This is a genomic window from Kribbella sp. NPDC050124 (genome assembly GCF_044460355.1).
Lineage (GTDB): Bacteria > Actinomycetota > Actinomycetes > Propionibacteriales > Kribbellaceae > Kribbella.
This window is the reverse complement of sequence record NZ_JBITJU010000025.1, coordinates 1-57,457: the sequence shown is the minus strand read 5'-3', so window position 1 is coordinate 57,457 and position 57,457 is coordinate 1. Positions and strand designations below refer to the sequence as shown.

Genomic DNA, 57,457 nt, shown 5'->3' with positions numbered 1-57,457 from the left:
GTCGGCTGGATCGCCGGCTGGACGATGGTGATCGCCCAGATCATCACGCTGGCCGCGGCCGCGATCGCCCTGCAGGTCGTGCTGCCCGCGGTCTGGTCCGGCTTCCAGCTGATCGGCACCGACTCCACTCTCGCGTCGCGTGATGGCGCCGCGAATGCCGTCGTACTCGGCTGCCTGCTACTCGCGGCGACGACCGTGCTCAACGCCACAAGCGTGCGGATCACCGCGATCGTCAACTCGGCCGGCGTGACCTGTGAGCTCGTGGGTGTCGTGTTGATTGTCGTGTTGTTGACAATGCAGGCCGAGCGCGGTCCGTCCGTCGTACTGCACACCACGAACCTCGACAGCAGCACCGGGTACGTCGTACCGCTGCTGATCTCGGCGTTGATGGCGGCCTATGTGCTGGTCGGGTTCGACAGTGCGGGCGAGTTGTCGGAGGAGACGCACAAGCCGCGGGCGACCACGCCGCGGACGATCCTCCGCGCGGTCGTCGCGTCCGGGATCGGCGGCGCGTTCCTGATCGTCGCCGCGTTGATGGCGGCACCGTCGCTGACCGACGGCGACCTCGCCACCCAAGGGCTTCCGTACGTGCTGACCAGCCGGCTCGGCACGACTCCGGGGAAGCTGCTGTTGCTCGACGTCGCGGTCGCGGTGTGCGTGTGCACGCTGGCGATCCAGACCGCGGCCGCCCGGATGATCTTCTCGATGGCGCGCGACAACGTGTTGCCCGCGTCGGGGCTGTTGCGTCAGGTGTCTCGTCGTACCGGCACGCCCGTCGCCGCGACGATCGTGCCCGGAGTGCTCGCCGCCGTGTGCCTGCTGGTGAACGTGGGCAACGCCGGTCTGTTCCTCGGCCTCGCGAGCGTGTGCATCATGCTCCTGTACGTCGCCTACCTCATGGTCACCGCACCTTTGCTGGTACGGCGCTTGACCGGCAACGGGCTCGCGTCCGGGGTCGACGAGAACGGGAAACCGCTGTTCTCACTCGGTCGATTCGGTCTGATTGTCAACATCATCGCGGTCACCTACGGGCTCGCGATGGCGATCAACCTCGGCTGGCCACGCGCCGAGGTCTACGACCCGGCAGGCGAAGGCTGGTACCTGCACTACCTCCCCCTGATCGTCCTGGCCATCGTCGCCATTGGCGGCCTGATCGCCTACCGCGTCCAGCGCACCGCCTACCACGCCTCCATCGGCGTGCTCGCCCCAACCACCCCGGCCCTCACCGAACCAGAAGGAGCCGGCGCATGAACCGCGAGATTCCCGGTGGGGCCGTGTGGTCGGTTCCGGTTCGGGCCGGGCGGAGCCTGACGCTTACTGCGCTTGCTGACGGGGCCAATGCGTCTGTGCTTGTTGTTGGTGCGGATCGGCTTGATCGGTTGAACATTCCGGACACGTTGAAGGCGCAGATGTCTGCGCGGATCCGGCCGGGCATGGTGTTGATGTCCGACCGCGGGCTCGCGCTCGCGACAGTGCTCGATTCCAGCCTGGACTGGCACGACTGCCTGACCGGCCTCCTCCCCGACCGGCTGCTGTTGATCGAACTCGCCAAACACGGCCTCGGCCAGGCCGACCTGCACGCCTGCATCAACTTCTTCTCCAAGGTCGCCATCGCCGACGACCCCCGCGCCTCGCTGGCCGTCGTCCCCGACCACGCACGAGCCGGCGACACCGTAGTCCTCCGAGCCGATCAGGACCTCCTCGTCTTCATCTCCACCGCACCGCACCCGTTGTCCGACGGCCCGTCGGGCGCGATCGCCGTACAGCTCGGCACAGCAGACCCAACGGACCCGCCGCTGCGCGAGGAAGCGGTGCGCGCGCTCGAGCTGACCCGGGAGTTGATCGCATGACCGTGCTCGACACGACCACCGGTCTCGACACGGTCGTCCAACCGGGCGACGGCGCGCTCGTCACCGTCCCGGCCGGCGGCCGGTTGCGGATTGTCGACCTGCACGGCAACCAGGCCGTCGACACCTTGTTCTACGACGCGTACGACATCGACAACCGCTACTCGGCCTTCGACACGATCCGAGAACAGCGTGCGGTCTACCTGACCACCGGATCGCGCCTGTTGTCGACCAGACTCGACGAGCTCGCGGTCATCAGCGGCGACACCTGCGGCCGGCACGACACGGTCGGCGGCGCCTGCTCGCAGGAAAGCAACGTCATCCGGTACGGCGAACACACGCGGCACCAGCACGCCTGCCGCCAGACCTTCCTGTACTACGGCGCGAAGGCCGGCATCGGACAGCGCCAACTCACGCACAACGTCAACTTCTTCATGAACGTGCCGGTGACCTCAGCCGGCGACCTGAAGTTCGACGACGGCCTGTCCGCGCCGGGCCGGTACGTCGAGATCACAGCGAGCCGCGACATCCTGGTGCTGATCAGCAATTGTCCGCAGGTCAACAATCCCTGCAACGGCTGGAATCCGACGCCGGTACAGCTGCTGGGTTGGTGGTGACGTTGGCGATCATCACGATCACCAGCCCAGGAATCCAGACGACTGTGCAGGACCGAGCCGGACGGCCCGGCCTGTGGGATGTCGGCGTACCGCCTTCAGGCGCAGCCGACGAGCTCAGCTTCGCGCTGATCAACGCCGCCGTCGGCAACCCCGACAACGCAGCCGGTCTGGAATGCGTCCTGGCCGGCCCGGTGCTCACCTGCGATGAGGACCGTCTGGTCTGCGTCGGCGGGGCTGTCAACAATGCGACAATCGACGGGCTCCGGGTCCGGCCTGGCATGGTCGTCCGGCTTCCCGCCGGCGCCGTGCTGGACGTCGGCCCACTCGACGGGCCGGGTACGCGCGGCTACCTCGCGATCGAAGGCGGCCTGGACGTTCCGCGGGTCCTGGGCAGCCGGTCCACCTTCGTGCTCGGCGGTTTCGGTGGCCACGACGGCCGGCCGCTCGCGGCTGGCGACCAGCTTCAGCTCGGTCGGCGCGAGAACCTCCTCAGCCCGATCTCCGTCGAGCTGCCGAGCATCTCGGACAGTTGGGAGCTGCGGGTGATTCCGGGTCCGCACGGTGCTCCGGACCACCTCACAGATGAAGGCGTCGAGGCGTTCTTCGGGACCGATTGGATTGTCGACCATCGCTCGGACCGCACTGGGGTCAGGCTCGTCGGGCCGGTTCCGCAGTGGGCCCGGACCGACGGCGGCGAGGCCGGTCTGCATCCGTCCAACGTGCACGACTCCGCGTACCCGGTCGGCGGCATCATGCTGTCCGGCGACACCCCGGTCATCGTCGGCAAGGACGGGCCTTCGCTTGGCGGCTTCGTCGTACCGGCTGTGGTGATCGAGGCCGATCGCTGGATGCTTGGTCAGCTGCGCGCCGGTGACGCCGTCCAGTTGGTGCCCGTGTCGTTCGATGCCGCGGCCGAGGCGATCGCCGTACGACGTGCTTGGTTGGCAGATCTCCGTCAGACACCTGCCCCGGCGGTGGCTCCGGTCAGCGGGGCTGCTCGGCCGGAGGTGCTGCATCGGTCGGACGGCGTACCGCCGTACACCATCAGGTGTGCGGGCGAACGGCATCTGCTGGTCGAGGCCGGGCCGGCTGAGCTCGACCTCACCGTGCGGGTGTGGATTCACCTGCTCGCACAGGCGTTGCGGGACGATCGGCCGGCCGGCGTCGCCGAGATCGTCGAGGGCGTGCGGTCGCTGCTCGTCGCCGTGGACTCGGACCGGCTCGGCCTGGTCGAACTGGCGGAGCGGCTCGCCTTCCTGGCAGCCGGGCTGGCGGATCCGGAGACGGTGGTGCTGCCGGCGCGCGAGGTGATCCTGCCGATCGCGTTCGACCATCCGGAGGCGCACGAGGCGATGCGGCGGTACGCGACGTCTGTGCGGCCGGACGCGCCCTGGTGCCCGGACAACGTGGAGTTCATCCGGCGGGTCAACGATCTGACCGCACGTGACGAGGTCTTCGAGATCGTCCAGGCCGCGACGTACCTGGTGGTCGGGCTGGGCGACGTCTACCTCGGCGCGCCGGTCGCCGTACCGATCGATCCGCGGCACCGGCTGGTGACGACGAAGTACAACCCGGCCCGGACCTGGACGCCGCAGAACGCGGTCGGGATCGGCGGGATCTACCTGTGCGTGTATGGGATGGAAGGGCCGGGTGGGTACCAGTTGGTCGGCCGCACCGTCCCGGTGTGGCGGCTGTCGCCCGCCGACGAGCAGCCCTGGTTGCTGCGGCAGTTCGACTTGATCAGATTCACTCCGGTGACTGCGGAACAGCTCGCTCACGAGCGGGCCGAGATCGCGGCCGGGCGGGCCGACCTGCGGGTCAGCCCGTCGACGTTCTCGATTGCCGACGTACGCCGGATCGAGCAGGAGGCACCTGTGGACATCGCGACAGTGCGGGCCCGACGGCGGGCCGCGTTCGAGGCCGAGCGGGCGAGGTGGGGTGCGTGAGTGTCTGGATCACCCGGGTCGACCCGGTCGCGCCGGCGGCGGGACCGCTGCACGGCCTGACGTTTGCGCTGAAGGACAACATCGACCTCGCCGGGGTGCCGACCACTGCCGGCGATCCGCGGAACGATCAGCCGGCCGAACGGAACGCGTTCGTGGTCGACCGGTTGGTCGCGGCGGGCGCCGTACCGCTGGGGAAGACGAACCTGGATCAGTACGCGACCGGGCTGGTCGGCACGCGATCGCCGTACGGCGCCTGTCACTCGGTGTTTTCCGACAAGCACGTGTCAGGCGGCTCGAGCTCGGGCAGTGCGGTCGCGGTGGCGTCGGGGCAGGTGGATTTCGCGCTCGGCACCGACACGGCTGGCAGCGGGCGGGTGCCGGCCGCCTTCAATCGGATTGTCGGCATTAAACCGTCACGCGGTCTCGTTTCGGCGCGCGGCGTCGTACCTGCCTGCCGTTCGCTGGACTGCGTGACGGTGATGGCTCGCTCGGTCGCGACTGCACGCCGGGCGTTCGACGTGATGGTTGCCTTCGATCCGGACGACGCCTGGTCGCGGCGGGCCTCCTCGCTACCACGTGAACGCCCTGGGGCGCGGTCGGCCGGTGTCTCCTCTGGACGGACACCGGGGCGCGCGGTGATCGGCGTGCCGGATCTGGATCTGGATCTCGATCCGCTGCACGAGGAGGCCTGGCAGGAGGCGCTCGCTCAGGTCGATCGGCTCGGCGAGGTGGTGAAGGTGGACGTGCGGCCGCTGCTCGAGGCGGCGGAGCTGCTGTATTCCGGTCCGTGGCTGGCCGAGCGGTGGCTCGCCTTCGGGGACAAGCTGGACGACGTTCCGGCGGTGGACCCGACTGTGCGGTCGATTGTCAACAATGGGGCAATGTTGACGGCGGCGGACGCCTTTGCGGGGTTCGACCGGCTCGCGACGCTCGCGCGGGCGAGCGAGCAGCTGTGGACGGAACTCGACGCGCTGCTGTTGCCGGTGACCTACGGACATCCGACCCTGGCCGAGGTGGCCGCGGATCCGATCGGCGTGAACAGCCGGCTCGGGCGCTTCACCAACATGGTCAACCTGCTCGACTTGTGCGCGGTCGCTTTCCCGGGTCCGGACCGGGCCGACGGGCTGCCGTTCGGCATTCAGTTGCTCGCGCCGGCGGGTCACGATCGAGTGCTGATCGATCTCGCCGCTGTGTGGTGTGGTGAGGACACCGCGCCGCTCGAGTCCCCCGGCGACGAGGTTCTGCTGGCGGTCGCCGGTGCGCATCTGTCCGGCCAGCCTTTGAACGCGGAGCTGGTACGACGTGGTGCCCGGCTGATCGGTGACGCGCGGACTGCTTCGTCGTACCGGATGTATCTGGTCGACGGGCCGCGGCCGGGCCTGACGCCTGGTCGCGGGACCGGTCCGGGGATCGAGGTGGAGGTGTGGAGCGTGCCGGCGGCGGAGCTCGGCGGGTTCGCGCAGACAATCGCGCCCCCGCTGGCGATCGGGCCGCTGGAACTCTCGGACGGGCGGCAGATCCTCGGCTTCGTGTGTACGGCGGACGGCGCGGACCCGGCGCGGGACATCACGGCCTTCGGCGGCTGGCGTGCGTACTTGGCTTCGGGGCCCGCCTAAGCTTGTTCCTCATGACGCCCGCCGAACAGAGTGTGCTCGACCGGATCGACGAAGAGCTGCTGGTGCGGGTCACCTGTCAGTTGCTGCAGGCAACCGGACAGAACCCGCCCGGCGAGGAGGCCGCCACCGTCGCGGTCCTGGCGGCGGCGGGACGTGAGCTCGGGCTCGACGTGGTCACCACGACCGTCGAGCCCGGGCGGGACAACGTCAGCATCACGCTTGCCGGGGGCAACGGTCCGGGGCTGCTGATCCTCGGGCACACCGACGTCGTACCGGTGGGCGACGGCTGGACGGTCGACCCGTACGGCGCTGTCGTGAAGGACGGCCGCGTCTACGGGCGTGGCGCGTCGGACATGAAGGGCGGTCTCGCGGCCGCGCTGGTCGCTCAGGCCGCCCTTCGCGGCGTCGGGCTGAGCGGCCCGGTCGAGCTCGCTGCCGTGGTCGACGAGGAGGAGACGGGGAAGGGGATCCGGTCGTACGTGGCCGGCGGGCCGCGCGCGTTCGCCGGCTGCATCACCGCTGAGCCGACGGACCTGCAGACGATCATCGCGGCGCGGGGCGACTCGTACCTTCGGGTCGCGATCCACGGCCGGGCCTGTCACGCGGGCAATCCGGACGACGGCGCGAACGCGATCTACGGTGCCGCCGCGGTGGTGGCCGAGATCGAGCGGCTGCACGCCGAGCTTGCTGCCGACCCGCATCCGCTGCTCGGCCCGGCGACGTGGAGCGTCGGCCAGATCAACGGCGGCACGGGTGGCTCGATCGTGCCCGCCGAGTGCGTGATCGTGGCGGATCGCCGGCTGCTGCCCGGTGAGTCGCCGGCTGCGGTGCTCGACGATCTGCGAGCCCGAGTGGCGGCGTTGCGGCTCGAGGATCGCGGGTTGTCGGTCGACCTCGAGATGCCGATGGAGATGCCCGCCTTCGAGACGCCGGCTGACGCGGACCTCGTGCGGGTGGTCGAGGCAGCGCGGGTCGACGCCGGCGGTCCCGACCTCCCGCTCGCCGGGTGGACCGCAGCCTGCGACGGCGGGTACGTCGCCCGAGACCTCGCCGTACCAGTCGTCGTCCTCGGCCCCGGATCAGTCACCACCCAGGCCCACCGCGCCAACGAGTCCGTCCCCGTCGCCGACCTAATCACCGCCGCCCGCACCTACACCCTCACCGCCCTCCGCCTACTCAGCTAACCACCGACCAACCTCGCCCCGACCTGCCGCCGCCACCCGCCCGCCGCAGCCACGACCGCCCCCGCTCGACGCCCCGCCCACACCTACCCCCTCACCGCCCTCCGCCTGCTCAGCTGCCCCCGATCGACATCGGCCCGACGTGCCCGCGGTGCCGCCCAAGCACAGGCACTGCCGCCCCGCTCGACTCCCGCCCCGTGACTCCCGCCGCTCGACTCCCGCCCGTGACTCCCGGCGCCACCGCCACCGCCCCCGTCATCGCCCCGTGACTCCCGCACCACCACCGCCCCGCCACCGCCCCGCCACCGCCCCGCCACCGGAGGGGATGTCCCTTTGTGTTGTGGATCTCCCTCGCGGGATTGCGGCCTTGACGGGGTTGGCGTGGCGCTAGGGCTTAGCGGCCGGGGAAGAAGTCGGCGCCCTGGACGTACTCCATGCGGCGGGTGAAATCGGGGTCGGCGAGGCGGTCCAGCATCTCCTGTTCGGTGAGTTCCTCGATGCGGGTCTGGATCCAGTAGAGGTTGCCGTACGGATCCCGCACCCGGCCCACCTTGTCGCCGAAGAACAGGTGCGTCACCTCGGTCACCGACGTACCGCCCGCCGCGACCGCCTGCGCGTGCACCGCCTCTGCGTCGTCGACGTACAGCCGCAGGAAAGCCGGCGTCGCCGGCCATTCCGGCCTGGCGTCGAACATCATCACGATCGCGTTCCCGATCCGCATCTCCGCGTGCCCGATCCGCCCGTCCGGACCCACCACCCGATCGATCTCCTCGGCCCCGAACGCCCGCGTCAGCCAATCCATCAACCCGTCCGTGTCCGGCCCGATGATCCACGGCGTCACGGTCGTATACCCCTCGGGAATCGCCATCCCACTCTCCTCCACTCGCCTGCAGTCGCTCTCCAGCACACCTTCACCCGGTCCCGGGACACCTGCGTTCGCTCCCGAGACCCCTTCACTCGGGTCCCGGACACCCTTCACCCGCTCCCGGGACACCGTCCCTCGGCCCCGAACGCCCCTCACTCCCTCACCGGAACGCCTTCGCCCGGGTCCCGGACACCCTCCGCTCGCTCCCGGGACACCTTCAGTCGGTTCCGGGAGGCCCTTCACTCGCTACCAGAGCACCTTCGCTGGGTCCCGGACACTCATAACGCTAGGCCGGGAACCGGACAGCTTTTGACCGCTACCTGCACGCTTCGCGATGGATCTCCTGCGTGATCGCGTGGGGGTAAGATTGTCGACAATCTACCTATTTCGGTGCGGTGAGCCAGTTCGGTGCGGTGCGAGACAGGAGGTCGGATGGTCACGGTAGGGCTGCTCTATCCCGGTCACAGCGCGGAGGACGACTACCCGGCGCTCGAGGCGCGACTGGACGGTTCGATCAAACTGCCGGTCGTGATCACGTCGGTCGGCGAGGACGCGCACCGGGTGGACGCACTCCTCGACCTGGGCCGCGCCGAGCGACTCACCGAAGGCGCCTCCGAACTCGCGGCCGCCAAGCCGGACGCGGTGATGTGGGCCTGCACGTCCGGCAGTTTCGTCTTCGGTCCCGAGGGCGCCCGCAACCAGGCATCCGGTGTCGCTCAGGCGCTTGGCGTGCCGGCGTCGTCGACCTCGCTAGCGTTCGTCGATGCTTGCCGCGCTCTCGGCGTACGGCGGGTTGCCGTGGCAGCGTCGTACCCGGAAGACGTCGCGACGCACTTCGTCCGGTTCCTGACCGCCGGCGGGGTCGAGGTGGTCGCGATGGGCAGCCACGGGATCATCACCGCGGCCGAGGTCGGCACGCTCGATCCGCAGCGGGTGGTCGCGATGGTGAAGGCCGCGGACCACCCGGACGCCGAGGCGATCCTGGTCCCCGACACCGCGATGCACACGCTGCAGATCGTCGACGACCTCGAGGCCGCGGTCGGAAAGCCGGTACTCACGGCCAACCAGGTGACGGTGTGGAAAGGCCTGGAGTTGACCGGCCCGGTACCGTCACTGCCAGGCTTGGGCCGATTGTTTTCAGCGAGGGGGACATACGCGTGACCAGTTTCATCGAGCCGTTGGCGCAGGAGTCGACGCCGAGCATCATCGCCGACAAGCTGCGCCAGGCCATCAGCCACGGCGAGCTCAAGCCCGGCGCGCAACTCGGCGAGGCCGACCTGGCCCGCAAGCTCGGCGTCAGCCGCGGTCCGCTCCGCGAAGGCATGCAGCGGCTCACCCAGGAGGGGCTGCTGGTCTCGATCCGCAACCGCGGGTTGTTCGTCATCGACATGACGCCGGACGACGTCCGGGACATGTACCTGGCGCGCGAGGCGATCGAACGCGCCGCCGCGCGCCGGATCGCCGACGGCGACCACGAGGCAGCCGGCAAGGAACTGCTCGCCATCGTCGAGCAGATGGCCGCCGCCGAGGGCGATCCCGCCGCAGTCAGCGAGCTCGACATCGCCTTCCACGAACGCCTCGTCCAACTCGCCGGCAGCCCGCGCCTGTCCCGCATGCACGCGACCTCGATCACCGAGACCCGCATGTGCATCCACGCCCTCGCCGAGACCTACACCCTCTCCGAAGCCCGCATCGGCGAACACAAAGCCCTCGCCGAAGCCATCGCAGCCGGCGACTACCTCCTAGCCGACGACCTCCTCATGGCCCATATGGACGACGCCATAACCCGCCTGACCAACCGCTGACCCACCCCCACACCCTCGTACGGCGCCAACTCCTTCCGCCGCCGTACCCACGCGGGGATGCGCCGCGGCATCCCGCCGCACCCCGGCGACCCGCCGTACCCCCGTGCAGAAGCAGCACGCACCGAGACACGCTGCAGGAAGCCGGGCGGCCGCCGTCTCCGGCGCGCCGCGCAGGGGGCTCGTGCTCGCGTACGGCGGGAGCCCGCTGTGCGCGGCGGTGTCCATTGACAGGGCAGGGGGCTGGGTTAGGCTTGGATTGTCGACAATCTTACGGTTGACAATCGTGTGTTTGACCGGACGTGTGAAGGGATCCGCCGTGGCCGAGCTGTCGCAGGTCTTGAAACAGGCAACCGGAGTGATCGCCGCCCGCGGCGAGGGTGTGTTGCTGTTCGACGAGGACGATCGGCGGTATCTCGACTTCACGGCGGGCATCGGGGTGACGTCGACCGGGCACTGCCATCCACGCGTCGTCGCGGCCGCGCAGGAGCAGGTCGGCAAGATCATCCACGCGCAGTACACGACCGTCATGCACCGCCCGCTGCTCACCCTGGTCGAGCGGCTCGGCGAGGTCCTCCCCCGCCACCTCGACCGGATGTTCTTCGCGAACTCCGGCAGCGAGGCGGTCGAGGCGGCGCTGCGACTCAGCCGGCAGGCGACCGGCCGTCCGAACGTGATCGTCTTCCACGGTGGATTCCACGGCCGGACGGTCGCTGCGGCGTCGATGACCACATCCGGGACGAAGTTCCGATCCGGGTTCAGTCCGCTGATGGCCGGCGTACATGTGTCGCCGTTCCCGGATCCCGGACACTTCGGCTGGCCGGTTGAGCAGGCGACGGACTTCGCGCTCAGCCAGTTGGACTATGTGCTGCAGACGTTGAGTACGCCGGCGGACACCGCCGCGTTTTTCGTCGAGCCGGTGCTGGGCGAAGGCGGGTACGTGCCGGCGAACGAGCGGTTCTTCGCCCGGCTGCGGGAACGCGCCGACCAGCACGGGATCCTGCTCGTCGTGGACGAGGTGCAGACGGGATTCGGCCGGACCGGGAAGTTCTGGGGTGGCGACCACTTCGGCTCGCACCCGGACGTCCTGATCACGGCGAAGGGACTCGCGTCCGGCTTCCCGCTGTCGGGGATCGCGGCGTCGTCCGCGCTGATGGAGAAGGCGTGGCCGGGTTCGCAGGGTGGGACGTACGGCGCCAACGCGGTCGCGTGCGCGGCGGCAATCGCGACGCTGGACGTGATTCGGGACGAGGGACTGGTGCAGAACGCGGCCGAGCGGGGTGCGCAGCTCAAGCAGGCGCTGCAGTTGGTCGCGGACAAGCATGAGCGGATCACGGACGTGCGCGGGCTCGGGCTGATGATCGGCAACGAGTTCCGCGACGCCGACGGCAAACCCGACCCCGTCACGGCGGCCGCCGTACAGCAGGAGGCAGCAAGGAGGGGTCTCCTGCTGTTGACCTGCGGCGCCTGGGGCCAGGTCGTCCGCTTCATCCCCGCCCTCGTCGTCAACCCCGCCGAAATCGACGAAGCCGCCACCATCTGGTCCGACGCGGTCACCGCAGTCACCTCCTGACCCACCCCGCCGCCCGGGCAACCCCACCTGCCCGGGCGGCACCCCCCGTCCTCGCACCCCCGTCCGCGCACCCCCGCCCGGGCAACCCCACCTGCCCGGGCGGCACCCCGTCCGCGCACGGACGATCCGCGCCTCGCCTCGCCCACCCGGAATTCCGGTGCATGAGCTGTGGGGTTGCGAGGATGCGCGGGTGAGTGAGCGCACGGTTTTGCATTCTGGGGCGGTTTTGGATGTGCGTTCCGGGGAGGTGGGCGCGGCCGATGTTCTGATCGTTGACGGTCGGATTGTTGACATTGGCGGCGGGTTGGATGGGGATGTGGGGGTCGATTGCTCGGGTGGGGTGTTGGTGCCGGGGCTGATCGACTGTCATACGCATGTCTGTCTGGCGCAGACGATGCGGGATCCGTTGGGGGTGCCTCGGTCGGCTCGGGCGTTGTCCGCCGTACCGGTGTTGCGGACGCTCCTCGGCCTCGGCATCACCACGGTGCGCGATGCGTGGGGCGCGGATGCCGGCGTGCGGCTGGCCGTCGAGCAGGGGTGGATCGACGGGCCGGAGGTGCTGGTCAGTCTGCGGCAGGTGTGTACGACGGGTGGCCTCGGGGACCACTGGTCGACGCGGGTGGGGCCGGTCGACTTCTTCGGGGATCCGGCGATGCCGGACCCGGTGTTCGACGGGGCCGACGGTGCGCGGGCCGTCGTACGGCGGATGGTGCGGGCCGGCGCGGATTGGATCAAGGTGACCGCGACGGGGTCGATGGCGTTGGGCACTGGTGTGCACGACGTACAGCTGACGCCCGAAGAGATGAGTGCGCTGGTCGACGAGGCTCGGCGGCACGGGGATCGGCGGGTCATGGTGCACGCCCACGGGGCCCGTGCGGCTGAGCTTGCGACGCGCGCCGGGGCAGCGAGTATCGAGCACGGGACATATCTGGACGAGACCGCGGTCGATGCGATGGCCGCGGCCAGGACCTGGTACGTGCCGACGCTCTCGGTGACGCAGTCGGATCCGGATCAGGCGCCGGAAGGTGCTGCGGAGGCTCATCGGACATCGGTCCGGTTGGCGCTTCAGGCCGGTGTGCCGATCGCGATGGGGACCGACAACCCGGTGCGGCCGCACACCGAGGCCTTGTGGGAGCTCAGGCACCTGGCGGACGCTGGGCTCGGGGACGCCGGAGCGTTGCGAGCGGCAACAATCGATGCGGCTCGGTTGCTGGGACTCGCGGACGATCGTGGGGAGATCAGTCCGGGTAAGCGCGCGGACTTGGTGCTGCTCGATGGGACCGACCTCGACTGCGGCTCGCTCGAGAAGCGGATCCGGAAGGTCTTCCGCAACGGGCTCGCGGTCGGCTGACGGGTTCAGAGCCACGGCTTGGGGCGCACGCAATCGGCTCGCCGGACATCTGGCGAGCCGATTGCGCGGGTGATCAGGCCTTGGCGGGCTCCAGGGCTACTGGCGGGAGCGCCTCGGAGGTGCCGGGGATGGCGGTGCCGTTGAGGGGGCAGCGGGTGGTCTCCGGGACCTTGAGAAGGGCGATGGCGCCGACCACGCAGGCGGCCATCATGTAATACGCCGGCATCAGCGCGTTGCCCGTTTGCGCGGTGAGCCAGTCGTTCGCGGCGGGCGCCGTACCGCCGAAGAGCGAGGTCGACACGTTGTAGGCAATCGCGAAACCGGCGTACCGGACGTGGGTCGGGAACATCGCCGGGAACGTCGCCGAGATGGTCGCCAACTGCGGGACGTAGAGCAGACCGAGTACGGCGAACCCGATGATCGCGCCGGCCAGGTTCGTGCCCATCAGCAGGAACATCGGCGCCCCGAAGACGAACAGCCCGGCCAGCGAGAACCACCACAGCGGCTTGCGGCCGACCCGATCCGAGGTCCGGCCCGCGAACGGCAGGAACAGCATCATTGTCAACATTCCGATGATCGGCACGATGAGTGACTCGTCCGAACTGAGGCCGATCTCGCTTTCCAGGTACGTCGGCATGTACGTCAGCAGCGTGTAGTTGACGACGTTGAGCGCGATCACCAGACCGCCGAGTTGCAGGATCGGCCGCCAGTAGCCGGCCAGCAGATCCTTGAACTGCGTGGTCGTCTCCTCTTCCTTCTGCCCCTTCGCCTCCAGTTCGCGGAACACGGGAGTGTCCTCGAGCCGCGACCGCAGGTACACGCCGACCAGGCCGAGCGGCGCGGCGACCAGGAACGGCAGGCGCCAGCCCCACGAGTGCATCGCGTCGTCGCCGAGGATCAGGGAGAAGCCGAGCATCAGCAGCGCACCGAGCGAGAAGCCGGACAGGGTGCCGAACTCGAGGAAGCTGCCCAGGAAGCCGCGGCGGCGGCTCGGCGCGTACTCCGCCATGAACGTCGCGGCACCGCCGTACTCGCCACCGGTCGAGAAGCCCTGGATCATCCGGAGCAGCACCAGCAGGATCGGTGCCCACAGCCCGATCGAGTCGTACGTCGGAACCAGTCCGACACAGGGTCGCGCCGGACATCAACAGGATCGTGATCGCCAGCACGTGCTTGCGCCCGAGCCGGTCGCCGAGCGGGCCCCAGATCAGGCCGCCTAGCGGGCGAACGAGGAACGAGACCGCGAACGTCATCAGTGCGAGCAGGGTCGCGCTCTCGGTGTCACCCGGGAAGATCGCCGCCGAGATGTAGGTCACGCCGTACGCGTAGATGCCGTAGTCGAACCATTCGGTCGCGTTGCCGATGGCCGAGGCGGCGATTGCCTTCTTCAGTACTCCTGGGGGTGGTTCGGTCTCGACCGACGGCTTGCTGTTGACCGGCGGCTGACTCGCGGCGTCCACGGGATTCTCCTGTCCGTCGTGCGGCCTCACCCGGGTGCCCACCCCGCGCCGTCAGCACACCCGCCTACGCGCTCGGCGAACGTGCCTGCTCCCGCGGCACACCCAGACGACCAGGTTCGTAGTTTTGTTGACAATCCGAAGATTTACCATGTGAACTCGTGAACGGCAAGCACTCATCCCACCCACCCCGTCACACCCGGCAACCACCCACCCTCCAAGCCGGGTCGCCCCAGGCACCGAGCGCGCTGCACGCGACCGCGCAGGAGGCGGGAGCCGGCGCGGTGGGGAGCTGCTGCGGCGTGGCGCCGGCGCAGTGGGAGCCGGTGCAGCGGAAGCCGGTGCAGCGGGCAGCCGGTGCGGCACGGAGTCGACCGACCCGGCGCGGCGCGGAGCCGGTGCGATGGGGAGCGGGCACGGCGGGGGCTGGTGCCGTGGGGGCTGGTGCCGTGGGGAGCTGGTGTGGTGCAGGTGGGTGGGTGATGTTTAGGTGGGGGTGGCTAGGGAGGCTAGGCCGGCTACTAGGACGGTTAGGCCGAACTCGAAGCGTTCGTCGCCGGTGGAGCCGGCGGTCATGGCGCCGGCAAGGGCGATGGTGAGGGGGTAGCGGTCGGGTGGGAGGGACTCGAAGTACGTGCGGAGGCCGGTGACGAATCCTTCGATGTCTTCCTTGGTCCAGGCCCAGGCGCCCTGCACCGTCTCCTCGAAGGCGATCGCGGTGACGTACAGCGGGAGCAGGTCGACGGCCCACGCGGCGGCCTGGTCGGGGACGTTGCCGGCCTTGAGGATGCCGAGGATTCGCTCGGTGCTGAGCAGCGCCTGCTCCCCCAGCGGCACCTGACCGATCGCGGCCCGCGCAACACCGGGATTCGCCCGCAGTACACGCAGTACCTCGCGCATCGCGTCTTTCAGCTGCTCCTGCCAGCGCTCAGGATCCGGGTCTTCCGGGAGCTTCATGTCCCGTGCCGCGCGATCGACCAGGAGCTGGTCGAGCTCCTTCTTGTTCGCGACGTGCGCGTACAGCGACGCCGGCCCGGTGCCGAGCGCCTGGGCGACCTTGCGCATCGAGACCGCGTCGTACCCCTGCTCGACCATCAGCCGCATGGCCGCGTCGACGATCCGGTCCCGGGTGAGCGGCTCCTTGGGTGAGCGCGCGGGCTTCGCGGGACTGATCGGCTGCCACGGCGACTGAGTCATGCGACCACTGTAGCGAACACCGTACTTGACAGGAACACTGTTCGTGCGTAGAACAGTGTTCGTCAACGAACACCGTTCGAAACATCAGGAGCCACCGATGAGCACCTCAACCACAACCTCACCTCCAGCCCGCGATGCCGGTACGTCGGAATCGGGTCGGTCCCCTGCGACGCCGTACCGATGGCGGTGGGTGGTGTTGGCCACCGTGCTGGTAGCCGAGATCATGGATCTTGTCGACGCGACGATTGTCAACATTGCGGCGCCGTCGATCCGGGCCGAGTTGGGTGGGTCGGAGTCGGCCATGCAGTGGATGCTCGCCGGGTACACGCTGGCGTTCGCGATCGGGCTGATCAGCTTCGGCCGGCTCGGGGATCTGGTCGGGCGGCGGCGGTTGTTCGTGATCGGCGCGGTCGGGTTCACCGTGGCGTCCGCGGTCTGCGGGTTCGCCACCTCGCCGGAGCTGCTGATCGGCAGCCGGGTCGCACAAGGTCTGCTCGGCGCGGTCATGATCCCGCAGGGATTCGCGATCCTGAAGGCGGTCTTCCCGCCGGAGGAGATCGGTAAGGCGTTCGCGATGTTCGGTCCGGTGATGGGGCTGTCCGCGGTCGCCGGGCCGATCATCGCCGGTGTCCTGATCGACGCGAACTGGTTCGACGCCGGCTGGCGGACGATCTTCTTCATCAACGTCCCGATCGGCATCCTCGCCCTGGTCGGCGCGCTCCGCTTCATGCCCGAGGTGAAGACCCCAGGCGCGTCTCGCCTCGACGCGCCCGGTGTGATCTTGGTGAGCCTGGCGTCCGGGCTGCTGATCTACCCGCTCGTCCAGGGCCGTGAGCTCGGCTGGCCATTGTGGACAATCCTGATGTTGACCGCGTCGGTACCGGTGTTCGCGCTGTTCGGCTGGCGGGAGCGCCGATCGGGGAACCCGGTCATCGACCCGTCACTGTTCCGCAGCCGTGGGTACGTCGCCGGCCTCGGCGTGATCACCACGTTCTTCCTGGCGATGTCCGGGTTCATGCTGGTGTTCAACCTGTTCACCCAGCTCGGGCTGCACTACAGCCCGTTGAAGGCGGGCCTCGCGATGGTGCCGTTCTCGCTCGGGATCGCGATCGGCGCGCCGGTGTCCGGCGGGCTGCTCGCGCCGAAGCTCGGCCGCGGGGCGCTGCAGCTCGGCATCGTGGTGATGACGCTCGCGATGGGCGGTGTCTGGTTCACACTGCACACGTACGGCGAGGCGACGACGATCTGGAACCTGGTCCCGGCGACTCTCGCCACCGGGATCGGGGCGGGCCTGGTGTTCGCGCCGCTGTTCGACATCATCCTGGCGTCGATCGACGACCAGGCTGCCGGTTCGGCGTCCGGCGTACTGACTGCCATGCAGCAATTCGGCGGGGCGATCGGGGTTGCGGTGATCGGCACGATCTTCTTCCAGCTGCTGCCGGACCACGCGTTCCTCGGCGCGACCAAGAACACCGTGCTGGTCGCGATCGCCCTGTTCTTGGTCAGCCTCGCGGTCAGTTGGCTACTTCCCCGCCGCGCCCGCGAAGGCGCCCCCGCCCACTGATTGCGGGCCGGGGAGGCTGGGTCCGGCAGCCGAGTGCCGGGCTATGCCACCGCTGGCGGGTTACAGCACGCCAGCGGTCAAACAACCCGCCAGCGAGTCGGCAAAGGCGGCCGCAGTCGGCGGAAGGCGACTGCGGTCGGCGGGGGCGGCCGGGGTCGGCGGACGTCGGCTGCAGGCGGCTGGCGTTGGCTGCAGGTGGTTGGGCAGGCGAAAGCCCCGCTCCTCGGGGAGCGGGGCTTTCGGGGTTGGTCAGTTGAAGGAGTCGCCGCAGGCGCAGGAGCCGGTCGCGTTCGGGTTGTCGATCGTGAAGCCCTGCTTCTCGATGGTGTCCACGAAGTCGATCGTGGCGCCCTTCAGGTACGGCGCGCTCATCCGGTCGGTGACGACGTTCACGCCGTCGAAGTCCGCCACCACGTCGCCGTCGAGCTGACGCTCGTCGAAGAACAGCTGGTACCGCAGGCCGGAACAACCGCCCGGCTGAACGGCGACCCGCAGCGCGAGGTCGTCGCGACCTTCCTGGTCGAGCAGCGCCTTCACCTTGGCGGCGGCCCCGTCGGTGAGGACCACACCCGTCGCGACGGCCTGCTCGGTCTGCGCTTCAGTCATTCCTGACTCCAGTCATCTCGTGAGCGCCCGGCTGCAGGGTGGGCAGGCAGCCGCGCGCGGAAAGTCCGCTGTCATTCCGGGCCAACAACCGCCGATCCGGAACCATTCCCATGGTCGCACACCAATTTCCAGGATCAACTACCCGCCTCGCAGCGTGGACCGCGGTACGACGCCGGTCAGCTCAACTGCGTACGCCGTACCAGGATCCGGGTCAGCGGGCCCACGTGCGGGCGACACGCTCCGCGACGGCGGCGAGCGAGCCGTGCGGGTCGGCGAACGCCTGGGTCTCCCCCACCGCGTCCACCAGGGAGTACGCCGACTCGACGCCCATCGTGCGCATCTCGCGGGAGCCGATCAGGACCTTCCCGGCCAGTACGACGCACGGCCGCATCGCGTCGTTCGCCACCTTCGCGACACCGGCGATCACCTTGCCGTCGCGGGACTGGAAGTCGAACGCCCCCTCGCCGCTGAGCACCAGGTCGACCCGGGACGCCTTCTCCTTCAGACCGGTCAACTCCGCGACGAGATCGATCCCGGACACCCGCTCGGCGCCGAGCAGCAACAGCGCGTACCCGAGCCCGCCGGCCGCACCCGCACCCTTCCTGTCCGCGGTCTTGCGGTCCGCGAGGTCGGCGAAGTGCGTCAGCCAGCCGTCGACCTCGGGTTTCCGATTGTCGACAATCCCCTTCTGCGCGCCGAACACGCTGGTCGCGCCGCGCAACCCGAGCATCGGGTTCTCGACGTCACTCGCCGCGACGAACTCGATCCCGGCCATCCGCGTCCGGGCCGGCTCCAGGTCGACCTCGGTCAGCGACGCGAGCCCGGCCGCTCCGGCGTCCAGGCTGCCCCCGGCGCCGGTCGCGCCCAGCGCGGCGAGCATGCCGGCGCCGGCGTCGTTCGTACCGGATCCGCCGAGGCCGAGGACGATCCGCTTCGCCCCGGCGTCGACCGCGGCCGCGATCAGCTGACCCACGCCGTACGTCGTCGCGGCCTCCGGCCGGCGCTGCTTCGGCTCGACCAGGTGGAGCCCGCAGGCTTGCGCGGTTTCGACGTACGCCGTCTCGCCCGCCAGCAGGACCGTGGCCGGGGTGTCCTCGCCGAGCGGTCCGCGTACGGTGACCGAGAGCAGGGTGCCGTCGACGACAGCCGACAGTACGTCGATGAACCCGGGGCCACCGTCGGCCATCGGCGCGACCAGCACCTCCGCGTCGGGGTCGCGCCGCCGCCAGCCTTCCTCGATGGCGGCCGCCGCCTCGACGGCGGTCAGCGTTCCGGCGAACTTGTCCGGCGCAATCAGCACTCGCATGCCGACATCCTCTCCCACCCGCCGGTGGTGGTGCTGCCCGGCAGCCACCTCGCGGACACTCCGCGCCGGTCCGTGACTCGTCGCGGCCAGGGCAGTTGGATCGACGGGCATGAAGACGATCCTGTTCGCGTACCGGGTGAGCGACCTCGAGCGCTCGCTGGCGTTCTACCGGGCCGTGGGCTACACCGAGCTCGGCACGGTGCCGTTCGACGACGGCTCCAAGCTGGTCTGGCTGAAGCTCTCCGGCGAGACATCGGTGTCGCTGGAACTGGTGCACCGCCCGTCCGCCGGCCCCGTCGAGACCGGCGGCTTCGAACACCTCGCCATCGAGGTCTCGTCGCTGAGCGAAACCCTGGAACGGCTGACCGCGGCCGGTCTACAGCCTGGCCCGGCCGAGCACCCGGGAGGCCCCGAAGGACCGGCGACCTCCTGGCTCGTCGACCCGGACGGCTACCGCATCGAGCTCGTCGAGTGGCCGCCCGGCGGACCACCCACAGTCGGCGACTAGCTGCCCGCGGTTTCACCGCGTCGGATCGCGACGCGGCGTGGCGAGGGCGTGGTCCGATCGGCGAGGCGCTCGAGCGCAAGGCAGACCGCCTGCTCGGCCAGCGCCTGCGGTTCGACGAGGGCCTGCTGTTCGGTGAGGGCTCGGTGGTCAGCTGGCCGTTCGGCGAGGGCCTCGTTGTCGGCCGGCGGCCCGCTGGTGGCGGCCGTGATGCGATCGAGGAGCAGCTCGGGACGAGCGGAGCCCAGCAAAACAACCGGACGGTCGGACGACGGGTCGGCACCGGCGGGTCGCACGGTGCTCGCGTGGGAGCCAGGTGAGTCGGCGTCGCCGGGCAGGGCCGTGCTCGCGTGCGAGCCAGGTGAGTCGGCGTCGCCGGTTCGAGCGGTGCTCGCCCGGCGTCCGCGCGAGGTGGTATCGGCGGGCGAGGCGGGGCTCGCGTGGGAAGCGGGTGCGGTGGGGGCGGTGGGTGGGTGGGGTTGGAGGGTGGGGTGGGTTGGCCAGAGGAGGATGGCGTCTGCGGGGCGGTGGCGGAGGCCGGTCAGGGCTTGGGATTCGGCGGTGGGGTCGCCGTCTGTTTGCTCGATCAGGAGGGCGACGTCGCGCTTCTTGGCGGCTCGGGCTACTGCGGCGGCCAGGGTGGCGAAGTACTCGTCGGCCAGGTCGGGAAGCGCGAGTGCGATCACGCCGTACGTGCCTTTGCGCAGGGAGCGGGCGCCGAGGTTGGGGCGGTAGTCGAGGTCGGCGATCGCGGCTTCCACGCGGGCTCGGGTGGCCGGGGTGACGTGCGGGTAGTCGTTGATGACGTTGGAGACAGTCTTCACCGATACCCCGGCTCGCTCGGCAACATCGCGCATCCGCGCCGTCATCGGTCCTCCGGACTCGTCACGTGATCAACGGATTCATCACGTTACGACGAGTGATCCAACGCCGCAACGCATTAAGGCGAGTTATCGCGTTATGTTGAGGTCGTGCGAGTTCAGGTTGACGCGATGCCCCTCGACACTCTGGTCGAGTTGGTGAACGGCTGGGGGGTCGAGCCCCGGCGGGCGGGTGCACGCTCCGGGGTGCCGGCGCTCGCCGAGTACGTCGGCCGAGGCCAGACGGCAGGTCGTCGGGTCGGGATCCCCGCGACCGTGGCGACCGCGTTGACGGATGACGGGCTGATTCGGTTTGCCGACACGGTTTTCGGGGTGTTCGCGGCCGAGGGTACGGCGGGTCGCGTGGCAGCGGTGTCCGAGTTGTTGATGGGCATCGACGTACGGCCTGACGTGGTGATGGACGGCGATCGGGTACGGCGGACGTGGTGGACGGACACCGAGGACGCGCTGCTCGCGGCGGCGCTGCTGGCTCTGCGGGAGCAGTTGACCGACGGAGAACCCGGTCGGCTCGGGATCTGTGTCGACGGTGGGTGCGCGGACATCTACGTCGACGGGTCGCCGGCTGGGCGGAAGCGGTTCTGCTCGGTGACGTGTCAGAACCGGGCTCGAGCTGCGAAGTACCGCCGCACCCACCGAACGCACTGAGGCACCGAGCCGGCTGAGCCCGTGCCGTGGATCCCGTGCCGTGGATCCCGTGCCGTGGATCCCGTGCCGTGGATCCCGTGCCGTGGATACGGTGCCGGGATGCGGTGGCCGACGACGCCTGCTGAGGCGATTGCTGTTCAGGAGAAGTTGCGGTCGATTGTCGACGATACGGATGTCGACAGGGCGCCACGGTTGGTCGCCGGTCTTGATGTCGCGTACGACGGGGATCGGCTGGCGGCTGCGGTCGTCGTACTGGACTGGGAGACGTTGGCCGAAGTAGACCGAGCCGTGGTGCTCGGGGAGACGACGTTTCCGTACGTGCCCGGCTTGTTTGCGTTCCGGGAGATTCCGGGCCTGTTGGAGGCGTTGGGGCAGTTGCAGACAACGCCGGATCTGTTGGTGTGCGACGGGCAGGGGTTGGCGCATCCGCGGCGGTTCGGGCTGGCTTGTCATCTCGGGGTGCTGACCGGGGTGCCGGCGATCGGGGCTGCGAAGACGGCATTCGTCGGCACCCACGAAGAGCCCGGGTCCGCGCGGGGGTCTGTCGCTGATCTGATTGTTGACAATCAGGTTGTTGGCGCGGTGGTGCGTACGCAGGACGGGGTGAAGCCGGTGTACGTGTCCATCGGGCATCGCGTGAGCTTGGCGACCGCCGTACAGCAGGTGCTGCATCTGGCGCCGCGGTATCGGTTGCCGGAGACGACTAGGGCCGCCGACCGGCTGTGCAGGCAGGCGTTGTCAGCGCCGGAATAGGCGGCGGAGGACGAGTTGGAGCAGGAGGGCTGCCGCGGCGCCGATGAGGTACGGGCGGGCGCGGCGAGCCAACGCTGGTAGGAGTGCCGAGCCGAGGTCGAGTGCTGACGCGCCGGCCGACGGTTCGCCGGAGGAAGGCGCCTCGGCTTGCTGTCTTGGGGGCGGTGCAGTCGGGGCGGTGGGACTCGTCGGAGCGGCGGGCGCAGTAGGTGCAGTCGATCCAGCAGGAGGTGCAGTCGACCCAGCAGGTTCAGTCGGTCCAGCAGGTTCACCGGCAACCGGCGGGGACTCCGGGGTGAGAGTCGTGGTCAGGCAGGTGACGAATTGGGCCAACAGGTGGTCCGACACGTCCTGAATGAGGCCGCGGCCGAACTGCGCGGGGCGGCCAGTAATGGTGAGATCAGTCTCGACCGTCACGTCGGTGGCCGAGTCACCGGACGCGGCCAGCTGCGCGGTCACCCGCACACTGGCCGTGCTGTTGCCGCGACGATCCTTGCCCTTGGCCTCGATCAGCGCCCGATGATCCGCGGCTGACCGTTCGACGAACGTCCCGCTCCCGGCGTACTGCAGCGAAACCGGCCCCAGCTTGACCTTGCACGCCCCGGTGAACTCGTCACCGTCGTACGACGTCAGGGTGGCGCCGGGGAAACACGGCACCACCCGTTCGAGGTCGTTGAACGCGGCCCAGGCCTCCTCGACCGGAGCCGGTACGACGAACTTGTGCTCGAGCTTCATCCAGTACCTGCCGCAGCCAGCACGGCCCGCCGGGTCAGCACCGAGGCAAGGTGCCGGCGGTACTCGGAGTCACCGTTGAGGTCGGTCACCGGCGACGTGCCGTCGGCGGCTCGCGCCGCGGCCGCACGGACGGCCTCGGCGGTCGCCGGACGCCCGATCAGCGCGTCCTCGACGGCGATCGCCCGGATCGGCGTCGAGCCCATGTTGCTCAGCCCGACCCGTGCTTCGGCGATCGAATCACCGTCCAGCCGGACCGCCGCCGCGACCGCGACGATCGGCCAGCCCTGCGCGACCCGGCTGAACTTCTCGTAGTGCGCACCCCAGCCGGTGTACTTCGGCACCCGCACCTCGACCAGGAGCTCGTCGTCGCCGAGCGCCGTACTGAACACGCCCTGGAAGAAGTCCGAAGCGCCGACGGTACGGCGGCCACCCGGGCCGGCGATCACGAAGGACGCATCCAGCGCGACCGAGACCGCGGGCAGGTCACCGGCCGGATCGGCGTGCGCGAGCGAACCGCCGAAGGTCCCGCGGTGCCGCACCTGCGGATCCGCGATCGATGCCGCGGCCAACGAGATCAGCCGGGTGTGCTCGGCGATCAGCGGGTCGGTCTGGACCGTGCTGTGCGGCGTCATCGCACCGACGACCAGCGCGTCCCCGTCGTCGCGGATGCCGCGCAGTTCGTCGATCTTCCCGATGTCGACAATCGACTCCGGCGCCGCCAGCCGCAACCGCAGCACCGGCAGCAGACTTTGCCCACCGGCCAGCACCTTGGCGTCGGTGTGATCACGCAACAACGCCACCGCCTCGTCCACAGACGTCGGCGCGAAGTACTCGAACGCTGCCGGAATCATGACGGCGCCCCTTCCCCAGTCTGGACGGCACCCGGCGACCCAGCTGCCGCCTGCCCAGCCGCTGCAGCAGACGCCCCGCCCTGCAACGCCTTCCAGACGCGGTACGGCGTACACGGCATCGGAACGTCGGACACACCAAGGTGGCGGACCGCGTCCAGCACCGCGTTCACCACAGCCGGCGTCGACGCGATCGTCCCCGCCTCCCCGACCCCCTTCACACCAAGCTGGTTCGTCGTGGCGGGCGTCTCGGTCCGAGCCGTCTCGAACGGCGGCAAGTCCGGCGGCGCCGGCACCAGGTACTGGTCGAACGACCCGGACACCAGCGTGCCCGCCTCGTCGTACACGGCCTCCTCGAACAGCGCCTGCGCGATCCCCTGCGCGAGCCCACCGTGCACCTGACCCTCGACGATCAGCGGATTGACGACAACCCCCACGTCGTCGACGCTCACGTACGACCGGATCTTCGTCCCGCCCGTCTCGGTGTCGACCTCGACCGCACACAGATGTGTGCCGTGCGGGAACGAGAAGTCGTCCGGCTCCAGCGTCGCGTCCGCGTCCAGCGACCGCTCGGCGCCACCGTCGAGCTTGTGCCCCTGGAACACCGCGAAGGACAACTCCCCCAGCGTCATGCCCGACTCGGTGCCGCGCACCCCGAACCTGCCGCTGGTGAACTCGAGGTCGTCGGCGCTCGCCTCGAGCAGCTGCGCCGCGATCGGCTTCGCCTTCTCGATCACCTTGTCGGCTGCCGCGAGCACAGCCATCCCACCGACCGCCAGCGACCGCGAGCCGTACGTGTCCAGTCCGCGCCCGGCGACCTGTGTGTCACCGTGCAGTACTTCGACGTCCTCGAACGGCACCCCCAGCCGATCGGCGACGAGCTGACTCCACGCCGTCTCGTGCCCCTGCCCGTGCGGGCTGGTCCCGGTGATCACCTCGACCTTGCCGGTCGGCAGTATCCGGATCGACGCGTGCTCCCAGCCGCCGCCGACGTACCCCATCGAGCCGAGCCAACGTGACGGCGCCAGGCCGCACATCTCGGTGTACGTCGAGACGCCGATGCCGAGCTGGACCGGGTCGCGGGACTCCCGCCGCTTCAGTTGCTCCGCGCGCAGCTCGTCGTACCCGAAGAGCTCACGAGCCTTCGCCGTCGCCGCCTCGTAGTTGCCGGAGTCGTACTGCAGCCCGGACACCGTCGCGAACGGGAACTCCTCGTGCTTGATCCAGTTCCGCTCCCGGATCTCCAGCGGGTCGACGCCGACCTCGACCGCGAGCTCGTCCATGGTCCGCTCGATCGCGAACGTCGCCTCCGGCCGCCCGGCGCCGCGGTAGGCGTCGGTCCAGGTCTTGTTGGTGAAGACGTTGGTGCAGGTCAGCCGGTACGCCGGGAACTTGTAGATCCCGTTGTACATCAGGGCCCCGAGGATCGGGATACCCGCCGAGACCAGCCCGAGGTACGCGCCCATGTCGGCGAGCAGGTCCACCTTGAGCCCGGTCACCGTCCCGTCGCGGTTCGCGGACAGCGTGACCTTCTGCCACTGGTCGCGGCCGTGGTGCGCCGCCATCAAGGACTCCGACCGGGTCTCGCTGTACTTACATGGCTTTCCGGTACGGCGGGCCGCGATAACGGTCAGCACCTCCTCCGGCGTGAACTGCAGCTTGCCGCCGAACCCGCCGCCGACGTCCGGAGCGATCACGCGGATCTTGTGCTCCGGGATGCCGAGGACGAGCGAGATGAAGATCTTCACGAAGTGCGGCACCTGCGTCGAGCTCCACACCGTGAGCTGTTCGCCGGTCGGGTCGGCCACGATCGACCGGGGCTCCATGAACGCCGGGATCAGCCGCTGCTGGCGGTACTCGCGCTCGATCACGATGCCGCCGTCGCGGGCCGCTGCGATCGCGGCGTCGACGTCGCTGCCGTGGCCCGCCTCGGCCGAGTCATACACGAACGTCGCCGACACGTTGGTGCCGAGACTGGGGTGCGCGAGCACCTCGTCGGCGGCCGCTGCCTTCAGTTCGAGCGCAGCCGGAAGTTCCTCGTAGTCCACGTCGACCAACTCGGCCGCGTCGCATGCCTCGGCCGCGGACCGCGCCACCACGACAGCGACGATCTCGCCGGCGAAGTTCACCGTCTCGACCGCGATCGACGGGTGGTCCGGCTGCACCTGCTCGGGTGCCGCCGTCCACGCGAACGGCAGACCGCCTTGTTCTTCGGCGAGATCGGCGCCGGTCAGTACGGCGACGACGCCGGAAGCCGCCCGTGCCGCCTCGGTGTCCACTCCGGTGATCCGGGCGTGCGCGAATGGGCTGCGGACCATGCCGAGGTGCAGCATGCCGGGCAGCACGACGTTGTCCGTCCAGCGCGTCCGGCCGGTGATCAGCCGCGCGTCCTCCTTGCGCTTGCGCGGCGCGCCGATCTCGGTGGCCGGCCGGTCCTCGGTGGTGGTCATCGGTCACCTCCGGCAGCGGCCGCCGCGCGGACGGCGCGGACGATGTTCTGGTACCCGGTGCAGCGGCAGAGGTTGCCCTCGAGCCCGAGCCGGACGTCCTCCTCGCTCGGGTCCGGGTTGTCGGCGAGCAGATCGATGGACTGCATGATCATGCCCGGCGTGCAGAAGCCGCACTGCAGGGCGTGGTTGTCGTGGTACGCCTGCTGCATCGGGTGCAACTGCCCGTTGGTCGCCAGGCCCTCGATCGTGGTGACCTCGTGCCCGTCGGCCTGCACCGCGAGCATCGAGCAGGACTTCACGCTCCGCCCGTCGAGGTGAACCGTGCACGCACCGCAGTTGCCGGTGTCGCACCCGATCACTGTCCCCGTCTTCCCCAGCTGCTCGCGCAGGTAATGCACCAGCAGCGTGCGCGGCTCCACGTCGTCCGTGTAGCTGCTTCCGTCGACTTGCACCGTGATCCGGCTCATCGCCCCGCCTCCAGAAGTAGGCACCCACCTGCTTCCGATCCTGCTCCCGTGTGATCTTGACCACAAGAGATCGGATCAGTGGTGAATGGGGCCGGCCTGTTCCGAGAGCCGGGTGCCGCTGCCGTGCCAGTGGTGCGCGATGAACTCGGCGGCGATGCTGATCGCGGTCTCCTCGGGCGTCCGGGCGCCGAGGTCGAGACCGATCGGGCTGGCCAGGCGGGCGAGCTCGTCGTCGGTGAGGCCGGCCTCGCGCAGGCGCTTCAGCCGGTCGTCGTGCGTACGGCGGGACCCCATCGCGCCGATGTAGCCGAGCTCCGGCAGCCGCAGTGCGACCTCCAGCAGCGGTACGTCGAACTTCGGATCATGCGTCAGCACACAGATCACCGTCCGGCCGTCGATCCGCCCGGCCGCTGCCTCCGCCTTGAGGTACCGGTGCGGCCAGTCGACCACCACCTCGTTCGCCGACGGGAACCGCGAGGCCGTCGCGAACACTCCCCGCGCATCGCACACCGTCACCCGGTAACCGAGGAACGCGCCGACCTTCGCGACCGCCGCCGCGAAGTCGATCGCACCGAAGACCAGCAACCGCGGCACCGGCGCGTACGACGACACGAACACGCGCATCCCCTCACCACGCCGCTGCCCGTCCGGCCCGTACTCCAGCGTCTCCGTCCGCCCCGACGCCAGCAGCCCACGCGCGTCGTCCAGCACCGCGTCGTCGGCTCGCTCCGACCCAAGACTCCCCAGCTTCGGCGCATCGGGCCGGACCACGAGTCGCCGGCCGATACGCGCCGGATCCGGATGGGCGACGACAGTTGCCACCGCCACCGGTCGGCCGGCAGCGATGTCCTCGGCCACCTCACCCAGCCACGGGTACGACGTCCGGTCCACCCGCTCGACGAAGATGTCGATGATGCCGCCACACGTCAGTCCGACGGCGAACGCCGACTCGTCGCTCACGCCGTACCGCTGGAGGATCGGCTCGCCGGACTCCAGGATCTCCTCGCCGAGCTGGTAGACCGCGCCCTCGACGCAGCCGCCCGACACGCTGCCGACCGCCTCCCCGCCGGGTCCGACCAGCATTGCCGCGCCAGGCAATCGCGGCGCGGACTCGAACGTGGCCACAACGGTGCCTACAGCAACCGGCTCCCCCGCGTTCCACCACTCCAGCAACCGTTCGAGCACGTCACGCATCGGCCACCACCTCCAGAAGATCCGCAAAGCTGGCCAGGCTGTGCCCCGCAACGAGGTCGTTCAGATGCGGCAGTACGGCGACGATCCCGGCCTGCACCGGCGCGTACCCGGCCTTGCCACGGTGCGGGTTCAGCCAGACCACACGGTGCGCCAGACTCGCCAGCCGCGCCACTTGGTCACCGAGCTGCGACGCATCGCCGCGCTCCCACCCGTCACTGCACACCACCACGACCGCCCGCCGTGCCGTACCGCGCTGACCCCAGCGATCCAGGAACACCTTCAGCACCTCACCCAGCCGGGTACCGCCCGACCAGTCCGGTACGACGTCACCCGCAAGCCGCAGCGCGAACTCGGGATCGCGGTGCCGCAGCGCGGGTGTGACGCGGGTCAGCCGGGTGCCGATCGTGAACACCTCGACCGACCGCGGCGCAGCCTGGACCAGCGTGTGCGCGAGTCGCAGCAGGCTGTCGGCGTACGGGCGCATCGAGCCGGACACATCCACGAGCACGACCACGCGGCGAGGACGGGTGCCGCGCCGTCGGTACAGGACGCGTGCGGGCTCGCCGACCTGGCGCAACTGTGCCCGCAGCGTCCGCCGCGGGTCGATCTCGCCGCGATGCGACGGACGCCGGCGGGCGGCGCGCCGTACCGGGACCCGTGGGCGCAGCGTGCCGAACAGTCTCGCCAGCTCGGCCCGGTCCGCCGCGGACAACTCAGCGACATCACGGTGGCGTAGGACTTCCGTCGTACTCGCGGAGACGGTCAGCGACTGGCCGCTGTCCTCGCCCTCGGCGGACTCGTCGACGTCGAGCGCAGCCTGCATCGTCGTGGTCGCCGTACGGCGAACCGCCCTGCCGACCCGCTCTCCGGAGAACCAGGCGGCGAACACCTCGTCGTACCGCGCGGTGTCGTCCGGACCACTGCACAACGCGGACCGACCGGCCCAGTACACGTCGGCCGCCGCGCCCGCGTCCAGTGCCGCGACCGCCCGCAGGAACAGCTGCACCCGGTCAGCCGTGACAGCCAACCCCGCATGCCGAAGCGCCGAGGCAAAGCCCGTCAGCGCGAGGTCAGGTGCATTCATGACGCCAGCAACCGGTCCAAGGACTCGCGCACTCGGTCGGTGTCCTCGCGGTACTTGAGTACGGCGCCGAGCGTCGCGGCAGCCGCCTCGACGTCGAGGGTGTCCGTGCCGAGTGCGTCGAGCGCACGCGCCCAGTCGAGGGTCTCGGCGACGCCGGGCGGCTTCAACAGGTCGAGGTCGCGCATCCGCTGCACCGAGCGTGCGACCTGCTCGGCGATTCGCTGGGACACCTCCGGCAACCGGGTCCGGACGATCTCGACCTCGCGGGCCAGTCCGGGGTGGTCGATCCAGTGGTACAGGCAGCGCCGCTTGAGCGCGTCGTGGATCTCGCGAGTCCGGTTCGATGTCAGGACGACGATCGGCGGCACCTCGGCGGTGACGGTGCCGAGCTCCGGGATCGTCACCTCGTGCGTCGACAGCACCTCGAGCAGGAACGCCTCGAACTCGTCGTCGGCACGGTCGATCTCGTCCACCAGGAGTACGGCGGGGCTCTCCCGCAGCGCCCGCAGCACCGGGCGCGCGAGCAGGAAGCGTTCGTCGAACAGGCTCTTCTCGACTTCCTCTGTGTTGGAGTCGGAGCCGGTTGCCTCGACGGTGCGCAGGTGCAGGATCTGGCGGGGGAAGTCCCAGTCGTAGAGCGCCTGGGTCGCGTCGATGCCCTCGTAGCACTGCAGCCGGATCAGCTGGAGGTCGAGCGCCTCGGCGATCGCGGCGGCGAGCGAGGTCTTGCCGGTGCCTGGTTCGCCTTCGAGGAGCAACGGTCGATGCAGGGCGAGGGCGAGGTAGCCGACCGTGGCCAGGCCGTCGTCGGCGAGGTACCCGGTCCCGCGCAGGCGCTCGGCGAGCTCTGCCGCGGAACCGACTGCGTTCATCTCCTCATCGTCACCCTGCCCGCCCGCCTTGCCAAGGCTCAGCCGATCCGATGCCCCGGCGGCAACTCCGCCACCGTGTCCACATCCACCCCGTCCCCCAGATCCCCACACTCCACTTCCACCGGCGCATGCCCCCGGAAGTAGGCCCGAGCCCCCTCATCCCCCCGCGCACTCGCAATCACCCCCTCCCAGTGCTCCCGCCCCAGTACGACGGGATGCCCCGGCGAACCGTTGTAGACAGCACGCACCAGCGCCCCCGAGTCGGCCTGAGCCAACACCCGCCGCAACACCGCCTCCGTCATCCCAGGAACATCCACAGGCACGACGAGCACCGCGTCCAGCGCGGCAGCGCCGCGCCCCGCCGCGCCCGGCGGAGCCGGGGTGGTGAGGTGTTGGAGGGCGGTCAGACCGGCTCGGAGCGAGGCTCCCATCCCCTCCGTCCAGTTGGTTGCCTCGATTACCTCGACTGAGGTGTCCAGTTCGGCGGCTACCTGGTTGGCGGCGGCGCCGACTACTACGACTACCGGGGAGCAGCCGGTCGACTTCAGCAGTTGCGCGGCGCGGAGGACCCATGGGACTCCGGTGGGGTCGCGGATGAGGGCCTTGGGGGTGCCGAGGCGGCGGCCGGCGCCGGCGGCTAGGACCAGGCCTGCGATCTTCACGCTAGGAGCGTAGCGATTTCACACTCTGAGCAGTGACGTGTGCCACGCAGTCCCGGCCGTACGGCATGGCACGATGTTTGACGTGACGACTACTGCGGACGGCCCGAAGGCTCTCCCTCTGCTGTTCCTCGGACAGAACACCGACCCGCACTCGGAGCGGGGTGTCGAGTGCCCGGGCGCGTTGCCGCCGGCCTCCGACCCGGACCTGGTCGAGCGGGCGCTGAAGGCGAAGGCGGCGCTCGGTGACCAGGTGTTCGTGCTCGGTCACCACTACCAGCGCGACGAGGTGATCCAGTTCGCCGACGTCACCGGAGACTCCTTCAAGCTCGCCCGCGACGCGGCTGCCCGGCCGGATGCGCCGTACATCGTGTTCTGCGGTGTGCACTTCATGGCCGAGTCGGCCGACATCCTGACCAACGACCAGCAGACCGTGATCCTGCCGGACCTCGCGGCCGGCTGCTCGATGGCGGACATGGCCCGGATCCAGCAGGTCGAGGCGGCCTGGGACGCGCTCGCCGACGCGGGTGTCGCGGACGTCACGGTGCCGGTCACCTACATGAACTCCAGCGCCGACATCAAGGCGTTCTGCGGCCGCAACGGCGGGGCGGTCTGTACGTCGAGCAACGCCGACACCGCGCTCGAGTGGGCGTTCGAGCAGGGCGAGAAGGTGTTGTTCCTGCCGGATCAGCACCTCGGCCGCAACACCGCCGTACTGAAGATGGGCATGAGCCTGGACGACTGCGTGGTGTACGACCCGCACAAGCCGGGCGGCGGCCTCACCGTCGAGCAACTCAAGGCCGCGAAGATGATCCTGTGGCGCGGGCACTGCTCGGTGCACGGCCGGTTCACCGCCGCGTCGGTCGACGACGTCCGCGCGCGCGTCCCCGGCGTCAACGTGATCGTCCACCCCGAGTGCCGGCATGACGTCGTCACCAAGGCCGACCTGGTCGGCTCGACGGAGTACATCATCAACACCCTCGAGAAGGCCGAGCCCGGCACGTCGTGGGCGGTCGGGACCGAGCTGAACCTGGTGCAGCGGCTGGCCAAGCAGCACACCGACAAGAACATCGTCTTCCTGGACAAGACGGTCTGCTACTGCGCGACCATGAACCGGATCGACCTGCCGCACTTCGTCTGGGCGCTGGAGAACCTGGTCGCCGGCCACGTGGTCAACCCGATCAAGGTCGACGCCGACACCGAGAAGTACGCCAAGCTCGCCCTCGACCGCATGCTCGCCCTCCCAGGCAAGGCCGCCCGCGACTAACCGCATTTGGCTGGCTGACCCACCGAATGCGGGGTTTGCCACCCGGAATCCCGGTGGCAAACCCACAACGCGGTAGGTCCGCCAGCGAAAGGGGGTCAGTGGGAGACGCGGGCTGGGGCGTACCAGGCCGCGAGGATGTCCGGCAGTCGATCGGGACCCCACCGGTCGACTGGCGTGATCCGCCCTTGCAGTGAAGCGAGTCCACGAGCGAGCTCACCCACGACATCGCCGCGCCACGAGACCGCAACGCCCTCACCCGGGCCGACGATGACCGCCGGTCCGCCACGTTCGACACACACGACCGGACAGCCAGACGCCAGCGCCTCGGTGACCGCCCAGCCGGCGGCCTCACGCAGCGCGGGCGCGAGCAGAGCGTCGGCGCGGAACATCGCGGCCAGCACCTCCTCGCGCGGCAATTGCCCCATGAACTCGACCCGGTCGCGAACCCCGAGCTCGAGCGCGAGCCGCTCGGCACGCCCCCAGTCCGGCCCGTCGCCGATGATCCGGAGCTCCCAGTTGGCCGCCTCCGGGCGGGCCAGCGCGCTGACCGCGAGCAGCACGCCCTTCCACGGGATCAGCCGCCCGACGAACAGCGCCGTCTTCACGCCCGGACCGCCGAACGGCTCGTACGGACCGGACGCGGTGAACCGGCTGATCGCGACGTTCGGCTGGACCACGACGTCCCGCGCGTACTTGCCGAACACCTCGGCCACATCGTTGTTCTGGGCAACCATGAGGTCGGCGTTCTGGGCGTGCTTCCGGCCGGTCAGGTGACGCCGGATGCCGGTGTAGGTCCGCCGTACCAGCTCGGCCATCAAACCGCGCGACCCGAGCCAGTGCGCCATCGACAGCGGCGCCGTGGTCGACCCGCCGACCGGGCCCCAGATCACCTTGGCCGACGACGGCTCCACCACGCCGGCCGCCATCCAGTCGACCGCGAAGGTCAAGTGATGGATGACATCAAACGAATGCTCCGCATGCAGCTGTCGCGCGGTCTGCCGGGCGAGCCGCTGCCACAACGGGTAGTACCAGTACACGTCGGCGGGCCGGCGACGCAGCCTGAGCACCCACGTCGGCAACTCCAGCGGTACGACGGTCAGCCCGGGAACCGGCCGGATCGCGAGCTCCTCGGCGATCTCGTGCGCGAACTTCCCGCGGGTGAGCAGCCACACGTCGTGGTCGCGGGCAGCCGCCTTCGCCCAGGCCCAGCCCGCACCCGGCTCCGACCCGCCCTTCGGCCGGCACGCGTACGCGCTGAGCAGGACCTTCGGCCGGGTCGACATCAGCCCATCCCCTCCAAGAGCCTGCGCAGATCCGTGCTCGAGGTCGACGCGGTGTACGGGAAGTAGTGCACGCTGGCGCCGACCTCCCCGAGCAGCCTTTCCAGTCTTCTCCCCTTCTCGGTGCCCTTCCAATCGTCACCTTTGAAGAGAACGTCGTACCGGAGTTGCTTCCACATCTCGAACTTGTCGCTGGACCAGTCGCTGACGACCTCGTCGACCAGGCCGATGGCCCGGACGACCTCCATCCGCTCGTCGTGCGGGACTACGGGCGGGCGACCCTTGATCCGGGCCACCACATCGTCCTCGACGACGCCCGCGATCAGGTGGTCGCAGTGCTCACGGGCCCGGCGCAGGATGTTCAGGTGCCCGATGTGGAACATGTCGTACACACCGGGCGCGTACCCGACCACGCCCATCAGCCGGCCACCCCGAGGGTCGCCATCTCGCGGTACCACTTGGTGATCGCCGCGGCCAGGAACAGCAGGTTCGCCACGAGCAGGGCGCCGTACAGAACCGCGAACAGCGACGGCCAAGCGAAGGTCAGGAAGACCAGGCACAGCACGCCGTAGTCGGTCGGTGCGATGAGCAACGACTTGGCCACGGAGTCCCCGCGCTCGTTGGGCTTCTGCGCACCACTGTGCCGCCGGCGCAGCTGGTCGATCAGGATCAGCCCGAAGAACAGCACCGAGGACATGCAGACGTAGCCGAGCGGCACCAGCAGCACCAACTCGTTGCTGAAGGCATCGAAGCGGAAGAACGAGATCAGTACGGCGCTGTGCAGCAGCACGATCTTGACCGCGTCGATCATGTGGTCGAGCCACTCCCCCAGCGGCGAACCGCCACCGCGCAGCCGGGCCAGCTGGCCGTCTGCGGAGTCGAGCCCGTAGCCGAGCACCAGCAGTGCGGTCACCGCCAGCGCGAGCGACACCGACGGACGGACGGTCGCGACCAGCACGATGCCCACCAGCGAGCAGAACCCGGACGCCAGGCTGACCTGGTTCGGCGTCCGGCGGCCCAGGAACGCGGCGGCCGCGAAGACCCGCCCGATCCGCCGGTTCACGAACCGCGAGTACGCCGGGGTCCCGGCCGACGGCTTCTGAGCACGGGACAGCTCCCCGACGACGTCCCGCAGTGAGGTCGCCGTCATGCTACCGAGCTGCGTGATTGCCGCTGGTCGATTGCGGCGCGCAGGATCGGGCTGCGGGAACCGCGGCCGGCCGGGAACACGCTGACCAGCTCGGACGGAATCCCGTCGAGCTCATCGGGGCCGAGCACGCCGTCGGTCCCGCCGGCGGCGAACACGGTCTGCACGCCCAGGACACCGGTCAGCCAGTCGGACCGGACGGCGTCCACCACCACCACCTCGTCCACACAGCGCAGGTGCTCGAGAATCTGAGCCCGCTCGACCAGCGGCACGAACGGCCGCGTACCCCAGGCGTCCACCGCCCAGTCGTCGGTCAACACGCCGACCACGAGCCGGTCGCACGCCTTCCGCGCGCGTCCGAGCACGTCGAGGTGCCCGACGTGGAACAGGTCGAAGACCCCGGCCAGAAATCCGATCCGCGGCAAACTCTCCCCCAGCAAGACACTTTCCCCCAGCAAACTATCGTCCCCCACCTGCTCCGCGACGGGTCCGGCCGCTGTGCGCGTGCCGGGCGATCGCATCCGAGTAGATCCTCTCCGTGGCCACGAGGTCCCGCTCCGGGGTGAAGCGGTCGAGGTAAACCTGTCGGGCTCGTTCGCCGAAGGCTACCGAAGTGAGGGGATCGCCGACCAACCTGATCGCCTTCCGCAGCCCTTCCGGGTCGCCCGGCTCGGTCAGCGCCCCGGTCTCGCCGTCGTCGACCAGCTCCGCCAGCGCCCCCAGCCGGGACGCGACCACCGGCACCCCGTGCGCGAACGCCTCCACCACCACGAGACCGAACGTCTCATACGAACGGGCCGGTACGACGGCGACGCGCGCGGACCGCAGGAGTTCCATTCCCTCGGCCCACGGTAGTTGACCCTTCACCTGGATCGACGAGTCCCGGGCCGCCCGAGCCTCCGCCTCGGCGCGCAGCGGACCGTCGCCGATCACGACCAGCGTGCCGAGCGAGGAGTCCCACGCCCGCAGGAGATCCGCGAACCCCTTGTCCTCCACCAGCCGGCCGAGGAACACCACGGCCTCCCCCGCCCCCTCGCGGACAAGGCCGGAGTGCGGCACGGCGTGCGGTTTCACCACGATCTGATCCGGGTCGTAGCCGCCGGCGACGTACCGGCTGCGGACGAACTCCGACGGCGCGATCAGCGTGGTCACGTACCGCTGCCAGGTGCGCAGCTTGTGGTGGACGCCGATGCTCGTGGCCAGCGGCAACGTCTGCACCCGGGACTCGCGGTAGCAACTGTGCTTGACGCCGGCCCACGGAATCCTGCCGACGCAGGACTCGCACGGACGCCCGTCGCGCTGCAGGACCGCGTTGGCGCACATCAGCCGGAAGTTGTGCAGCGTCGCCACCACCGGCAGGTCCAGCCGGTACGCCGCCCGCAGCACCGAGGCACTGAACAGCGGAAAGGTGTTGTGCACGTGCACCACGTCCGGCCGCTGCTCCTGCAATAGAAGTGTTAAATCGCGCTCGGCCGAATATGACCAAACGGAGCGGAACGGTAACAGCGCGCGATCTTTTCGGCCCATCCCGGCGATATCGTCGCTGTTCCGCACGTACAGGTCGACGTCATGTCCTGAGTTACCCAGCAAATCAGCCGTTTGCGCGACCACGGTGTTCTCACCACTGGGTTGACCCGTCCGGTAACGGTTGTGCAACATGGCGACCCGCATGGCACTACCTTAAGTCTCGCGGTGGCTACACCTGGTTGGTTCCGGACTGATCGACCCGGGCCACCTCCCCGGAGGGTGCAATTTGAGGAAGCTGTGGTTCGCAGCCCTTATCGCGGCTGCGCTGACCGTCGTTACAGTCGCGCTCCCGGTCATCGCCAATCAGAAGAACGCGACAGAGGCCGTGAAGTCACGCGCCGCCAGCGATCCGGTGAACTCCGGCGTCCTCCCCTCGCACCGCACCTCCAAGACCCCGGCGGCCACGGTTCCGCCGAAGGCCGCCACCACCGCAGCACCCTCCAAGAAGCCGGCTGCGACACCGCCGGCCTCCACCAAGCCGAAGCCGACCACCCCGCCCACCACCACGACCAAAGCTCCTTCGGTCCCGGCAGACCCCGATGATGTCGGCCCCGCCGTCGCGGGCCCGTGCAGCGGCGTCGTGATCAAGCCCGGCCAGAACGCCCAGTCGGTCGTGAACTCCAAGCCCGCGGGTACGACGTTCTGCTTCGCCGCCGGCCTGCACCGGATCACCGAGACGATCCGGCCGAAGGCGGATACCACGCTGGCGAGCGCGGCCCGCGCCGTGCTGACCGGGTCGGTGCCGCTGACCGGCTGGACCAAGTCCGGGGCCGCGTGGGTCGTGCGTGGCGCACTGCCGGCGGCGTACGGGATGAGCGGGCAGTGTGAGGACAACACGGCGAACATTTGCCACCTGCGCGAGCAGGTCTTCGTCGACGGGACCCACCTGACCCGGGTCGCGAGCCTGGCCGGGGTGAAGGCCGGCACCTTCTACGCCGACTACGCCGCGAACGCGATCTACCTGGGCAGCAACCCGGCCGGGCGCGAGGTCGAGATGTCGAAGACCAAGACCGCGATCGAGTCCGGCGCGACCGGCGTGGTCGTCCGCGGTCTCACCATCGAGCACTTCGCCAGCGCCCCGCAGGCCGGCGCCCTCGTCTCCGGCCCGGGCTGGAAGGTGACCGCGAACGACGTCCGCTGGAACCACGCGGTCGGCGTGATGCTGGTGCAGGCGAACAACGCCCGGGTCGAGAAGAACCTGATCCGCAACAACGGCCAGCTCGGCCTCGGGCAGTACGCCTCGGCCGCGGCGACCGTGGCCCGCAACGTGATCACCGGCAACAACACCGACGGGTTCTGGATCGCCGACTGGGAGTCCGGCGGGATCAAGTCGACCAAGTCGTCCGGCACGGTCAGCGGCAACCTGATCAAGCAGAACAAGGGTGTCGGGATGTGGGCCGACGTCGCCGACGACGGCCGGGTGATCAGCGGCAACCAGATCGTCGGGAACGCCGCCGACGGGATCCGCTACGAGATCAGCCGGAACGGCACGATCGAGAACAACACGATCAGCGGCAACGGCTTCGGCACCGGGCGCGGCTCAGGCACGTCGCTATGGGACGGTGGCGGGGTCAACGTCAACACCTCGACGAACGTGACGGTGCGGAACAACGTTGTCTCCGGCAACGTCAACGGCGTCACCATCCAGTCCCGGACCCGGGGCGACGGGCCGTGGGGCACGTACCTGCTGCGCGACATCAAGGTCACCGGGAACACCATCGAGATGACCGGCGGCAGCCAGGCGACCGGCATGGTGCAGAACTCCGGCGCCCAGGTCCCGGCCGGCGAGGTGGTTTTCAGCGGCAACAAGTACGTGCTGGACGCGCTCGGCGCGCAACGATTCGCCAGGTTCGGCACCAAGCTGACCGCCGCGGGCTGGAAGCAGGCCGGCCTGGACACGATCGGCAGCTTCCTGGCCAACTGACCGGGGCCTCCGGCAACTTTTTGTGGCGGTATGTATTGACGTGACTACCTGAAGTAGTAGTCTGCTAGGCGAAGCCGCGCCATGGGGGGTGCGCTCAGGACTCACCTGTGCCACCGGAGGCTCCGTAGTGAAGACACCTACCGCCGTTGTCGCGATCGTTGCAGCAGGCACCCTTGCCCTGGCCGGGACGCTGCCGGCCCAAGGCTCCCCCGTCCTGGACGACGACCAGCCGGACCTGATCACCGGTCTGCTCCCGGACGACGAGCCGACGCAACCCGCACCGCCCACACCGTCAGCCCTGCCGGCCGGCCCGTCCCAGGCGCCGGCCTGCGTCGGCGTCACGATCAAGCCCGGCCAGGAGGCGGCGAAGCTCGTCGACGAGGCACCGAACGGTACGACGTTCTGCTTCGCCGCCGGCCTGCATCGAATCACGCAGACCATTCGCCCGAAGGCGGACCAGGTGCTGGCCAGCGACAAAGGCGCCGTACTGACCGGGTCGATCCGGCTGGCCAAGTGGACCGCGTCGAGCGGCGACTGGGTGACCACCGGAGTGCTTCCCCCGGCGTACGGGCAGACCGGGCAGTGCGAGGACAACGTCTCGAACATCTGCTACTTGCGCGAGCAGGTCTTCCTGGACGGCAAGCACCTGGCCCGGGTGGCCGTCCGCGACAAGGTTGCTCCGGGCACCTTCTACGCGGACTACGCGGCGAACTCGGTCTACCTCGGCGACAACCCGGCCGGGCGGGCGGTGGAGATGTCGAAGACCGAGCGGGCGATCCAGTCCAGCGCGGGCAACGTGACCGTGCGCGGCCTGACCATCGAGCACTTCGCGACGCCACCGCAGGGTGGGGCGATCCAGCTCGGGCTGGGCTGGAAGGTGTACGCCAACGACATCCGCTGGAACCACGCGGTCGGCGCGATGCTGGTGAACGCGGACGGCGCCGTACTGGAGAAGAACCTGATCCACCACAACGGCCAGCTCGGCATCGGGCAGTACAGCACGCTGCGCGGCACGATCGCGAACAACGAGGTGAGCTACAACAACACCGACGGGTTCTGGATCGCGGACTGGGAGTCCGGCGGGATCAAGACCACCTGGTCGAACGGCGGCTGGGTGACCGGCAACCTGATCAAGGCGAACCGCGGGGTCGGCCTGTGGAGTGACGTGTACGACGACGGCCGCACCTTCGACGCCAACCAGATCGTCGACAACGCCGCCGACGGGATCCGCTACGAGATCGGCCGCAACGGCGTGATCGAGGACAACGTGATCACCGGCAACGGCCTCGGCACCGGCCGCGGGTCCGGCACCTCGCTGTGGGACGGCGGCGGCATCAACGTGAACACGTCGTCGAACGTGCAGGTCCGCGACAACGTGGTCGCGAACAACGTGAACGGCATCTCGATCCAGTCCCGCACCCGCGGCTCCGGACCGTGGGGGCTGAACGTGCTCCGCGACATCGTTGTCTCCGGCAACCAGGTGACCATGAAGGGCGGCAGCACCGCGACCGGCATGGTGCAGAACTCCGGCGCGGTGATCCCGACCGGCGAGGTCACGCTGAAGGCCAACACCTACATCCTGGACAGCCTGACCGCAGAGCGGTTCCAGAAGACCGGCCAGTGGTACACGGCGGCCGAGTGGCGGCAGACCGGCCAGGACGCAGGCAGCACGTTCAGGGTCGGGACGTCAGTGCGCTGACGTGCTCGACCAGCAGGTCCCGGAAGACCTGTGAGTCGCGCAGCTCCGGCGTGAACACGGAGTCCACGCCCAGCAGCGCGTCGACCACGGCGACCGGCTCGGAGGCGCCTGCCAGCGCAGCCTTCAGCCGGTCGGCCTGCGGGTCGTCCACGGTCGGGGTCTTCAGGACGTAGACCATCCAGGCTGCGACGGCGAGCGAGATCACCCGCGGCTCAGCTCCTGCGGCCAGGCGGTCGCGGACCGTGCCGAGCATCCGGACCGGCAGCTTGACCGACCCGTCCATCGCGACCTGCGTGGTCCGGTGCTTCAACGCCGGATTCGCGAACCGCTCGAGCACGGTGGCGCCGTACGCGGTCAGGTCCAGGCCGTCGGGCGGCGTCAGGGTCGGTACGACGTCCTCGGTCATCAGCGCCCGGGCGAAGCCGGAGAGCTCGTCGTCGCGGACCGCCTCGGCGATCGTCTCGTAGCCGCGGAGGGCGCCGAGGTAGGCGAGCATCGAGTGGGTCGCGTTGAGCATCCGGAGCTTGGCCTGCTCCCACGGAGCGACGTCCTGGGTGAGGACCGCTCCTCCCAGCTCCCAGGCCGGGCGGTCGCCGGCGAAGTCGTCCTCGATCACCCACTGCAGGAACGGCTCCGCGACCACCACGGCCTCGTCCCGTACGCCGAGCAGCCGGGCAGCCTCGTCACGGTCCGCGTCAGTGGTCGCCGGGACGATCCGATCCACCATGCTCGCCGGGAACCGGGTCGCCTCGAACAGCTCCGGTACCTTGCCGAGCGCCTCGAAGTAGTCCTGCACGAGCTTGCGCAGGAACGGCCCGTTGGCGACCAGGTTGTCGCAGGACACGATCGTCAGCGGTTCGACCCGGCGGGCGATGCCGGCGGCCAGCTGACCGACGACCGTCCGCGGCGGGCGGCCGGTCAGGTCGGCCTGGATCTCCGGGTCGGTCAGGTCGAGCCCGGACCCGGCGGCCCGGTAGCCCTTCTCGGTGACCGTCAGCGTCACCACGGATACCGCCGGATCCGCGATCCGTGCGACCACGGCCTCCGGGTCCTCGGGGGCGGTCAGCACCTCGCGGATGCTGCCGATCACCTGGACCGACGGATCACCGAGTCCGCGTTCGAGTACGGCGTACAGGCCGTCCTGGGGTGCGAGCTGGTCGCGGACGTTCGCCGAGCGCTGGCTCACCCCGGTGATCGCCCACCGGGTGTCCCCGGCGGCGACGGCGGCGCGCTCGGTGACCACCGCCTGGTGCGCCCGGTGGAACGCACCGAGCCCGAGGTGGACGATGCCGACCGACAGTTGCCGCGGATCGACCGCAGGGGCGACGGGAAGGTTGGTGAGACTCAGCCTGCTCAAGCGACGTTCTCCTTCATTCCGATGGTTCTTCCTTGACCCGGGCCACCAGCTGGGTGGGGTTCACGAAGCGCAGTGCCACCACCAGCAGTACCAGCATCATCGCTGTGTACATGACGGCCATCGCGTCGACCGACTGCTGGGCGCGGATCCCAGCGGCGGACATCGAGTAGTAGAGCGCCACCACCAGGGTCTGCGAGTCCGGTCCGGCGGTCAGGAAGGTCAGCTCGAACATGCCGACGGTCCGCACCAGCACCAGGATCGCCGACGCCAGCAGGCCCGGCACGAGCAGCGGCGCGAGGATCTTCAGGAAGATCGCCCGGGTGTTCGCCCCGAGCATCCGCGCCGCGCTCTCGATCCGCGGGTCCACCTGCTCGATGAACGGCGTCATGGTCAGGATCACGAACGGCACCGACGGCACGAGATTGGCCAGCACCACTCCGGACAGATGCCCGGCGAACCCGAACTTGTAGAGCACGGTCGCCAGCGGGATGCCGTAGGTGATCGGCGGCATCAGGATCGGCAGCAGGAAGGTCAGATACACCAGCCGCTTGCCGGGGAAGCTCTGCCGCGCCAGCACGTACGCCGCCGGCGCTCCAACCAGAACCGACAGTACGACGACCAGCCCCGACGCCAGCAGGGTTACCGAGATGACCTGCAACAGGCCGAACTCGCGCCACGCGTCGCCGTACCACTGAGCCGTGAAGCCGTCCGGGATCCAGGTGTCGAACCAGCGCTTGCCGAACGAGCTGACCAGCACCGACCCGACCACGCCGGCCAGGTTCACGAAGAAGAAGATCACTGCCGCCCAGATGAACCACGCGGTCGGTGTCGCCTTGATCGCCCGGCTGCTCATCCCTTGCCTCCCGTCGATCCGGTGTACAGCCGGGACCGCCACAGCAGCACGATCACCACGACGACGAGCTCGACCGCGCCCATGATCATCGCGATCGCCGACGCGTAGGCGTAGTCGTACTGCTCGTACGCCGCCTGGTACGCGGCCAGCGAGATCACCCGGGTCGAGCCGGCCGGGTTACCGACCAGCACCGCCGACGGAAAGACCGAGAACGCGAGCACGAACGTCAGCAGGAACGTGGTCGCCAGCCCCGGCGCCAGCAGCGGCAGCGTGATCCGCCGGAACCGCTGCGACCGGGAGGCGCCGAGGGTCGCCGCCGCCCGCTCGAGGGTCGGGTCGATCCCGCTCAGGTACGACAGCACCAGCAGGAACGCGAACGGGAACCCGGTGATGATCAGCGAGAAGAACACACCCCAGTAGTTGTTCGTCAGCCGGATCGGGTCGTCGATCAGGTGCAACGAGGTCAGCACCCGGTTGAACCATCCCGTCGGGCCGAGGTAGTTCAGCAGGCCCTGCGCCGTCAGCACGGTCCCGAGCGTGATCGGTACGACGAGCAGCGTCGTGAGCAGCCGCTTGCCGCGGAACCGGCCACGCATCCGGAACGCGATCGGCACGGCGGCCAGCACATTCAGCAGCGCGGCGGGCAGCGCGATCTTCAGCGTGGTCATGATCGTGTCGCGCTGGTAGGCGTCGCCGAAGAACTTCTGGTAGTTGGCGAGCACGCCGCCGCCGTTCAGCGGCTGGAACGACAGGCTCAACCCGTACAGGAACGGGTACACGAACAGCAGCAGCACGAAGATCGTGGCCGGCAGCAACAACCAGAGCTTGCGGTCGACACCGCGCTCGGCCAGCCGATGCTGCCAGCTCGTGGTCGCACTCATGAGGGGTACACCAGGAGCCGACCGGGGGTGACGGTGAGGGCCACCTGCTCACCCGTGTCGACCTTGCGCTCGGTACGGACGTGCAGCCGGACGCCGTCGTCCAGCACCACCTCCAGCGCCCGCTCTCGACCTTGGTACTCGACCACCTCGACGAGCCCCTTCACACCCTCGTCGCCGAGCTTGACGTCCTCGGGTCGGACCGCCGCGATCACCTCGTCGCCTGCCGCGACGGTCGCCTGTGCCGCACCGGTGATCGGTGTGCCGCCGAGCTCGATCCCAGCGTTTCCACCGGTCACGTCCTTGGCCTTCACGGTCAGCAGGTTGCGGTAGCCCATGAAGTCGGCGACGTGCCAACTGGACGGCTTGGTGTGGACCTCTTCGGGGGTGCCGATCTGCTGCACTCGCCCCGCGCGCATGACGACCAGGCGGTCGGCCATGCTCAGGGCCTCCTCCTGGTCGTGCGTGACGTACACAGTGGTCAGGCCGAGTGACTGGTGCAGGCGGCGGATCTCGGTGCGCATCTCCAGGCGGAGCTTGGCGTCCAGGTTGCTGAGCGGCTCGTCCATCAGCACCAGCGACGGCTCGAGCACAGTCGCCCGGGCGATCGCGACCCGTTGCTGCTGCCCCCCGGACAACTGGCCGGGCAGCTTCGAGGCGTGCTCCTCGAGCCGGACCATCTCGATCGCCGCGGCAGTGCGGCGCCGTACCTCCTCCTTGGGCAGGCGTTGCATGCGCAGGCCGAAGGCGATGTTGTCGCGGACGGTCAGGTGCGGGAAGAGCGCGTAGTTCTGGAAGACCATGCCGAAGCCGCGCTTCTCCGGCGGCAATGTGTCGATCCGCTTGTCGTCCTGCCAGATGCTGCCGGTGGTGAGCGGCAGCAGGCCGGCCAGGCAGTTCAGCGCGGTCGACTTGCCGCAGCCGGACGGTCCGAGCAGGGCGATGAACTCGCCCCGCTCGATCGTCAGATCCAGTCCGGCGAGGGCGTCCGCCGTACCGAACCGGCGGCCGACCCCCTCCAGCCGCAACTGGGAGAACTCGGTCACGACTTCTTCACCTTGCTGCCGCCGACCTCGCGGTCCCACTTGTCGAACGCCGCGACCAGGCTCTTTGCGTCCAGCGGCACCTCGGTCGGGTGGTCGGCGATCAGCTGGTCGTACTCCGGGCGGCCGAATTCCGAGATCGCATCCTGGCTGTCCTGTGGCGCCTGCGACAGCTCGACGCCCTTGATCGCCGGGCCTGGGTAGAAGTAACCCTTGTCGTAGGCCTTCGCCTGCTGCTCCGGGGTGAGCATGAAGCTCAGCAACTGCAGGATCGCGGCCTGCTTGTCGGTCGACACACCCTTCGGTACGACGGCGTAGTGCGCGTCGGTGACCCAGTGGAAACCTTCCAGGGTGCCGATCGCGGCTTCCTTCGGCACGGTCCCGAGCACCCGCGGGTTGATGTCCCAGCCCGTCGTACTCGCGATGATGTTGGCGGAACCGTTGGCCAGCGACTTCATGGTGTCGGCGGTGCCGGACGGGTAGAAGTCGACGTACTGGTTGAGCTCCTTGAGGTAGGCCCAGGTCTTGTCCCAGCCGTTGACCGGGTCCTTCGGGTCCTTGTCGCCGAGGATGTACGGCAGGCCCATCAGGAACGTGCGGCCGGGGCCGGAGTTCGACGGGCGCGCGTACATGACCTTGCCCTTGTTGGCCTTCGCGTAGGCGAGCAGGTCGGCGGCGGTCTTGGGCGGCGACGGGACCTTGGCCGGCAGGTACTCCAGGAGCGGGCCGGACGGGTAGTACGTGACGGTGACGCCGCTGTTGCCGGCCAGCTCCTGCATCTTCTGCGCGGGCGGGAGGTAGTCCTTCATGCCGCCGACGCGGTCGGCGTACTTGGGCAGCAGGTCCGTCCACAGACCCTGGTCACGGCCGGCCGCCAGGCCGTCGACGCCGGTCAGGACGAGGTCGATGTCGACGCGGTTCGCGTTCTGCTGGGCCTTGATCTTGCCGGCCAGCTCCGGCGCGGGCGCCTTGGAGTAGGTGACCTTCGAGATCACGTCGGAGTGCTGCTGGACGAAGTCGTCGATCATGCCCTGGGTCAGCTGCAGGTTGCCGGCCACGTCGAGGATGTTCAGCGTCACCGCCTTCGACGGCTTCTCCGGGACGTCGCCGGTGCTCTCGCCGGCAGGCTGGTTGGTGGTCGGTGCGCCGCACGCGGCCAGTACGGCGAGCGCGCTGAGGGCGGCGAGTGTGCGCATTCTCCGCTGAATGGGCATCGGCGGTGTCTCCTCTGGATCAAGGGCGGTCCCGGCCCGGCGGCCGGGATTGATCGTCGGATCAGGCGTGTGGTGCGGGCCCGGTGGACTCCCGGACGACAAGCTCGCCGTGCAGCGTCCCGCGGGTGCCGACGGCGGTGTCGGGGTCCGGGTCGTCGAGTACGGCGAGGAGCAGCTCGACCGCGATCCGGCCGGCCTCCTGCTTCGGCAACCGGACCGTGGTGAGGGAAGGCCTGGCCATCCGGGACATGGCGATGTCGTCGATACCGACCACGCTGAGGTCGCCGGGCACCGAGATCCCGCGGGCGTGCAACCGGGCCAGCAGCCCGATCGCGACCAGGTCGTTGTAGGCGACCACCGCAGTGGCGCCGGTGGCGACCGCTTGGTCGGCCGCCGCGATACCGCCCTCGTAGGTCGGTGCGAAGCTGCCGACCCGGGCCAGCTCGGCGCCGTGGGCATACAGGGCGTTGCTCAGGCCGATACTGCGATGCTGCGTCGACCACGAGGTGACCGGTCCGCCGACCCAGGCGATCCGGCGGTGGCCGAGCGCGACCAGGTGCGCGACGGCCTGCTGCATGCCGCCCTCGTTGTCGTAGATGACACCGGGCACACCCTCGGCCGTGCGGTTGACCAGCACGACGTTCGTCTCCTGGGCGATCGCGGACAGGTCGGCGTCGCCGGCACGGGGCGAGCACAGGATCAGCCCGTCGACCTGCTTTGCCAGCGCGCGGACCAGACCGACCTCGGCCGCCGCGTCCTCGTCGGTGTCCGCGACGAAGACGGCTACGTCATACCGCCGGGCGCGGGCTTGGACGCCCTTGGCGACGCTGGCGAAGAACGGGTTGGCCAGGTCCGGCACGACCAGGCCGATGTTGCCGGTCCGGCCGGTGATCAGCCCGCGGGCAGCCCGGTTCGGCTGGTAGCCGAGCTGCTCGACCGCGGCCGCGACCCGGGCCCGGGTGGCGGCGTTGACCATCTCCGGCATCGAGAGCGCCCTGGACACGGTGGACGGCGACACGCCCGCCAGCCGCGCCACGTCACGGATCGTCGCAGGCATGGTCACCTTCTTCCGAGGTCAGGCCTGAGTCTGCAATCGGTTTCAGCAGCGTGTCAAGGTTTCGATCAGGGACTTTTGGGCGGTGATGAATTCTCCTTGTGGACAAGGACTTGTGTCGGGCTCGCGCGGACTGCAATCCTTTGCAGCATCCGTTGCAGCCGACCCACCCCGGAGGACCCATGCCGAAGGCACTGCAGCCTCATCCGGACCGCGCACTGCCCGCCGGCGAGGCCCGCGACATCGCCCGGCGGATCCATGCGTCGACGAAGGACCTGCCGCTGCTCTGCCTGCACGGGCACGTCGACATCTCGCTGTTCGCCACCGACGCCCCGTTCGGCAACCCGGCCGAGTTGCTGGTCGTCCCGGACCACTACGTCACCCGGATGCTGATCTCGCAGGGCATCTCCCCCGAGCGTCTCGGTCTCCCCCGCCGCGACGGCGCGCCGGCCGCGGACCCGCGGGAGATCTGGCGCGAGTTCTGCGCGAACTGGCACCTCTTCCTGGCCACCCCGAGCCGGTACTGGCTGGAGCACGAGTTCGCCGAGGTCCTCGGCGTCACCACGCACCCGTCGGCCGAGACCGCCGACGAGCTGTACGACCAGATCTCCGCGCGGCTCGCCGAGCCCGACTTCCGGCCGCGGGCGCTGCTCGACCGGTTCGCGATCGAGCTGATCTCCACGACGGACGCCGCCACGGACGATCTGGCCCAGCATGCGAAGCTCGCCGCCGACCTGCCCGGCCGAGTGATCCCGACCTTCCGGCCGGACGCCGTCGTCCACGTGGCCCGGCCGGACTGGCGTGACCTGATCCAGCAGCTTGGTGCGCTGGCCGACGTCGACACCTCGACGTACGGCGGTTATCTGGAGGCGATCCGTCAGCGGCGGCAGGCGTTCGTGGAGGCGGGTGCGCGGGCGACCGATCACGGGCACTTGAGTGCGGCGGCGATTCCGCTGTCCGACGACGAGGCCGCGCGGATCTACGCTGCCGCGTTGAAGGGTGAGGTCTCGGCGGTGGACGCGAGTGCGTTCGCGGGGCACATGCTCTATCAGTCGGCGGTGATGTCGGCCGAGGACGGCCTGGTGATGCAGCTGCACCCCGGCGTACTGCGGGACCACGATCCGGCGATCCACTCGACGTACGGGCCGGACAAGGGCCACGACATCCCGGTGACGGCTGAGTTCACCCGGTCGCTGCAGCCGCTGCTCGAGCGGTTCGGGCACTCGCCGAACTTCGGGATGGTGTTGTTCACGGTCGACGAGACGGTGTACTCACGGGAGCTGGCGCCGCTGGCCGGTGTGTACTCCGCGGTCCGGCTCGGCGCGCCGTGGTGGTTCCTCGACAGCCCGGACGGGATGCGGCGGTTCCGCGAGCTCGTCACCGAGACGGCCGGTTTCTACAACACGTCCGGCTTCGTCGACGACACGCGCGCCTTCCTGTCGATCCCGGCGCGTCACGACCTCGCCCGCCGCATCGACGCCGGCTACCTGGCCAACCTCGTCGTCCAGCACCGCCTGGACGAGGACGACGCCTTCCAAGTCGCCCAAGCCCTCGCCTACAACCTCGCCCGCGACACCTATCTCACCTGACGCCCGTCGCCCCTCCTGCCGGTAGTCTCCTGCAGGTCTGTTCGCCGGGGGCGGCTGTGTGAAGGAACGTGGATGAGGCGTCGTGGTGTCGCGGCCGGTGGTGCCGTGCTGGTGCTGTTGCTGGCTGGATGCTCCGATGACTCGGGCGCACCATCGCCGACCGCCTCAGCCGTGACGCCGACCGTGACAGTGCCGACCGCTCCCCCGGCGGCGGCTGCCGCGGCGCTCGGACCGACCGGCCCGGGTACGGCGACGCCGTGCCGGGGGACTGCGATTCCGGTGGGAGCCGACCCACAGGAGGTGATCGACGGGCAGCCGGCCGGAACGACGTTCTGCTTCGCCAAGGGCGTGCACCGGATCAGCCGGCCGATCCGACCGCGGGCTCGTGACACGTTGGGTGGCGGGGCCGGCGTCGTACTGACTGGGTCTGTGCAACTGGACGGGTGGAAGCGGGACGGCGACCGGTGGGTGGTGCGTGGGGTGCTGCCCGCGCCGTACGAGCTCAAAGGGCAGTGCGAGGACAACAAGACCAAGTCTTGCCAGCGTGGTGAGCAGGTGTTTGTCGACGGCAAGCACCTGACGCGGGTGATGAGCCTCGGTCAGCTGAAGCCGGGCACGTTCTTCGGTGACTACAGCGCGAACGCGGTGTACGTCGCAGACGATCCGGACGGCAGCGTGGTCGAGATGTCGCGGACACCGACCGCGATCGAGAAGTCGGCGAAGAACGTGACGGTCACCGGGCTGACCATCGAGCACTTCGCCAGCCGGCCGCAGGGTGGGGCGTTGCAGGTCGGCCCGGGCTGGAAGGTCGTCGCGAACGAGGTCCGCTGGAACCACGCGGTCGGGATCATGGTGATCGAGGGCGACCGGGCCGAGCTGAGCCGGAACACGGTCGCCGACAACGGTCAGCTCGGGATCGGGCAGTACAAGTCGGCCGCCGTACGGATCACCGGGAACCTGGTGACCCGGAACAACACCGACGGCTTCTGGATCGCCGACTGGGAGTCGGGTGGGATCAAGTCGACCCGGTCGTCGGGTGAGGTGTCCGGGAACGACATCGTGGCCAACCGCGGGATCGGGATGTGGAGCGACATCGCCGAGTACGACCGGCGGATCACCGGCAACCGGATCCGGGCGAACGCCGCGGACGGGATCCGGTACGAGATCAGCTACCAGGCGGTGATCGACCAGAACGTTGTCGAGGGCAACGGGTTCGGCACCGGCCGGGGTTCCGGCGGGAGCCTGTGGGACGGCGGTGGGATCAACGTGAACACCTCAGCCGGCGTCCAGGTCCGCGGCAACCTGGTGAAGAGCAACCGCAACGGCATCTCCATCCAGTCGCGCACCCGCGGTGACGGGCCGCGTGGCACCTACGTCCTGGCCGACGTGGTGATCGAGGGCAACCTGGTCGTCATGGACAACGCCACCGCCAGCACCGGCGTCGTCGAGAACAAGCGCTCCCCCAGCAAACCCGGCGCCGTCACCTTCCGCCGCAACAGCTACCAACTCACCGACAACCGCTTCGCCTACCAAGGCAAAACCATGACCTGGCCCGAATGGCAACAAGCCGGCTTCGACGAGGACTCCGTCACCACCTAACCGGCGGCTTGTTGTCTGGCTCGGTGGCGTATTCGGTCGGCGTCGCAGACGGCGGCTGCTACCAGGAGGTGGAGGGTCATGGAGCTGAGGTCGGACAGGCCGCTTTCGTTGAGGGAGGCGGCGGTGATGTAGCCGAGCAGGAGAGCGCCGCAGGCTTTGACGTACGGCGTGGGGGCACGCAGGACCGCGATCCACGCGACGATCAGCGCGATCGCGACGATCGTGACCGCGGCCAGACCGGTCTCCCAGTAGAGGCCGAGCCAGCTGTTGTCGATCGCCATCACGTCGATGTCGCCCTCACCGCGCCGCAGCAGCACCCGTTTGTTGCCGAGGCCGTGGCCGATGATCGCCGTCTGCAGCGACACCTTCTCGTCCAGCACCGCCTGCCAACTGGTGGTCCGGCCACTGAGTGAGCTGATCTGCCGCGTCCCCTGCCCACGCAGCAGCCACGTGTGCAGTGACCCGATCGTCAGGAACGCGATCCCGACCAGCGCCGGCACCGCGAGACTCACGAACCGCCCGAACCACGTCTTCCGGGTCAGGATGAGCGCGAGTACCAACCCGAAGGCGATCGCCGCCGCCGAGGTCCGGGTCCGGCTCGCCGCGACCAGGACGACGCCCACCCCGATCAGCCCCGCCGCCGGAACGAACGACAGCTTCTTGCAGATGAACCCGATCAGCGCCAGCCCGAGCAGGATCGCCCCGACCTCGCCGACCCGCGGCGGCAGCATCGGGATGATGACACCCTGCAGGCGGTACCCGGTCCCGAGCGAGCTCAGCGGCCGCCACGCCTGACTCGGCGCGTACGCCAGACTCAGCACCACCGTTGACGCAAGCAACAGGTGCGCCCACAGATGGGCCCGGATCAGCCGCTCCGGAACCTGTACCAGCGGCCGCCAGAGCAGGAAGACCAGCACCAGCCCGATCAGGAATCGGGCCAGCCGCATCAGTGGCCCCGTCGGCTCGGCCAGCAGGAACGCGGTCGCCGTCGCGAACATCACGTACAGCACGTAGAGGCTGCTGGTCGGATTGACCCGGGTCCGGAAGCCGGGCTTGGTCGCCGCCAACGCGATCAGGAAGATCGCACCCAGCAGCAGGCCCTTCATCATGCTGTTTGTGGACCCGGTCGTGCCCTGCGGAGCGGCCACCCGGGACGACCAGGGCTGCACGCCGAGCACGAACAGGCACCACAGCATCAGCCAGAACCAGGCCGGCTTCTGGACCTCCTCGACGGTCCCCGGCACCGGCCGAGCCAGCTGGTACGTCGACACGGTCAGCGGATCGGTGGGGCGGCCGACTCGACCGGCTTGAAGTTCAGCGGGATCCCCAGCGTCTCGTCATGCGCCGAGGCACCGATCAGTACGACGCCCAGCACCGGAGCCCCCGCGAACTGCAGAGCGCCGGTCAGCCGGGCGACATCCATCTCCTTGTCATGGCCGACCTGCACCACCAGCACCGACGCGTCGACGGCGGCGGCCAGCGGCGTGATGCCGTGCCGTCCGACCGCGGCTGGACCGTGGATCACCACGGAGTACCCCGGCGGGAGGTCCGCCACGATGCCCGGCACCAGCGACGGACCGACAGCCTCGGCCGTCTCCTCGTGGTTCAGGCCCGGCGGCAGCACGTAGAGGTCGGCCACCGTGCCCGGACGGAACAGCTTCCGCGCCCGGATCGCCCGGGTCGCGGCCGGCTCGTGCACCAGGTCGGTCAGACCCTCGTGCCCGGTCACGTGCGGCAAGACCGGCGTACCTTCGACGTCGGCCAGGATCAGCAGGGTCTCGCGTCCGTCACGGGCGTTCGCCTCGGCCATCGCGAGCGCGATACCGGCCGAGTTCGGCGTCGGCGAGGCGGAGACCACGAGCATCGCACCGGGACCGCCACCGGCGAAGGCGCGCGGGTTGAGCTCGCGACGGGCGAGCGCGCCGCTCGCCTCGGCCCCGAGCGCAGTGATCTCGTACTGCGGAAGCTCGGGCGCTGCCCGCTGCCACAGCCGCCTCCGGTTGCCTTCGGAGGCCGCGATCACCGGCGAGCTCGCCGCGCGCGCCGCCTGGTCGCGGGTCAGGATGTACGGCGTCAGGTGCGACCGGAGCAGCGCCAGACCGAAGCCGAGCACCAGACCGAGGATGCCGCCGACCAGGATGTCGCGGAGAACCATCGGCGACGAGGTGGCGGTGTCCGTGGTGGCCGGCGTGACCAGCTCGCTGCCAGTGCCGACCGCGGTCAGCGCCTTGAGCATCGCGGCCGCGTCGTCGGCCGCCTGCCGGGCCTCGGTGGCGAGCCCGACCCGCTGGTCGCGCAGCGCGGCCGCGGTCTGCGAGTCGCCCCGCTGCACCGCCTCGTCGATCTGGCTGACCAGGCTCCTGGACTGCTGGGTCGCGGTCTTCGACCGGTCCTGCGCCTGGCTGGCCAGCGTCGTCAGCAGCGTCTTGGCCTCGTCGTCGCGCTGCTTGAGGTAGATGACTGCGATGGCGTTGGCTCGCCGTACCGCTTCCGAAGAGGTCGGGCCGTCGGTGGTGACCAGATACGCGTTGTCGGTGACCGCCTTGACCCGGGTGACCGCGGCCAGGTCCTGGACGGTCCGGTCGGTGGTGGGCATGCCGAGCGACTTGGCGACACTGCGCAGCAGGGTCGGGCTGGCCATCACCCGGGCCTGCGTCTCGGCCGGCAGGTCCATGCCGAGTGGGCCGGTCTTGTCCGTGCTGCTGGGCAGCTTCCCGACCAGGGCCGGTGGTACGGCGGGGCCGATCACCAACTGGCTGGACGCCGTCCAGCGCTCGGTCTGAGACAGCGCGAACACCGAGGCGCCGACGAGTCCGAGCAGGATGCAGCCCATGATCAGCCATTTCTGCCGCAGCAGTGACTGAGCGGTCTCCCGCCAGACCACGGTGCCCGGTTCCATCCGTACCCCACTTCCTTCGAGCCAGCGACCCAGGATATAGGCAGACCCGGGCCGTGGGCGCGGGGTGGCCAAACCAGCTCTTCCTGTGGCCTACTCTCTTCTCGGGGATCTCCGGGGGCAGTCCGGAGAAGACGAGTGTGGCGCGGCGATCGCGCCTGTCCGAGGGGGACACCGCAGGATGAAGAAGAGATGGCTGTTCGCGCGTCTGGGGGTCGTGGGCGCTCTCATCGCCGGGTCGCTGGTGCTGGTGCTCGCACCGCCCGCGCAGAGTATCGAGGCCTCGTTGTCGGCGGCTCACAGCCCGACCTGGCAGACCAACGCGAGCGTGCAGGGCATCGCGGTCGCAGCCGGCAAGGTGTACGTCGGTGGCCGGTTCACCAGCGTCCGCCCGCCGGGCGCCGCATCCGGCACCAGCGAGGTCGCGCAGGCATACCTGGCCGCTTTCGACGAGACCACCGGTGACCTGGTCACGGCGTTCACCCCGGTCCTCAACGGCCAGGTGTACGCGGTGGCCGCCAGCGCGGACGGCTCGCGGATCTTCGTCGGCGGTGACTTCACCACCGTGAACGGCGTCACCCGGAACCGGATCGCCGCCTTCGACACCGCCACCGGCGCGCTGGTGACGGACTGGAAGCCCTCGGTCTCCTACCGGGTGAAGACGATCTCGGTCTCCGGTGCCACCGTCTACTTCGGCGGCTCGTTCGGCCTGGTCAACAACATCGAGCGGCTGCGGCTGGCCGCGGTCACCGCGAGCGCCGGCACCTTGTTGCCGTGGGCCCCGGCCGTGAACGGCGACGTGTACGCCGTCGACGTCGCCGACGACGGGTCCAAGGTGTACGCCGGCGGCCAGTTCAGCACGGTCAACGGGACGAACCAGAACACCGTGTCCAGCCTGGACCCGCTGTCCGGCGGCGTCCTGCCGTTCCCCGGCGCGTCCGCCGTACCGCCGCCGAACGGCTCCTGCACGACCCGGGTCAAGGCGATCGACGCCAGCGGCGACACCGTGTACTTCGGCAACGGCGGGGACGGCGGTGGGTGCTTCGACGGCACCTGGGCGGTCGACATCGCCACGAACACGCTGAAGTGGAAGAACCAGTGCCTCGGCGCCACCGAGACGGTCAAGGTCGTCAACGGCTGGCTGTACAAGGGCTCGCACGCGCACGACTGCGCGAACCAGGGCGCCGCCGGCTTCCCGCAGGGCTTCGGTTACCGCTTCCTGCTGACCCAGAACCTGACCGACGGCACCCTCGGTCCGTGGTTCCCGAACACGAACGCCGGCCCGCCCACCGAGGTCGGCCCGCTCGCCTTCGCGTCCGGCGGCAACGACCTCTGGGTCGGCGGCGACTTCACCACCACGAACGGCGTCGGCCAGCAGGGCCTGACCCGGTTCACCAACGCGACCCCGGGTGCCGCCCCGGCCAAGCCGGCCAAGCTGCTGCCGTACAGCGTCGAGCCGGGCGTGGTGCAGATCCACTTCCCGACCGTGGTCGACAACGACGACAGCACGCTGACTTACCGGCTGCTTAAGGGGTTCACCAACACCACGATCGCCACCGTGACCGCCAAGTCGACGCCGTGGGACCGGCCGTGGCTGCACTTCACCGACACCTCCTCGGCGCCGGGCGAGGTCACGAACTACCGGGTCGAGGTGACCGACGGCAGTACGACGATCCGCGGCAACTACTCGGACCCGATCACAGTCGCCTCGGCGCCGTCGACGGCGTACGACCAGATCATCAACGCAGACGGCCCGCAGGCGTACTGGCGACTGGGCGAGCCGGTCGGTACGACGGCTTCGGTCGACTCCTCGGGTCAGAGCAACAACGGGACCTACACCGGGGTGACGCTGGGCACCGTCGGGGCGATCGCGGGCGACACGGCGATGACGACCAGCTCGAGCAGTGGCCGGATGGCCGGCGAGAAGGCGTACAGCATGCCGCAGCAGTTCACCGTCGAGGCCTGGGTCAAGCAGAGCGGCTTCAACCGAGGTGGCCGGATCATCGGCTTCGGCAACTCCAAGACCACCAGTAGCGGTGGTGGCGGCGACCGGATGCTGTACATGCGCACCAACGGCGCGATCGTGTTCGGCGTCAACGACGGCTCGCAGCGCACGCTGACCAGCACCTCGGGCAAGAACGACGGCCAGTGGCACCACGTGGTCGGCACCTTCGACAACGGCGCCATGAAGCTGTACGTCGACGGCGCGTTGGCCGGCAGCGCGAGCGTCGGTCAGGCGTCGGTGTACTACGGCTGGTGGCGGGTCGGGTACGACAACACCAACAGCTGGCCGGGCGGCGGGGCGCCGCAGACCGGCATGGGGATCGACGAGGCCGCGGTCTACCCGTACGCGCTCAGCCCGGTTCAGGTGCAGGACCACTTCGACGCTCGATGAACGCAGAGTCCGGGAACTGCAGCACAAAGTCATAACGCGGGCGAGAGGTCGGCTTCCGGTCGACCTCTCGCACCGCTAAGGTCCGCTGAGTGCGTGCAGTGAGGCACGCACCGCCCCACGACTGACCCGCCCAGTCCAAAGGACATTGATGAAGAAGTATGTGTTCGCCCTTGTCACCGCAGCGGCTGTTGTCGCCGCAGCGCTGATCCCCTCCGGACCGCCGGTGGAGGCGGCGACTCCGGGCTTCGCTTCGGCCGTCTCGGCCATCAAGCAGACCTCGTGGCAGACCAACAACAGCGTCAACGCGCTGGCGATCAGCGGCAACACCGTGTTCGCCGGCGGTCTGTTCACCAAGATCCGGCAACCAGGCAAGCCGGCCGGCCAGGGGGAGGCCGTCCGCACCTACATTGCCGCCTTCAACCGCACCACCGGGGCTCCGACGGCGTTCGCGCCGACGCTGAACGGCCCGGTCTACAGCATCGCCACCAGCCCGGACGGCAACTGGGTGGTGATCGGTGGCGACTTCACCACCGTGAACGGGATCAAGCGCAGCAAGATCGCGATGTTCTCGGTCGTCACCGGGAAGCTGGTCGCGGCCTGGGACCCGGTCGTCTCGGCCCGGGTCAAGGCGCTGGCCATCTTCGGCAACAGCGTCTTCATCGGCGGCTCGTTCGGCCGGATCGACGGCGTGACCCGCAGCCGGCTCGGCGCGGTCCGGCTGATCCAGGGCGACCTCCTGCCGTGGAACCCGGTCGCCAACGGCGACGTGTACGCGATCGACCTGTCCGACAACGGCACCCGGGTGTTCGTCGGCGGCCCGTTCAGCACCATCAACGGCAAGGACCACTACTCGCTGGCGATGACGAACAACACCACGGGCGCGGCGTACACGTTCGCAGCCGCGGCGGCGATCCCGAAGCCGACCGCGACCTGCACCACCCGGGTGAAGGACATCGACACCCTCGGCGACAACGTCTACGTCTCCAACGGCGGTGACGGCGGAGGTTGTTACGACGGTGTGCTGGCCGCCCAGGTCAGCACCGGCAAGCTGCTGTGGAAGAACAACTGCCTGGGTGCGACCGAGGCGATCAAGGCGATCGGCAACTGGGTCTACAAGGGCTCGCACGCGCACAACTGCAGTGACAGCGGCGCGTTCGGCGACGGCACCGGGACGCACTACCTGCTGGTCGAGAGTGCCATCAACGGCAAGATCGGCCCGTGGTTCCCGAACACCGACGCCGACCAGAGCAGCACCACCCAGGTGGGCCCGCTGGCGATGGCCGGGACCAGCACCGACCTCTGGGTCGGCGGTGACTTCCTGAACGTCAACGGCAAGCCGCAGCGCGGGCTGACCCGGTTCACCAACGCACCGGGTGGCGCGGCGCCCGCCGTACCGAAGGCGCCGATCCTGATCCCGTCCTCGGACAAGGTGCAGGTGAAGTTCAACGACGTCTACGACCTGGACAACATCTCATTGACCTACAACGTGTTCCGGGGCTCGACCAACGTCGGGTCGTTCAAGTACATGTCGTACTTCTGGGAGCCGCGCAAGACCTACACGGTGTCCGACACCGGGGTGCAGCGCGGTCAGACGTACACGTACCACATCGAGGTTCACGACGGGCGCAACATCATGAAGGGCCCGTCGGTCAGCGTGAAGGTGCCGTAGAGCTCACGCCGTACAACCGGTACAGAAGGGTCTGCCCGATCGGGCAGACCCTTCTTGGTCTGGACGGGCAGGGGGTGGCAGGTCTTACATTGGTTGTCTGGGGCAAGGGGGCTTCTCATGGGGAGAGTCATTGCTGTGCTGGGGGCGGCCGGTCTCGCGTTGAGCGCCGTACCCCTCCAACCCGCGACCGGGACCGGCGCCTCGCTGACCGCGGTCGCGAACTCGGCCTGGCAGACCGATGCGAGCGTACTCGGGCTGGCCGTTGCCAAGGGCAAGGCGTACGTCGGTGGCCGGTTCACCAAGGTCCGTCCGCCGGGCGCGGCGCCGGGGACCAGCCAGACTACGCGGACCTACCTGGCCGCGTTCAACCAGAGCACCGGTGCGCTCGACACCACGTTCAACCACACGCTGAACGGCGTCGTCTGGTCGATCGTGGCCTCGCCCGACGGCTCCCGGGTATACGTCGGCGGCGACTTCACCCGCGTCGACGGCCAGGTGCGGAACCGGATCGCGGCCTTCGACACCGCGACCGGAGCGCTGGTGTCGACCATCAAGCCGAGCGTGTCCTACCGGGTGAAGGCACTCGCCGTCGGCGGGACCAGCCTGTACTTCGGCGGCTCGTTCGGCCTGGTCAACGGCGTCGCCCGGAACCGCGCGGCCGCGATCAGCACGGTCAACGGCAGCCTGCTGCCGTGGAACCCGAACGCCGACGCGGACGTGTACGCGATCGACGCGGCCGACGACAACTCCAAGGTTTACCTGGGCGGCACGTTCGCGCGGATCGGCGGGGTGAACCGTTGGGCGGTTGCCAGTGTCAACAACTCCACCGGCGCACTGCTCCCGTTCTCCGCGGCGTCCGCCGTACCGCTGCCGTCCAGTGGCTGCACATCGCGGGTGAAGGACATCGAGACCGCCGGGAACCGGGTGTACTTCGCCAACGCCGGCGACGGCGGCGGCTGCTTCGACGGGACCTCGGCCGCGGACGTCACCACCGGCAACCTGGTCTGGAAGAACAACTGCCTCGGCGCGACCGAAGCGGTCACCTACGTCAACGGCTGGTTGTTCAAGGGGTCGCACGCGCACAGCTGCCCCGGCGGGTTCCAGGACGGCACCGGCGCCCACTTCCTCCTCCTGCAGAACCCGGCCACCGGCTCACTCGGCCCATGGTTCCCGAACACGAACGCCGGCCCGCCAACCGAAGTCGGACCACTCGTGTCCGCCACGGGCGGCGCGGACCTGTGGGTCGGCGGCGACTTCACCAAGGTCAACGGCATCGGCCAGCAAGGCCTGACCCGCTTCACCAGCCTCGGCCCCGGCGCCAAACCACTAGGCCCGGCCCTGCCGACGTTGTCCAGTACGACGCCCGGCCAGGTGAAGGCCACCGTGCAGACGTCACTCGACAACGACGACATCAAACTCACCTACCGCCTCCTCCGAGGCGCCACCAACACTGCAGTAGCCACCACCACCGCCAACTCCACCTTCTGGAGCCGCCCCACCATCACCCTCACCGACACCACCGCCCCCTCCGGCACCTCCCAGCTCTACCGAATAGAAGTAGCCGACGGCCAAAACCCCGTCCGCGGCGGCTACTCCACCATCACCGTCCGCTAATCCCCACACCTTGGCCGGCTGACGGGTTAGCCCGGAATGTGGCCGATTTCGTCCACATCTCGGGCCCGGATGGAAGCTCCCAGGGGCTTGGACACCAACTCGGGACCTCGCACAAGCTATCTGCTGTGCAAGCTCCCCAGAGGGTGTACAAGGTTCCGGTTCCAAGCCACAGTCGACCAGCATGCGGACCAATCTGACCACCCATCGGCCCCCAGCAGATCGCGGCTCCGGATCCCACAGCAGCACTGCCAAGTCCCCAACCCCAACCTCCCAACCGAATCCCCACAGTCGCCTTCCGCGATCACTGCTGCTGTCGGGTTATGTCACCGCTGACGTGCTGCAGAGCCTGTTGCAAAATGGATTTGGGGCTCTCTGTCCACACCAACACGCCGCGACTTTTCTCGCCGATCGGCCGTCCGCGCTCCACTCAG

The 57,457-nt window shown here is 69.4% G+C and carries 49 protein-coding genes and 1 pseudogene (1 of these 50 cut by a window edge); 22 read left to right on the top strand and 28 right to left on the bottom strand.

Annotated features, from left to right (window positions below; all coding sequences use genetic code 11):
* The 6 genes in view from ACIBL3_RS38245 to ACIBL3_RS38220 are tightly spaced (at most 11 nt apart) and all read left to right on the top strand, a layout consistent with a single transcriptional unit that may run on beyond the window.
* Positions 1-1,251, top strand: the 3' portion of a protein-coding gene (locus ACIBL3_RS38245; protein ID WP_396358819.1) for an amino acid permease. The gene continues 315 nt to the left of window position 1, outside the view; 1,251 of the gene's 1,566 nt are visible here — the last part of the coding sequence; its start codon lies beyond the left edge, outside the window; it ends in the stop codon at positions 1,249-1,251.
* On the top strand, positions 1,248-1,850 hold the full coding sequence (locus tag ACIBL3_RS38240) for a DUF1989 domain-containing protein (protein ID WP_396358818.1): 603 nt from the start codon (positions 1,248-1,250) through the stop codon (positions 1,848-1,850). Before ACIBL3_RS38245 ends, ACIBL3_RS38240 begins: the two co-directional genes overlap by 4 nt.
* A complete protein-coding gene (locus ACIBL3_RS38235) occupies positions 1,847-2,464 on the top strand; it encodes an urea amidolyase associated protein UAAP2 (RefSeq protein WP_396358817.1) in 618 nt (205 codons plus the stop codon). Before ACIBL3_RS38240 ends, ACIBL3_RS38235 begins: the two co-directional genes overlap by 4 nt.
* On the top strand, positions 2,458-4,410 hold the full coding sequence (locus tag ACIBL3_RS38230) for a 5-oxoprolinase/urea amidolyase family protein (RefSeq protein ID WP_396358922.1): 1,953 nt from the start codon (positions 2,458-2,460) through the stop codon (positions 4,408-4,410). The genes ACIBL3_RS38235 and ACIBL3_RS38230 overlap by 7 nt, the downstream gene beginning before the upstream one ends.
* Positions 4,407-6,026: an allophanate hydrolase gene (gene atzF, locus ACIBL3_RS38225; RefSeq protein ID WP_396358816.1), complete on the top strand. Its 1,620-nt coding sequence runs from the start codon at positions 4,407-4,409 to the stop codon at positions 6,024-6,026. Before ACIBL3_RS38230 ends, atzF begins: the two co-directional genes overlap by 4 nt.
* Positions 6,027-6,037: 11 nt before the next feature.
* Complete coding sequence (locus ACIBL3_RS38220) at positions 6,038-7,210, top strand: M20 family metallopeptidase (RefSeq protein WP_396358815.1); 1,173 nt, start codon at positions 6,038-6,040, stop codon at positions 7,208-7,210.
* Positions 7,211-7,601: 391 nt separating this feature from the next.
* Here ACIBL3_RS38220 and ACIBL3_RS38215 read toward each other — a convergent pair whose 3' ends face one another.
* On the bottom strand, positions 7,602-8,075 hold the full coding sequence (locus ACIBL3_RS38215) for a VOC family protein (RefSeq protein ID WP_396358813.1): 474 nt from the start codon (positions 8,073-8,075) through the stop codon (positions 7,602-7,604).
* A gap of 429 nt (positions 8,076-8,504) precedes the next feature.
* Between ACIBL3_RS38215 and ACIBL3_RS38210 the strand changes: the two genes are divergently transcribed.
* The 4 genes from ACIBL3_RS38210 (at position 8,505) to ACIBL3_RS38195 (ending at position 12,798) form a co-directional block, all read left to right on the top strand.
* Entirely contained in the window at positions 8,505-9,233 is a 729-nt protein-coding gene (locus ACIBL3_RS38210) for a maleate cis-trans isomerase (RefSeq protein ID WP_396358812.1), read from the top strand.
* Positions 9,230-9,877 (top strand): GntR family transcriptional regulator, encoded by a 648-nt coding sequence (locus ACIBL3_RS38205; RefSeq protein ID WP_396358810.1) that lies wholly within the window; start codon positions 9,230-9,232, stop codon positions 9,875-9,877. The genes ACIBL3_RS38210 and ACIBL3_RS38205 overlap by 4 nt, the downstream gene beginning before the upstream one ends.
* 289 nt (positions 9,878-10,166) lie before the next feature.
* Entirely contained in the window at positions 10,167-11,447 is a 1,281-nt protein-coding gene (locus ACIBL3_RS38200) for an aspartate aminotransferase family protein (RefSeq protein WP_396358809.1), read from the top strand.
* A gap of 157 nt (positions 11,448-11,604) precedes the next feature.
* Positions 11,605-12,798 (top strand): amidohydrolase family protein, encoded by a 1,194-nt coding sequence (locus tag ACIBL3_RS38195; RefSeq protein WP_396358808.1) that lies wholly within the window; start codon positions 11,605-11,607, stop codon positions 12,796-12,798.
* Positions 12,799-12,871: 73 nt separating this feature from the next.
* Here the strand turns inward: ACIBL3_RS38195 and ACIBL3_RS38190 are convergent, their stop codons facing one another.
* The 3 genes and pseudogenes from ACIBL3_RS38190 to ACIBL3_RS38180 all read right to left on the bottom strand — a co-directional run bounded on the left by ACIBL3_RS38190 (position 12,872) and on the right by ACIBL3_RS38180 (position 15,452).
* Entirely contained in the window at positions 12,872-13,870 is a 999-nt protein-coding gene (locus ACIBL3_RS38190) for an MFS transporter (protein WP_396358807.1), read from the bottom strand.
* A gap of 103 nt (positions 13,871-13,973) precedes the next feature.
* Positions 13,974-14,114 (bottom strand): annotated as a pseudogene (locus ACIBL3_RS38185) (MFS transporter); the annotation flags it as partial.
* A 627-nt stretch (positions 14,115-14,741) separates the two neighbouring features.
* The gene (locus tag ACIBL3_RS38180; RefSeq protein WP_396358806.1) at positions 14,742-15,452 is read right to left on the bottom strand and encodes a TetR/AcrR family transcriptional regulator; all 711 of its coding nucleotides are present in this window, start codon (positions 15,450-15,452) and stop codon (positions 14,742-14,744) included.
* Between the two features lie 97 nt (positions 15,453-15,549).
* On the opposite strand from ACIBL3_RS38180, the gene ACIBL3_RS38175 reads away from it, so the two are divergent.
* Positions 15,550-17,016, top strand: a complete 1,467-nt coding sequence (locus tag ACIBL3_RS38175) for an MFS transporter (protein WP_396358805.1) — start codon at positions 15,550-15,552, stop codon at positions 17,014-17,016.
* Positions 17,017-17,265: 249 nt separating this feature from the next.
* Here the strand turns inward: ACIBL3_RS38175 and erpA are convergent, their stop codons facing one another.
* Together erpA and ACIBL3_RS38165 are read right to left on the bottom strand one after the other, a co-directional pair.
* Positions 17,266-17,622 carry an iron-sulfur cluster insertion protein ErpA gene (erpA, locus tag ACIBL3_RS38170; RefSeq protein WP_396358804.1) on the bottom strand — a complete coding sequence of 119 codons (357 nt, stop codon included), beginning with the start codon at positions 17,620-17,622 and terminating at the stop codon, positions 17,266-17,268.
* Between the two features lie 211 nt (positions 17,623-17,833).
* Positions 17,834-19,039, bottom strand: coding sequence for a glycerate kinase (locus ACIBL3_RS38165; RefSeq protein WP_396358802.1), 1,206 nt, complete (start codon positions 19,037-19,039; stop codon positions 17,834-17,836).
* On the opposite strand from ACIBL3_RS38165, the gene ACIBL3_RS38160 reads away from it, so the two are divergent.
* Positions 19,038-19,436, top strand: a complete 399-nt coding sequence (locus ACIBL3_RS38160; RefSeq protein ID WP_396358801.1) for a VOC family protein — start codon at positions 19,038-19,040, stop codon at positions 19,434-19,436. The two genes, ACIBL3_RS38165 and ACIBL3_RS38160, sit on opposite strands and share 2 nt — an antisense overlap.
* Here the strand turns inward: ACIBL3_RS38160 and ACIBL3_RS38155 are convergent.
* Positions 19,433-20,302, bottom strand: coding sequence for a LacI family DNA-binding transcriptional regulator (locus ACIBL3_RS38155; RefSeq protein ID WP_396358800.1), 870 nt, complete (start codon positions 20,300-20,302; stop codon positions 19,433-19,435). The two genes, ACIBL3_RS38160 and ACIBL3_RS38155, sit on opposite strands and share 4 nt — an antisense overlap.
* A gap of 102 nt (positions 20,303-20,404) precedes the next feature.
* On the opposite strand from ACIBL3_RS38155, the gene ACIBL3_RS38150 reads away from it, so the two are divergent.
* The gene (locus ACIBL3_RS38150; RefSeq protein WP_396358798.1) at positions 20,405-20,959 is read left to right on the top strand and encodes a CGNR zinc finger domain-containing protein; all 555 of its coding nucleotides are present in this window, start codon (positions 20,405-20,407) and stop codon (positions 20,957-20,959) included.
* A 99-nt stretch (positions 20,960-21,058) separates the two neighbouring features.
* Positions 21,059-21,712 carry a deoxyribonuclease V gene (nfi, locus tag ACIBL3_RS38145; protein ID WP_396358797.1) on the top strand — a complete coding sequence of 218 codons (654 nt, stop codon included), beginning with the start codon at positions 21,059-21,061 and terminating at the stop codon, positions 21,710-21,712.
* On the opposite strand, the gene ACIBL3_RS38140 is transcribed toward nfi, so the two are convergent.
* The 8 genes from ACIBL3_RS38140 to ACIBL3_RS38105 form a co-directional block, all read right to left on the bottom strand.
* Positions 21,698-22,447 (bottom strand): SRPBCC family protein, encoded by a 750-nt coding sequence (locus tag ACIBL3_RS38140; RefSeq protein WP_396358796.1) that lies wholly within the window; start codon positions 22,445-22,447, stop codon positions 21,698-21,700. The two genes, nfi and ACIBL3_RS38140, sit on opposite strands and share 15 nt — an antisense overlap.
* Entirely contained in the window at positions 22,444-23,298 is an 855-nt protein-coding gene (locus tag ACIBL3_RS38135) for an FAD binding domain-containing protein (RefSeq protein WP_396358794.1), read from the bottom strand. The genes ACIBL3_RS38140 and ACIBL3_RS38135 overlap by 4 nt, the downstream gene beginning before the upstream one ends.
* Positions 23,295-25,745 carry a xanthine dehydrogenase family protein molybdopterin-binding subunit gene (locus ACIBL3_RS38130; RefSeq protein WP_396358793.1) on the bottom strand — a complete coding sequence of 817 codons (2,451 nt, stop codon included), beginning with the start codon at positions 25,743-25,745 and terminating at the stop codon, positions 23,295-23,297. The genes ACIBL3_RS38135 and ACIBL3_RS38130 overlap by 4 nt, the downstream gene beginning before the upstream one ends.
* Positions 25,742-26,212, bottom strand: a complete 471-nt coding sequence (locus ACIBL3_RS38125; RefSeq protein ID WP_396358921.1) for a (2Fe-2S)-binding protein — start codon at positions 26,210-26,212, stop codon at positions 25,742-25,744. Before ACIBL3_RS38125 ends, ACIBL3_RS38130 begins: the two co-directional genes overlap by 4 nt.
* A gap of 75 nt (positions 26,213-26,287) precedes the next feature.
* Positions 26,288-27,406 (bottom strand): XdhC family protein, encoded by a 1,119-nt coding sequence (locus tag ACIBL3_RS38120; protein ID WP_396358792.1) that lies wholly within the window; start codon positions 27,404-27,406, stop codon positions 26,288-26,290.
* Entirely contained in the window at positions 27,399-28,490 is a 1,092-nt protein-coding gene (locus ACIBL3_RS38115) for a VWA domain-containing protein (RefSeq protein ID WP_396358791.1), read from the bottom strand. Before ACIBL3_RS38115 ends, ACIBL3_RS38120 begins: the two co-directional genes overlap by 8 nt.
* The gene (locus tag ACIBL3_RS38110; protein WP_396358790.1) at positions 28,487-29,362 is read right to left on the bottom strand and encodes an AAA family ATPase; all 876 of its coding nucleotides are present in this window, start codon (positions 29,360-29,362) and stop codon (positions 28,487-28,489) included. The genes ACIBL3_RS38115 and ACIBL3_RS38110 overlap by 4 nt, the downstream gene beginning before the upstream one ends.
* Before the next feature lie 38 nt (positions 29,363-29,400).
* Positions 29,401-30,024 carry an NTP transferase domain-containing protein gene (locus ACIBL3_RS38105; RefSeq protein ID WP_396358789.1) on the bottom strand — a complete coding sequence of 208 codons (624 nt, stop codon included), beginning with the start codon at positions 30,022-30,024 and terminating at the stop codon, positions 29,401-29,403.
* Positions 30,025-30,106: 82 nt separating this feature from the next.
* On the opposite strand from ACIBL3_RS38105, the gene nadA reads away from it, so the two are divergent.
* Entirely contained in the window at positions 30,107-31,288 is a 1,182-nt protein-coding gene (gene nadA, locus ACIBL3_RS38100) for a quinolinate synthase NadA (protein WP_396358788.1), read from the top strand.
* A gap of 95 nt (positions 31,289-31,383) precedes the next feature.
* Here the strand turns inward: nadA and ACIBL3_RS38095 are convergent, their stop codons facing one another.
* Genes ACIBL3_RS38095 through ACIBL3_RS38075 form a run of 5 tightly spaced genes read right to left on the bottom strand, consistent with a single transcriptional unit; the run spans position 31,384 to position 35,374 of the window.
* Positions 31,384-32,571, bottom strand: coding sequence for a glycosyltransferase family 4 protein (locus ACIBL3_RS38095; RefSeq protein WP_396358787.1), 1,188 nt, complete (start codon positions 32,569-32,571; stop codon positions 31,384-31,386).
* The gene (locus ACIBL3_RS38090) at positions 32,571-32,987 is read right to left on the bottom strand and encodes an adenylyltransferase/cytidyltransferase family protein (RefSeq protein WP_396358786.1); all 417 of its coding nucleotides are present in this window, start codon (positions 32,985-32,987) and stop codon (positions 32,571-32,573) included. The genes ACIBL3_RS38095 and ACIBL3_RS38090 overlap by 1 nt, the downstream gene beginning before the upstream one ends.
* Entirely contained in the window at positions 32,987-33,718 is a 732-nt protein-coding gene (locus ACIBL3_RS38085) for a CDP-alcohol phosphatidyltransferase family protein (RefSeq protein WP_396358785.1), read from the bottom strand. The genes ACIBL3_RS38090 and ACIBL3_RS38085 overlap by 1 nt, the downstream gene beginning before the upstream one ends.
* Positions 33,715-34,155: an adenylyltransferase/cytidyltransferase family protein gene (locus ACIBL3_RS38080; protein ID WP_396358784.1), complete on the bottom strand. Its 441-nt coding sequence runs from the start codon at positions 34,153-34,155 to the stop codon at positions 33,715-33,717. The genes ACIBL3_RS38085 and ACIBL3_RS38080 overlap by 4 nt, the downstream gene beginning before the upstream one ends.
* A gap of 19 nt (positions 34,156-34,174) precedes the next feature.
* Entirely contained in the window at positions 34,175-35,374 is a 1,200-nt protein-coding gene (locus tag ACIBL3_RS38075; RefSeq protein ID WP_396358920.1) for a glycosyltransferase, read from the bottom strand.
* Positions 35,375-35,468: 94 nt separating this feature from the next.
* Here ACIBL3_RS38075 and ACIBL3_RS38070 point away from each other — a divergent pair, with 94 nt between their 5' ends.
* Together ACIBL3_RS38070 and ACIBL3_RS38065 are read left to right on the top strand one after the other, a co-directional pair.
* Positions 35,469-37,166, top strand: coding sequence for a right-handed parallel beta-helix repeat-containing protein (locus tag ACIBL3_RS38070; RefSeq protein ID WP_396358783.1), 1,698 nt, complete (start codon positions 35,469-35,471; stop codon positions 37,164-37,166).
* Positions 37,167-37,293: 127 nt separating this feature from the next.
* Positions 37,294-38,865, top strand: coding sequence for a right-handed parallel beta-helix repeat-containing protein (locus ACIBL3_RS38065; protein WP_396358782.1), 1,572 nt, complete (start codon positions 37,294-37,296; stop codon positions 38,863-38,865).
* Here ACIBL3_RS38065 and ACIBL3_RS38060 read toward each other — a convergent pair.
* The 6 genes from ACIBL3_RS38060 to ACIBL3_RS38035 form a co-directional block, all read right to left on the bottom strand.
* Positions 38,840-40,222 carry a mannitol dehydrogenase family protein gene (locus ACIBL3_RS38060; protein ID WP_396358781.1) on the bottom strand — a complete coding sequence of 461 codons (1,383 nt, stop codon included), beginning with the start codon at positions 40,220-40,222 and terminating at the stop codon, positions 38,840-38,842. The two genes, ACIBL3_RS38065 and ACIBL3_RS38060, sit on opposite strands and share 26 nt — an antisense overlap.
* A 13-nt stretch (positions 40,223-40,235) precedes the next feature.
* On the bottom strand, positions 40,236-41,075 hold the full coding sequence (locus ACIBL3_RS38055; protein ID WP_396358780.1) for an ABC transporter permease: 840 nt from the start codon (positions 41,073-41,075) through the stop codon (positions 40,236-40,238).
* Positions 41,072-41,956 (bottom strand): ABC transporter permease, encoded by an 885-nt coding sequence (locus ACIBL3_RS38050; RefSeq protein WP_396358779.1) that lies wholly within the window; start codon positions 41,954-41,956, stop codon positions 41,072-41,074. The genes ACIBL3_RS38055 and ACIBL3_RS38050 overlap by 4 nt, the downstream gene beginning before the upstream one ends.
* Positions 41,953-42,999: an ABC transporter ATP-binding protein gene (locus tag ACIBL3_RS38045; protein WP_396358778.1), complete on the bottom strand. Its 1,047-nt coding sequence runs from the start codon at positions 42,997-42,999 to the stop codon at positions 41,953-41,955. Before ACIBL3_RS38045 ends, ACIBL3_RS38050 begins: the two co-directional genes overlap by 4 nt.
* Complete coding sequence (locus tag ACIBL3_RS38040; RefSeq protein WP_396358777.1) at positions 42,996-44,210, bottom strand: ABC transporter substrate-binding protein; 1,215 nt, start codon at positions 44,208-44,210, stop codon at positions 42,996-42,998. The genes ACIBL3_RS38045 and ACIBL3_RS38040 overlap by 4 nt, the downstream gene beginning before the upstream one ends.
* A 61-nt stretch (positions 44,211-44,271) precedes the next feature.
* Positions 44,272-45,267, bottom strand: coding sequence for a LacI family DNA-binding transcriptional regulator (locus ACIBL3_RS38035; RefSeq protein WP_396358776.1), 996 nt, complete (start codon positions 45,265-45,267; stop codon positions 44,272-44,274).
* A 179-nt stretch (positions 45,268-45,446) separates the two neighbouring features.
* Between ACIBL3_RS38035 and uxaC the strand changes: the two genes are divergently transcribed.
* Both uxaC and ACIBL3_RS38025 read left to right on the top strand, forming a co-directional pair.
* On the top strand, positions 45,447-46,853 hold the full coding sequence (uxaC, locus tag ACIBL3_RS38030; RefSeq protein WP_396358775.1) for a glucuronate isomerase: 1,407 nt from the start codon (positions 45,447-45,449) through the stop codon (positions 46,851-46,853).
* 72 nt (positions 46,854-46,925) lie between these two features.
* Positions 46,926-48,452 (top strand): right-handed parallel beta-helix repeat-containing protein, encoded by a 1,527-nt coding sequence (locus ACIBL3_RS38025; RefSeq protein ID WP_396358774.1) that lies wholly within the window; start codon positions 46,926-46,928, stop codon positions 48,450-48,452.
* On the opposite strand, the gene ACIBL3_RS38020 is transcribed toward ACIBL3_RS38025, so the two are convergent.
* Together ACIBL3_RS38020 and ACIBL3_RS38015 are read right to left on the bottom strand one after the other, a co-directional pair.
* Positions 48,449-49,723 (bottom strand): O-antigen ligase family protein, encoded by a 1,275-nt coding sequence (locus ACIBL3_RS38020; RefSeq protein WP_396358773.1) that lies wholly within the window; start codon positions 49,721-49,723, stop codon positions 48,449-48,451. The two genes, ACIBL3_RS38025 and ACIBL3_RS38020, sit on opposite strands and share 4 nt — an antisense overlap.
* A 2-nt stretch (positions 49,724-49,725) precedes the next feature.
* The gene (locus ACIBL3_RS38015) at positions 49,726-51,351 is read right to left on the bottom strand and encodes a Wzz/FepE/Etk N-terminal domain-containing protein (RefSeq protein WP_396358772.1); all 1,626 of its coding nucleotides are present in this window, start codon (positions 51,349-51,351) and stop codon (positions 49,726-49,728) included.
* 178 nt (positions 51,352-51,529) lie between these two features.
* Between ACIBL3_RS38015 and ACIBL3_RS38010 the strand changes: the two genes are divergently transcribed.
* From ACIBL3_RS38010 to ACIBL3_RS38000, 3 genes are all read left to right on the top strand, one after another.
* Positions 51,530-53,743: a LamG-like jellyroll fold domain-containing protein gene (locus ACIBL3_RS38010; RefSeq protein WP_396358771.1), complete on the top strand. Its 2,214-nt coding sequence runs from the start codon at positions 51,530-51,532 to the stop codon at positions 53,741-53,743.
* Positions 53,744-53,891: 148 nt separating this feature from the next.
* The gene (locus ACIBL3_RS38005) at positions 53,892-55,412 is read left to right on the top strand and encodes a fibronectin type III domain-containing protein (RefSeq protein WP_396358770.1); all 1,521 of its coding nucleotides are present in this window, start codon (positions 53,892-53,894) and stop codon (positions 55,410-55,412) included.
* Positions 55,413-55,529: 117 nt separating this feature from the next.
* Complete coding sequence (locus ACIBL3_RS38000) at positions 55,530-57,026, top strand: fibronectin type III domain-containing protein (protein WP_396358769.1); 1,497 nt, start codon at positions 55,530-55,532, stop codon at positions 57,024-57,026.
* Positions 57,027-57,457: the final 431 nt, after the last annotated feature.

Coding starts and splice junctions, on each gene's coding strand:
- ACIBL3_RS38140 (WP_396358796.1), bottom strand. CDS start 22,447: ATGAAGCTCGAGCACAAGTTCGTCGTACCGGCTCCGGTCGAGGAGGCC.
- ACIBL3_RS38000 (WP_396358769.1), top strand. CDS start 55,530: ATGGGGAGAGTCATTGCTGTGCTGGGGGCGGCCGGTCTCGCGTTGAGC.
- ACIBL3_RS38210 (WP_396358812.1), top strand. CDS start 8,505: ATGGTCACGGTAGGGCTGCTCTATCCCGGTCACAGCGCGGAGGACGAC.
- ACIBL3_RS38050 (WP_396358779.1), bottom strand. CDS start 41,956: ATGAGTGCGACCACGAGCTGGCAGCATCGGCTGGCCGAGCGCGGTGTC.
- ACIBL3_RS38085 (WP_396358785.1), bottom strand. CDS start 33,718: ATGACGGCGACCTCACTGCGGGACGTCGTCGGGGAGCTGTCCCGTGCT.
- ACIBL3_RS38090 (WP_396358786.1), bottom strand. CDS start 32,987: ATGGGCGTGGTCGGGTACGCGCCCGGTGTGTACGACATGTTCCACATC.
- nfi (WP_396358797.1), top strand. CDS start 21,059: ATGCGGTGGCCGACGACGCCTGCTGAGGCGATTGCTGTTCAGGAGAAG.
- ACIBL3_RS38155 (WP_396358800.1), bottom strand. CDS start 20,302: ATGACGGCGCGGATGCGCGATGTTGCCGAGCGAGCCGGGGTATCGGTG.
- ACIBL3_RS38095 (WP_396358787.1), bottom strand. CDS start 32,571: ATGTCGACCCGGCCGAAGGTCCTGCTCAGCGCGTACGCGTGCCGGCCG.
- ACIBL3_RS38115 (WP_396358791.1), bottom strand. CDS start 28,490: ATGAATGCACCTGACCTCGCGCTGACGGGCTTTGCCTCGGCGCTTCGG.
- ACIBL3_RS38075 (WP_396358920.1), bottom strand. CDS start 35,374: ATGTTGCACAACCGTTACCGGACGGGTCAACCCAGTGGTGAGAACACC.
- ACIBL3_RS38175 (WP_396358805.1), top strand. CDS start 15,550: ATGAGCACCTCAACCACAACCTCACCTCCAGCCCGCGATGCCGGTACG.
- ACIBL3_RS38180 (WP_396358806.1), bottom strand. CDS start 15,452: ATGACTCAGTCGCCGTGGCAGCCGATCAGTCCCGCGAAGCCCGCGCGC.
- ACIBL3_RS38160 (WP_396358801.1), top strand. CDS start 19,038: ATGAAGACGATCCTGTTCGCGTACCGGGTGAGCGACCTCGAGCGCTCG.
- ACIBL3_RS38235 (WP_396358817.1), top strand. CDS start 1,847: ATGACCGTGCTCGACACGACCACCGGTCTCGACACGGTCGTCCAACCG.
- ACIBL3_RS38015 (WP_396358772.1), bottom strand. CDS start 51,351: ATGGAACCGGGCACCGTGGTCTGGCGGGAGACCGCTCAGTCACTGCTG.
- ACIBL3_RS38010 (WP_396358771.1), top strand. CDS start 51,530: ATGAAGAAGAGATGGCTGTTCGCGCGTCTGGGGGTCGTGGGCGCTCTC.
- uxaC (WP_396358775.1), top strand. CDS start 45,447: ATGCCGAAGGCACTGCAGCCTCATCCGGACCGCGCACTGCCCGCCGGC.
- ACIBL3_RS38240 (WP_396358818.1), top strand. CDS start 1,248: ATGAACCGCGAGATTCCCGGTGGGGCCGTGTGGTCGGTTCCGGTTCGG.
- ACIBL3_RS38120 (WP_396358792.1), bottom strand. CDS start 27,406: ATGCGTGACGTGCTCGAACGGTTGCTGGAGTGGTGGAACGCGGGGGAG.
- erpA (WP_396358804.1), bottom strand. CDS start 17,622: ATGACTGAAGCGCAGACCGAGCAGGCCGTCGCGACGGGTGTGGTCCTC.
- ACIBL3_RS38040 (WP_396358777.1), bottom strand. CDS start 44,210: ATGCCCATTCAGCGGAGAATGCGCACACTCGCCGCCCTCAGCGCGCTC.
- ACIBL3_RS38125 (WP_396358921.1), bottom strand. CDS start 26,212: ATGAGCCGGATCACGGTGCAAGTCGACGGAAGCAGCTACACGGACGAC.
- ACIBL3_RS38215 (WP_396358813.1), bottom strand. CDS start 8,075: ATGGCGATTCCCGAGGGGTATACGACCGTGACGCCGTGGATCATCGGG.
- ACIBL3_RS38135 (WP_396358794.1), bottom strand. CDS start 23,298: ATGATTCCGGCAGCGTTCGAGTACTTCGCGCCGACGTCTGTGGACGAG.
- ACIBL3_RS38035 (WP_396358776.1), bottom strand. CDS start 45,267: ATGCCTGCGACGATCCGTGACGTGGCGCGGCTGGCGGGCGTGTCGCCG.
- ACIBL3_RS38025 (WP_396358774.1), top strand. CDS start 46,926: ATGAGGCGTCGTGGTGTCGCGGCCGGTGGTGCCGTGCTGGTGCTGTTG.
- ACIBL3_RS38165 (WP_396358802.1), bottom strand. CDS start 19,039: ATGCCCGTCGATCCAACTGCCCTGGCCGCGACGAGTCACGGACCGGCG.
- ACIBL3_RS38055 (WP_396358780.1), bottom strand. CDS start 41,075: ATGAGCAGCCGGGCGATCAAGGCGACACCGACCGCGTGGTTCATCTGG.
- ACIBL3_RS38110 (WP_396358790.1), bottom strand. CDS start 29,362: ATGAACGCAGTCGGTTCCGCGGCAGAGCTCGCCGAGCGCCTGCGCGGG.
- ACIBL3_RS38005 (WP_396358770.1), top strand. CDS start 53,892: ATGAAGAAGTATGTGTTCGCCCTTGTCACCGCAGCGGCTGTTGTCGCC.
- ACIBL3_RS38220 (WP_396358815.1), top strand. CDS start 6,038: ATGACGCCCGCCGAACAGAGTGTGCTCGACCGGATCGACGAAGAGCTG.
- ACIBL3_RS38130 (WP_396358793.1), bottom strand. CDS start 25,745: ATGACCACCACCGAGGACCGGCCGGCCACCGAGATCGGCGCGCCGCGC.